57 protein-coding genes, 1 tRNA gene and 1 pseudogene (2 of these 59 cut by a window edge) are annotated in these 54,510 nt (G+C 57.6%); 34 read left to right on the forward strand and 25 right to left on the reverse strand.

The features are described 5' to 3' along the window. Position 1, reverse strand: partial view of a 2-isopropylmalate synthase gene (locus tag RA28_RS02055; protein WP_039523204.1) — a 1-nt sliver only. The gene continues 1,574 nt to the left of window position 1, outside the view; a 1-nt sliver of its 1,575-nt coding sequence is all that appears in the window; the start codon is cut by the window's left edge — 1 of its three bases falls inside, at position 1; its stop codon lies off the left edge, out of view. Between the two features lie 277 nt (positions 2-278). On the opposite strand from RA28_RS02055, the gene RA28_RS02060 reads away from it, so the two are divergent. After that, positions 279-944 (forward strand): SDR family NAD(P)-dependent oxidoreductase, encoded by a 666-nt coding sequence (locus RA28_RS02060; protein WP_039523206.1) that lies wholly within the window; start codon positions 279-281, stop codon positions 942-944. 5 nt (positions 945-949) lie between these two features. Here the strand turns inward: RA28_RS02060 and RA28_RS02065 are convergent, their stop codons facing one another. Then, positions 950-2,410, reverse strand: a complete 1,461-nt coding sequence (locus RA28_RS02065) for an MORN repeat-containing protein (protein WP_039523208.1) — start codon at positions 2,408-2,410, stop codon at positions 950-952. A 156-nt stretch (positions 2,411-2,566) separates the two neighbouring features. Here RA28_RS02065 and RA28_RS02070 point away from each other — a divergent pair, with 156 nt between their 5' ends. The 3 genes from RA28_RS02070 (at position 2,567) to RA28_RS02080 (ending at position 6,299) form a co-directional block, all read left to right on the forward strand. Then, a complete protein-coding gene (locus tag RA28_RS02070) occupies positions 2,567-4,225 on the forward strand; it encodes an NAD+ synthase (RefSeq protein ID WP_039523210.1) in 1,659 nt (552 codons plus the stop codon). Positions 4,226-4,525: 300 nt separating this feature from the next. Beyond that, positions 4,526-4,807: a hypothetical protein gene (locus RA28_RS02075; RefSeq protein ID WP_039523212.1), complete on the forward strand. Its 282-nt coding sequence runs from the start codon at positions 4,526-4,528 to the stop codon at positions 4,805-4,807. A 160-nt stretch (positions 4,808-4,967) separates the two neighbouring features. Further along, positions 4,968-6,299, forward strand: coding sequence for an NAD(P)/FAD-dependent oxidoreductase (locus RA28_RS02080; protein WP_039523214.1), 1,332 nt, complete (start codon positions 4,968-4,970; stop codon positions 6,297-6,299). On the opposite strand, the gene RA28_RS02085 is transcribed toward RA28_RS02080, so the two are convergent. Beyond that, positions 6,296-7,228 carry an MBL fold metallo-hydrolase gene (locus tag RA28_RS02085; protein WP_039523216.1) on the reverse strand — a complete coding sequence of 311 codons (933 nt, stop codon included), beginning with the start codon at positions 7,226-7,228 and terminating at the stop codon, positions 6,296-6,298. The two genes, RA28_RS02080 and RA28_RS02085, sit on opposite strands and share 4 nt — an antisense overlap. A gap of 117 nt (positions 7,229-7,345) precedes the next feature. Between RA28_RS02085 and RA28_RS02090 the strand changes: the two genes are divergently transcribed. Together RA28_RS02090 and gltX are read left to right on the forward strand one after the other, a co-directional pair. Then, on the forward strand, positions 7,346-7,780 hold the full coding sequence (locus RA28_RS02090; RefSeq protein ID WP_039523218.1) for a DUF1801 domain-containing protein: 435 nt from the start codon (positions 7,346-7,348) through the stop codon (positions 7,778-7,780). 60 nt (positions 7,781-7,840) lie between these two features. Further along, entirely contained in the window at positions 7,841-9,166 is a 1,326-nt protein-coding gene (gene gltX / locus RA28_RS02095) for a glutamate--tRNA ligase (RefSeq protein ID WP_039523221.1), read from the forward strand. A gap of 6 nt (positions 9,167-9,172) precedes the next feature. Here gltX and RA28_RS02100 read toward each other — a convergent pair whose 3' ends face one another. Further along, positions 9,173-9,784: a gamma-glutamylcyclotransferase family protein gene (locus RA28_RS02100; protein WP_039523225.1), complete on the reverse strand. Its 612-nt coding sequence runs from the start codon at positions 9,782-9,784 to the stop codon at positions 9,173-9,175. A gap of 94 nt (positions 9,785-9,878) precedes the next feature. Between RA28_RS02100 and RA28_RS02105 the strand changes: the two genes are divergently transcribed. Continuing rightward, positions 9,879-10,331 (forward strand): RrF2 family transcriptional regulator, encoded by a 453-nt coding sequence (locus tag RA28_RS02105; RefSeq protein WP_039525529.1) that lies wholly within the window; start codon positions 9,879-9,881, stop codon positions 10,329-10,331. Here RA28_RS02105 and RA28_RS02110 read toward each other — a convergent pair. Both RA28_RS02110 and RA28_RS02115 read right to left on the reverse strand, forming a co-directional pair. Then, positions 10,328-12,853, reverse strand: a complete 2,526-nt coding sequence (locus tag RA28_RS02110) for an ABC transporter permease (protein WP_039523228.1) — start codon at positions 12,851-12,853, stop codon at positions 10,328-10,330. The two genes, RA28_RS02105 and RA28_RS02110, sit on opposite strands and share 4 nt — an antisense overlap. Further along, a complete protein-coding gene (locus tag RA28_RS02115) occupies positions 12,850-13,545 on the reverse strand; it encodes an ABC transporter ATP-binding protein (protein ID WP_039523232.1) in 696 nt (231 codons plus the stop codon). Before RA28_RS02115 ends, RA28_RS02110 begins: the two co-directional genes overlap by 4 nt. 26 nt (positions 13,546-13,571) lie before the next feature. Here RA28_RS02115 and RA28_RS02120 point away from each other — a divergent pair, with 26 nt between their 5' ends. Together RA28_RS02120 and RA28_RS02125 are read left to right on the forward strand one after the other, a co-directional pair. Further along, positions 13,572-14,234 (forward strand): arylesterase, encoded by a 663-nt coding sequence (locus RA28_RS02120; protein WP_152611988.1) that lies wholly within the window; start codon positions 13,572-13,574, stop codon positions 14,232-14,234. A 3-nt stretch (positions 14,235-14,237) separates the two neighbouring features. Beyond that, a complete protein-coding gene (locus RA28_RS02125) occupies positions 14,238-14,852 on the forward strand; it encodes an SOS response-associated peptidase (protein WP_039523236.1) in 615 nt (204 codons plus the stop codon). A 5-nt stretch (positions 14,853-14,857) separates the two neighbouring features. Here the strand turns inward: RA28_RS02125 and RA28_RS02130 are convergent, their stop codons facing one another. Together RA28_RS02130 and RA28_RS02135 are read right to left on the reverse strand one after the other, a co-directional pair. Beyond that, positions 14,858-15,412 (reverse strand): L,D-transpeptidase, encoded by a 555-nt coding sequence (locus RA28_RS02130; protein ID WP_039523241.1) that lies wholly within the window; start codon positions 15,410-15,412, stop codon positions 14,858-14,860. Between the two features lie 166 nt (positions 15,413-15,578). After that, positions 15,579-15,785: a cold-shock protein gene (locus RA28_RS02135; RefSeq protein WP_039523244.1), complete on the reverse strand. Its 207-nt coding sequence runs from the start codon at positions 15,783-15,785 to the stop codon at positions 15,579-15,581. 204 nt (positions 15,786-15,989) lie between these two features. On the opposite strand from RA28_RS02135, the gene RA28_RS02140 reads away from it, so the two are divergent. Beyond that, complete coding sequence (locus RA28_RS02140; RefSeq protein WP_039523247.1) at positions 15,990-16,589, forward strand: REP-associated tyrosine transposase; 600 nt, start codon at positions 15,990-15,992, stop codon at positions 16,587-16,589. Between the two features lie 189 nt (positions 16,590-16,778). Here RA28_RS02140 and RA28_RS22125 read toward each other — a convergent pair whose 3' ends face one another. The 5 genes and pseudogenes from RA28_RS22125 to RA28_RS22750 form a co-directional block, all read right to left on the reverse strand. Next, a complete protein-coding gene (locus tag RA28_RS22125) occupies positions 16,779-17,291 on the reverse strand; it encodes a hypothetical protein (protein WP_052261232.1) in 513 nt (170 codons plus the stop codon). A 12-nt stretch (positions 17,292-17,303) separates the two neighbouring features. Continuing rightward, entirely contained in the window at positions 17,304-18,971 is a 1,668-nt protein-coding gene (gene ettA / locus RA28_RS02150) for an energy-dependent translational throttle protein EttA (protein WP_010442471.1), read from the reverse strand. A gap of 93 nt (positions 18,972-19,064) precedes the next feature. Beyond that, a complete protein-coding gene (locus RA28_RS02155; RefSeq protein ID WP_039523252.1) occupies positions 19,065-19,403 on the reverse strand; it encodes a hypothetical protein in 339 nt (112 codons plus the stop codon). 51 nt (positions 19,404-19,454) lie between these two features. Continuing rightward, positions 19,455-20,240, reverse strand: a pseudogene (locus tag RA28_RS02160) (KAP family P-loop NTPase fold protein); the annotation flags it as partial. A 12-nt stretch (positions 20,241-20,252) separates the two neighbouring features. Further along, a complete protein-coding gene (locus RA28_RS22750) occupies positions 20,253-20,405 on the reverse strand; it encodes a hypothetical protein (RefSeq protein ID WP_193747338.1) in 153 nt (50 codons plus the stop codon). A 158-nt stretch (positions 20,406-20,563) separates the two neighbouring features. Between RA28_RS22750 and RA28_RS02165 the strand changes: the two genes are divergently transcribed. Further along, positions 20,564-21,184 carry a nicotinate-nucleotide adenylyltransferase gene (locus tag RA28_RS02165; protein WP_039523258.1) on the forward strand — a complete coding sequence of 207 codons (621 nt, stop codon included), beginning with the start codon at positions 20,564-20,566 and terminating at the stop codon, positions 21,182-21,184. 67 nt (positions 21,185-21,251) lie between these two features. Then, positions 21,252-22,730 (forward strand): D-alanyl-D-alanine carboxypeptidase/D-alanyl-D-alanine endopeptidase, encoded by a 1,479-nt coding sequence (dacB, locus tag RA28_RS02170; protein ID WP_039523262.1) that lies wholly within the window; start codon positions 21,252-21,254, stop codon positions 22,728-22,730. On the opposite strand, the gene RA28_RS02175 is transcribed toward dacB, so the two are convergent. Further along, positions 22,727-23,149, reverse strand: a complete 423-nt coding sequence (locus RA28_RS02175; RefSeq protein ID WP_039523266.1) for a tellurite resistance TerB family protein — start codon at positions 23,147-23,149, stop codon at positions 22,727-22,729. The two genes, dacB and RA28_RS02175, sit on opposite strands and share 4 nt — an antisense overlap. A 191-nt stretch (positions 23,150-23,340) precedes the next feature. On the opposite strand from RA28_RS02175, the gene RA28_RS02180 reads away from it, so the two are divergent. From RA28_RS02180 to RA28_RS02190, 3 genes are all read left to right on the forward strand, one after another. After that, complete coding sequence (locus RA28_RS02180) at positions 23,341-24,915, forward strand: lysine--tRNA ligase (protein ID WP_039523269.1); 1,575 nt, start codon at positions 23,341-23,343, stop codon at positions 24,913-24,915. A gap of 48 nt (positions 24,916-24,963) precedes the next feature. Then, entirely contained in the window at positions 24,964-25,365 is a 402-nt protein-coding gene (locus tag RA28_RS02185) for a DUF4864 domain-containing protein (RefSeq protein ID WP_039523271.1), read from the forward strand. A gap of 137 nt (positions 25,366-25,502) precedes the next feature. Beyond that, positions 25,503-27,788 (forward strand): glycosyl hydrolase family 28-related protein, encoded by a 2,286-nt coding sequence (locus RA28_RS02190; protein WP_039525536.1) that lies wholly within the window; start codon positions 25,503-25,505, stop codon positions 27,786-27,788. Between the two features lie 40 nt (positions 27,789-27,828). Here RA28_RS02190 and RA28_RS02195 read toward each other — a convergent pair whose 3' ends face one another. Further along, positions 27,829-28,491 carry a hypothetical protein gene (locus tag RA28_RS02195; protein WP_039525538.1) on the reverse strand — a complete coding sequence of 221 codons (663 nt, stop codon included), beginning with the start codon at positions 28,489-28,491 and terminating at the stop codon, positions 27,829-27,831. Positions 28,492-28,632: 141 nt separating this feature from the next. Between RA28_RS02195 and RA28_RS02200 the strand changes: the two genes are divergently transcribed. The 4 genes from RA28_RS02200 (at position 28,633) to RA28_RS02215 (ending at position 30,385) form a co-directional block, all read left to right on the forward strand. Beyond that, positions 28,633-28,950: an antibiotic biosynthesis monooxygenase family protein gene (locus tag RA28_RS02200; protein WP_039523274.1), complete on the forward strand. Its 318-nt coding sequence runs from the start codon at positions 28,633-28,635 to the stop codon at positions 28,948-28,950. A 73-nt stretch (positions 28,951-29,023) separates the two neighbouring features. Then, positions 29,024-29,431, forward strand: coding sequence for a universal stress protein (locus RA28_RS02205; protein ID WP_039523277.1), 408 nt, complete (start codon positions 29,024-29,026; stop codon positions 29,429-29,431). Between the two features lie 113 nt (positions 29,432-29,544). Next, positions 29,545-29,964 (forward strand): excalibur calcium-binding domain-containing protein, encoded by a 420-nt coding sequence (locus RA28_RS02210; protein WP_241481044.1) that lies wholly within the window; start codon positions 29,545-29,547, stop codon positions 29,962-29,964. Between the two features lie 58 nt (positions 29,965-30,022). Next, entirely contained in the window at positions 30,023-30,385 is a 363-nt protein-coding gene (locus RA28_RS02215) for an MmcQ/YjbR family DNA-binding protein (RefSeq protein ID WP_039523282.1), read from the forward strand. Between the two features lie 25 nt (positions 30,386-30,410). On the opposite strand, the gene RA28_RS02220 is transcribed toward RA28_RS02215, so the two are convergent. Then, positions 30,411-30,839 carry a hypothetical protein gene (locus RA28_RS02220; RefSeq protein ID WP_039523285.1) on the reverse strand — a complete coding sequence of 143 codons (429 nt, stop codon included), beginning with the start codon at positions 30,837-30,839 and terminating at the stop codon, positions 30,411-30,413. Between the two features lie 376 nt (positions 30,840-31,215). On the opposite strand from RA28_RS02220, the gene RA28_RS02225 reads away from it, so the two are divergent. Together RA28_RS02225 and RA28_RS02230 are read left to right on the forward strand one after the other, a co-directional pair. Further along, positions 31,216-31,506 carry a hypothetical protein gene (locus RA28_RS02225; RefSeq protein WP_039523288.1) on the forward strand — a complete coding sequence of 97 codons (291 nt, stop codon included), beginning with the start codon at positions 31,216-31,218 and terminating at the stop codon, positions 31,504-31,506. Positions 31,507-32,211: 705 nt separating this feature from the next. Beyond that, positions 32,212-32,916: a hypothetical protein gene (locus RA28_RS02230; RefSeq protein ID WP_039523291.1), complete on the forward strand. Its 705-nt coding sequence runs from the start codon at positions 32,212-32,214 to the stop codon at positions 32,914-32,916. Position 32,917: 1 nt separating this feature from the next. On the opposite strand, the gene uvrB is transcribed toward RA28_RS02230, so the two are convergent. Further along, positions 32,918-35,104: an excinuclease ABC subunit UvrB gene (uvrB, locus tag RA28_RS02235; RefSeq protein ID WP_039525541.1), complete on the reverse strand. Its 2,187-nt coding sequence runs from the start codon at positions 35,102-35,104 to the stop codon at positions 32,918-32,920. Positions 35,105-35,358: 254 nt separating this feature from the next. Here uvrB and RA28_RS02240 point away from each other — a divergent pair, with 254 nt between their 5' ends. From RA28_RS02240 to RA28_RS02250, 3 genes are all read left to right on the forward strand, one after another. After that, on the forward strand, positions 35,359-35,670 hold the full coding sequence (locus RA28_RS02240; protein ID WP_039523295.1) for an ETC complex I subunit: 312 nt from the start codon (positions 35,359-35,361) through the stop codon (positions 35,668-35,670). After that, positions 35,671-36,138, forward strand: a complete 468-nt coding sequence (locus RA28_RS02245) for a GNAT family N-acetyltransferase (RefSeq protein WP_039523298.1) — start codon at positions 35,671-35,673, stop codon at positions 36,136-36,138. 182 nt (positions 36,139-36,320) lie between these two features. Further along, positions 36,321-36,398 (forward strand) — tRNA-Arg (locus tag RA28_RS02250). Between the two features lie 132 nt (positions 36,399-36,530). On the opposite strand, the gene RA28_RS02255 is transcribed toward RA28_RS02250, so the two are convergent. The 6 genes from RA28_RS02255 to iolD all read right to left on the reverse strand — a co-directional run bounded on the left by RA28_RS02255 (position 36,531) and on the right by iolD (position 43,795). Beyond that, positions 36,531-37,574 (reverse strand): PLP-dependent cysteine synthase family protein, encoded by a 1,044-nt coding sequence (locus RA28_RS02255; protein WP_039525544.1) that lies wholly within the window; start codon positions 37,572-37,574, stop codon positions 36,531-36,533. A 616-nt stretch (positions 37,575-38,190) separates the two neighbouring features. Then, positions 38,191-39,129 carry a glycosyltransferase family 2 protein gene (locus RA28_RS22130; protein WP_052261234.1) on the reverse strand — a complete coding sequence of 313 codons (939 nt, stop codon included), beginning with the start codon at positions 39,127-39,129 and terminating at the stop codon, positions 38,191-38,193. 139 nt (positions 39,130-39,268) lie between these two features. Then, positions 39,269-40,108 (reverse strand): class II fructose-bisphosphate aldolase, encoded by an 840-nt coding sequence (locus RA28_RS02265; protein WP_039523301.1) that lies wholly within the window; start codon positions 40,106-40,108, stop codon positions 39,269-39,271. Further along, positions 40,105-40,944 carry a 5-deoxy-glucuronate isomerase gene (locus RA28_RS02270; protein WP_039523303.1) on the reverse strand — a complete coding sequence of 280 codons (840 nt, stop codon included), beginning with the start codon at positions 40,942-40,944 and terminating at the stop codon, positions 40,105-40,107. Before RA28_RS02270 ends, RA28_RS02265 begins: the two co-directional genes overlap by 4 nt. Positions 40,945-40,955: 11 nt before the next feature. Beyond that, positions 40,956-41,924, reverse strand: a complete 969-nt coding sequence (gene iolC, locus RA28_RS02275; protein ID WP_039523305.1) for a 5-dehydro-2-deoxygluconokinase — start codon at positions 41,922-41,924, stop codon at positions 40,956-40,958. Continuing rightward, positions 41,924-43,795 (reverse strand): 3D-(3,5/4)-trihydroxycyclohexane-1,2-dione acylhydrolase (decyclizing), encoded by a 1,872-nt coding sequence (gene iolD / locus RA28_RS02280; protein ID WP_039523307.1) that lies wholly within the window; start codon positions 43,793-43,795, stop codon positions 41,924-41,926. Before iolD ends, iolC begins: the two co-directional genes overlap by 1 nt. 121 nt (positions 43,796-43,916) lie before the next feature. On the opposite strand from iolD, the gene RA28_RS02285 reads away from it, so the two are divergent. From RA28_RS02285 to RA28_RS02295, 3 genes are read left to right on the forward strand one after another with little or no spacing between them, the layout of a single operon-like run. Then, positions 43,917-45,032, forward strand: coding sequence for a Gfo/Idh/MocA family protein (locus RA28_RS02285; protein WP_152612033.1), 1,116 nt, complete (start codon positions 43,917-43,919; stop codon positions 45,030-45,032). A gap of 13 nt (positions 45,033-45,045) precedes the next feature. Beyond that, positions 45,046-45,939 (forward strand): sugar phosphate isomerase/epimerase family protein, encoded by an 894-nt coding sequence (locus RA28_RS02290; protein WP_039523313.1) that lies wholly within the window; start codon positions 45,046-45,048, stop codon positions 45,937-45,939. Between the two features lie 11 nt (positions 45,940-45,950). Then, on the forward strand, positions 45,951-47,111 hold the full coding sequence (locus RA28_RS02295; protein ID WP_039523316.1) for a Gfo/Idh/MocA family protein: 1,161 nt from the start codon (positions 45,951-45,953) through the stop codon (positions 47,109-47,111). Here RA28_RS02295 and RA28_RS02300 read toward each other — a convergent pair. Continuing rightward, on the reverse strand, positions 47,102-48,115 hold the full coding sequence (locus RA28_RS02300; RefSeq protein ID WP_039525549.1) for a LacI family DNA-binding transcriptional regulator: 1,014 nt from the start codon (positions 48,113-48,115) through the stop codon (positions 47,102-47,104). The two genes, RA28_RS02295 and RA28_RS02300, sit on opposite strands and share 10 nt — an antisense overlap. A 180-nt stretch (positions 48,116-48,295) precedes the next feature. On the opposite strand from RA28_RS02300, the gene RA28_RS02305 reads away from it, so the two are divergent. From RA28_RS02305 to RA28_RS02315, 3 genes are all read left to right on the forward strand, one after another. Continuing rightward, positions 48,296-49,240 carry a sugar ABC transporter substrate-binding protein gene (locus tag RA28_RS02305; RefSeq protein WP_039525552.1) on the forward strand — a complete coding sequence of 315 codons (945 nt, stop codon included), beginning with the start codon at positions 48,296-48,298 and terminating at the stop codon, positions 49,238-49,240. Positions 49,241-49,320: 80 nt separating this feature from the next. Then, positions 49,321-50,436: an ABC transporter permease gene (locus tag RA28_RS02310; RefSeq protein ID WP_039523318.1), complete on the forward strand. Its 1,116-nt coding sequence runs from the start codon at positions 49,321-49,323 to the stop codon at positions 50,434-50,436. A gap of 1 nt (position 50,437) precedes the next feature. After that, positions 50,438-51,232 carry an ATP-binding cassette domain-containing protein gene (locus tag RA28_RS02315; protein WP_039523321.1) on the forward strand — a complete coding sequence of 265 codons (795 nt, stop codon included), beginning with the start codon at positions 50,438-50,440 and terminating at the stop codon, positions 51,230-51,232. 82 nt (positions 51,233-51,314) lie between these two features. On the opposite strand, the gene RA28_RS02320 is transcribed toward RA28_RS02315, so the two are convergent. After that, positions 51,315-52,397: a Fic family protein gene (locus RA28_RS02320; RefSeq protein ID WP_039525554.1), complete on the reverse strand. Its 1,083-nt coding sequence runs from the start codon at positions 52,395-52,397 to the stop codon at positions 51,315-51,317. Positions 52,398-52,651: 254 nt separating this feature from the next. Between RA28_RS02320 and rpsJ the strand changes: the two genes are divergently transcribed. The 4 genes in view from rpsJ to RA28_RS02340 are tightly spaced (at most 18 nt apart) and all read left to right on the forward strand, a layout consistent with a single transcriptional unit that may run on beyond the window. Further along, the gene (gene rpsJ, locus RA28_RS02325; RefSeq protein ID WP_008756422.1) at positions 52,652-52,966 is read left to right on the forward strand and encodes a 30S ribosomal protein S10; all 315 of its coding nucleotides are present in this window, start codon (positions 52,652-52,654) and stop codon (positions 52,964-52,966) included. An 18-nt stretch (positions 52,967-52,984) separates the two neighbouring features. Then, positions 52,985-53,719: a 50S ribosomal protein L3 gene (gene rplC, locus RA28_RS02330; protein WP_039523327.1), complete on the forward strand. Its 735-nt coding sequence runs from the start codon at positions 52,985-52,987 to the stop codon at positions 53,717-53,719. After that, positions 53,716-54,333 (forward strand): 50S ribosomal protein L4, encoded by a 618-nt coding sequence (rplD, locus tag RA28_RS02335; protein ID WP_039523330.1) that lies wholly within the window; start codon positions 53,716-53,718, stop codon positions 54,331-54,333. The genes rplC and rplD overlap by 4 nt, the downstream gene beginning before the upstream one ends. Beyond that, a protein-coding gene (locus tag RA28_RS02340) for a 50S ribosomal protein L23 (RefSeq protein ID WP_039523333.1) crosses the window boundary here: on the forward strand, positions 54,330-54,510 show its 5' portion. The gene runs 116 nt beyond the window's last position; 181 of the gene's 297 nt are visible here — the first part of the coding sequence; the start codon lies at positions 54,330-54,332; its stop codon lies beyond the right edge, outside the window. The genes rplD and RA28_RS02340 overlap by 4 nt, the downstream gene beginning before the upstream one ends.

Below are 54,510 nucleotides of genomic sequence, written 5' to 3' on the forward strand. Positions count from 1 at the left end.
TGGGAATCTCTTTCTTCTTCTGTCCTAAAGCCTATGGCGCGCGGGCGTCCTCCTCTGAGCGGGCGCGCCGGATGGCACGCTCAGAGGCGGATTAGGATCAGTAGGCCACGCAGTGACGCACCGCGAAGGGCGGTGTCGGCAACAAGGATATCTGCGCGGTTGATCATAAAGCTAGGTTATACAGGTCGCGTTAGGAATGAAAAGCAGGAAATTCAGCTGTCTGAAGGTTCGCGTACAGCACAGTTGATTGGTCAGAGAATTCCGCTAAGTGCCAATTCATGAAATCAGCTTTGATCCTTGGCGCAACGGGCGGTATCGGCGCTGCAATCCACTCTCAACTGGCCGAGAGCGGCGTTCATGTGACCGGCCTATCGCGATCGGCGAACGGGTTGGATTTGATGAACCCGGAAGCTGCCGAGAAAACCTTGGCTGCGGTCGAAGGCCGCTTTGACCTAGTGCTTGTCACCACAGGTGCGCTCGAGATTGACGGGGCCGCGCCGGAAAAGACCCTGCGTGCACTGTCGGCCGAAGCGATGATGGACCAATTCGCGTTGAACGCCGTCGGCCCGGCCTTGGCATTGAAACAGGCCGTTCGGTGGCTGCCACGCGACCGGCGTGCCGTTTTTGGCGTGTTGTCTGCGCGGGTTGGGTCAATTGGCGACAATAGGTTGGGCGGTTGGGTCAGCTATCGCGCGGCCAAGGCGGCGGTCAATCAGATCGTTCACACCGCAGCAATTGAATTGGCGCGAACGCATAAGCAGGCAGTTTGCGTCGCGTTACACCCCGGTACGGTCAAAACTGCCTTTACGGAAAAGTACCTCGGACGCCATCCGTCCGTTGCACCGGCGCAAGCCGCACAAAACCTTTTGTCGGTGATTGAAGGTCTCAACCCCGATGATACAGGCGGTTTTTTCGATTGGGCGGGAAAACCAATACCCTGGTAGGACAGTCAGCCGTCTGACGAGGGCGCGACCGTCTCGTCGCTGGCCTGCGGGTCTTGGGGCGCAGCACGGTTTGCTTCTGGCAATACGCCATTCTCCCAAACGCCGGTTTCTTCCTGGCCATTTGCGTATCGCATTGTTCCGTCGCCGTGGCGTTTGTTGTCCAGAAAGTTGCCTTCGTAGACGTCGCCGGTTGCATAGGTCGCGACACCGGTACCGCTCATCTTTCCCTCAATCCAACTGCCGGAATATGTGAATCCGCTGGGCGTCTTGATCGTGCCTTGTCCGTGTCGCTGACCGTCTTCGAACCCACCTTCATAGACCGTGCCGTCCGAGAAACTGGCTGTTCCGGTACCGCGTCGGACGCCTTCGACCCAGTCGCCGTCATACCGGTAGCCATTTGCCAGTGTCAGCACCCCAGTGCCGTGGCTCACGCCGTTTTTGAACTGCCCGGAATAGACGACGCCACTTGGATAGGTTGCGGTGCCTCTGCCTTCGAACACACCGGCAATCCAGTCACCGTCGTAAACCGTTCCATCCGGGGCGGTTTGAATGCCTTTGCCGTGCGGCAGGTCGGCGCTGAAATCGCCGACATAGGTTGTGCCGTCCGGGTATGTTAGCTCGCCAAGTCCCTCGATCTGACCGTCTGCCCATTCGCCGGTGTAATCGAAGCCGTCAGCACCCAGATAACGCCCCTTGCCGTGACGGCGATCATTCAGGAAATCGCCTTCATATGCCGTTCCGTTGGCATAGGTCGCCTTGCCCTTTCCGTGGCGGCGCGCGTTAAGCAACTCGCCTTCGTACACGTCGCCGTTGGCTTGCGTCAGACGGCCGGTGCCGGTGATCTGACCTTCGGTCCACGTCCCGTCGTAGATCATGCCGTTGGCCATGGTCAGAACGCCCTGACCGTGGCGCTGCCCGGCGTTGACATCGCCTTCATAAACATCGCCGGTCGGGTAGGTGATGACACCCTTTCCCTGTTTGATGCCATCGACCCAGTCGCCATCGTAGGAATAGCCGTCCGAAGACGAAATCACACCTTTTCCGTGGCGAAGGTTGTTGCGAAACCCGCCTTCATAGCGCAATCCGCTCACGTATTCGGCAACCCCGGTTCCATTGATCGTGCCGGCCGACCACTCGCCTTCATAGCTGCTGCCGTCGCCATAAATGATCTTGCCGGTCCCGTCCGGCTGGCCTTGTGAAAAACTGCCCTCATAGATCGCGCCATTGGCATAGCGCGCGGTGCCTTGCCCCTGAATTTCCCCTTCAAACCACTCGCCGGTGTACTCGAACCCGTCAGGCAGACGGTAGGTGCCGGTGCCATGTCGAAGGCCACCCTGAAAGGTGCCTTCGTAAACTCCGCCAACATCGTCGTCAGCGGTGACGATCTGGCCGTCTTCTTGCGCCGTCGCCGACAGCGCGGTCAGGGCGAGCGTTGCAATGGCAAGGGAAGTGCGGATCACGGTCATGGTTTTACCTGCCTGTTAACTGCGCGGCATTTGTTCATGTTGGCGCAAAACTAGGATACCGCACGGGGCAGGGCAACGGCTTTTGCCGCATTGGCCTTTTACTTGCGGCATGATCTGTTAAACGCGTTTTGAAACAGACGAAGGCAGGGGGCAAGAATGGCCGACCGTTTCCGCATCACGCTGGCACAACTGAACCCCACCGTCGGGGATATCGCCGGAAACGCTGCCAAAGCGGCCACAGCCTGGCAGCAGGGGCGCGATGCCGGTGCGGATCTGGTGGCGCTGCCCGAAATGTTCATCACCGGATACAATACGCAGGACCTGGTGATGAAGCCCGTTTTCCATCAGGCGGCGATAGCTGCCGTTCAGGATCTTGCGGCGACATGCGCCGACGGTCCGGCCCTTGCGATTGGGGGTCCGTGGATTGAGGACGGCAGGCTGTTTAACGCCTATCTGATCCTCAAGGGTGGGCGTATCGCCAGCAAGGTCCTGAAGCACCACCTGCCGAACGAGACCGTTTTCGACGAAGTCCGATTGTATGACGCGGGTCCGATGGGCGGTCCGTACGCTGTCGGCAATACGCGCATCGGCAGCCCGATCTGCGAAGATGGCTGGCATGAAGACGTTGCAGAGACGCTGGAAGAAAGCGGGGCGGAGTTTCTGCTGATACCCAACGGATCGCCCTATTTTCGAAACAAGTACGATATCCGCCTGAACCATATGGTTGCGCGTGTGGTCGAAACCGGACTGCCAGTGATTTACCTCAACATGGTCGGCGGGCAAGACGATCAGGTGTTCGATGGCGCGACGTTTGGCTTGAACCCGGGCGGCGAACTGGCGTTCCGGATGCCCGTCTTTGACGAAGCAATTTGTCATGTCGATCTGGCGCGCGGCGATGCCGGTTGGTCCATCGAACCCGCCGAGGTTGTGCCGCAGCCTGACGCTTGGGAACAGGACTATCGCGCAATGGTTCAATCCTTGCGGGACTATATGGCCAAAACGGGGTTCACAAAGGCGGTTCTGGGTCTGTCGGGCGGCGTGGACTCAGCATTGGTCGCGACAATTGCGGTGGACGCGATCGGGCCCGGCAATGTGCGGTGCGTGATGTTGCCGTCCGAGTATACCAGCCAGGGTTCTCTGGACGATGCCGAAGCTGTCGCCAAGGCCCTTGGTGTTCACTACGACTTTGTCCCGATCTCGGAAAGCCGCGCGGCGGTGACTGGCACTCTGTCGCCTTTGTTTGAAGGGCGAGACGAGGACCTGACCGAGGAAAACATCCAGTCACGTTTGCGCGGCGTTTTGCTGATGGCAATCTCGAACAAATTTGGCGAGATGCTGCTGACCACGGGAAACAAGTCTGAGGTCGCGGTTGGTTACGCCACAATTTATGGCGACATGAACGGTGGCTACAATCCGATCAAGGACTTGTACAAGACCCGAGTGTTTGAAACCTGTCGCTGGCGAAATGCCAACCACCGCGACTGGATGCAGGGCCAGGCGGGCGAAGTCATTCGGTCTTCGGTAATCGAAAAAGCCCCGAGCGCGGAACTGCGGGCGGATCAAAAAGACAGCGACAGTTTGCCTGATTACCCGGTTCTCGATGCCATTCTGGAAATCTTGGTTGATCGCGACGGTTCCGTTGCCGATTGCGTGGCCGCCGGATTTGCGGAAGCGGATGCAAAGCGGGTCGAACATCTGATCTACATCAGCGAATACAAGCGGTTTCAATCCGCGCCCGGAACCCGTTTGACCCCACACGCATTTTGGCTGGACCGTCGGTACCCAATCGTGAATCGCTGGCGCGATCGGGGATGACGGTTTTCTGACAGACGTTGCGTTAGGCAGCCCAGTTCCCTTCTGTTGCGAATTCGTAGACAGTAGCCTTTCTTTGTGTGTATTGTCCGCAAAAGTCAGCTATTCCAATACGTTATCTGAAAACCAATCTTGCGTTTTGGCCTATTTTTTGCCACATTTATGACAGGGGTTTGCCTCTTATGGGGCGAGCGTGACGCAATCCGGCGGAGTTTGCTGCCGTTTTAGCCAACGTGCCGGATGTGTGTAACTGGGTATATGCACCAATGTGTGTGGGTGCAGTGATTGGTATTGGTGGTCAAAATGATTGATAATTATGACAAGCCGCTTCATGCGCCATTGCAGTACAAGACAATGGAGTCTCCGGCGCAGGAACTGGATGAAGTTGCGCTGGACGCAACGATTGCCGATTTGATCGGCGATGATACGCCTTCGGAACCGACAGGTGCCGAGCAAACGACGCGGCGACCGGAATTTCCCGATTTGCGCCCGCAAGAGCCGCGCGCATCGCAGCCAAGCAAACAGGTGGAAGGCGTTGGTTTTGTTCTTCGGCAGAAATGGGCCCAGCTGTCTGGCGCTGCTTAAGTAGCCCTGTTCCTCTCTTAATTCCGCACTGGCGATTTGCCGTGCGTTGACCGAATGGCCACAGGTCGGGCTAATTCCCCGGCGCTGTGGCCTTTGAGCATTGTCTCGGCCTTTATCCTGGGGCTCCATACCGATCCAACGCACTCGTACTGAGCGGTAAATGCCGGGTCCCAAGCCAACCCCCGTCGAATCAGATTTGCGCCTGCCCAAACAGGTCGACGTGGTCATCATTGGTGGGGGCATCATCGGGTCCAGCACAGCGCTTGAGCTGGCCGAGCGTGGCGTTTCGGTCCTTTTATGCGAAAAGGGCCAGATTGCCGGTGAACAAAGCTCCAGAAATTGGGGTTGGGTCCGGCTGGGCTTGCGTGATCCGCGCGAAATTCCCCTGATGCAAGTTGCCCAACACGCGTGGCAGGGGATGGATGAACGCGTCGGGCGCAATACGGGCTACGCGCGTTCTGGTATTCTTTTTGGTGCGTCAGATGCCAGATCGAGTCGAAATTATGAGCGTTGGTTGCACAACGTTGACGGGTTGCAGACTGGTGCAAGTCTCGTGTCGGGTAGGGAATTGAACCAATTGCTGCCCGGGCATGCCAACGCGTTTGACTGCGCCCTTTACATGCCGCAGGACGGCAGGGCTGAACCGCAATGGGCCGCCCCTGCGATGGCCGAGGCAGCCCGCGATCGGGGCGCAGTGATCATGACCAATTGCGCGGTACGCAGCATCGATGCGCAAGCGGGCCAAGTGTCCGGCGTTTTTACCGAGCGGGGCCGCGTCGCGTGTGCGCAGGTTGTGCTGGCGGGCGGCGCGTGGTCGCGATTGTTTGCAGGCAACCTGGGAATCGACCTGCCGCAGCTCAAAGTCCTGAACACCGTGATGCGCACATCTCCGGTTGAAAGCGGTCCGGAAATCGCTTTGTGGTCTGACGATTTTGCCATTCGCAGGCGCGCGGATGGAGGTTTTTCCATCGCCTCAGGCTATGAGAATACCGTTGACATCGTGCCGGATTGCGTTCGGCTGGCCCGACGGTTTTTGCCCGCATTCAGGCAGGAATGGCGGTCATTGAGGTTCCGTTTTTCGCGTCGCTGGACGATCGAGGCAAATCACGTTCGCACCTGGATGCCGACAGATGTGACCCCGTTCGAGCATTGCCGGATTCTGGACCCCGAGCCGTCCAAAAAGGCGCTGAAAAACGCTTGGTCAACTGCACGAAAAGGGTTTCCAATATTCGAGAGTTCGGAAATCGTTCAGAGTTGGGCGGGGTTCATCGACGTGACCCCGGACGCGGTTCCGGTCGTATCAGAGGTGGATCAGATGCCCGGCCTTTACATTGCCACCGGGTTTTCCGGCCACGGTTTCGGGATCGGGCCGGGTGCAGGGCGGTTGATGGCCGATTTGGTTACACAAACCGATCCTTGTGTCGATCCGGCCGCCTTTCGCCTGTCTCGTTTCCGGGACGGTTCAGAAGTGCGGCCGGATCCGGGATATTAACCCATCATCTGATAGCTGACCGGAACAAACCGGAAGCCATCGCCACGTGTTTCCACATATCCTGCCGCAGGGAAGGGCATGTGATAGCCGATCATCGGCACTTTGTCCGCGGCCAACAGACCCAGAACGTTGCGACGCGATTCAGTTGCCGCCGCCTTGTCCATATCAAAGCGGACTTCCCATTCAGGATGCGCAAAGGACCAGACGTAATGGTTTGCAAGGTCTGCCGTCAGGATCAAACGCTGACCGTTGCTTTCAAGGTGATACACCATATGGCCCGGCGTGTGGCCAAAGGCACCCATGGCAGTAACACCTGATACGACATCGCCACCATCTTCAATGAAGGTCATCTTCTCCGCCAAAGGCGTAACCTTGGCAGCCACCAGATCACCAACGCGGTTTCCGGCCTCTTGTGCCGACCAGAAGTCATATTCCGGCGCCGCGGTGACGTAACGCGCATTCGCAAAAGTCGCCGCATCGTCTGTAGTCATGCCGCCGATGTGGTCAGGATGCATGTGCGTGAGAACGACGACATCAATTTGATCGGGCGTCACACCCGCATCGGCCAGTGCTGCCTGAATGCCGCCCTGGCCGAGCCCTGTGTCGAACAGGACAAGCTCGGACCCGGTATTGACCAAAGTGGGTGTGAAGAAAAACTGCGCGACTTCCGGGGAAATGAAGTTGTCGGCCGAGACTTGTGCGAAGTCCTCATCCGAGGCACCGCCGCCAAAGATATCCTTTGCACCATCGCGCGGCAGGCTGCCGTCCAGCAACGTGGTCACGGTGAAATCGCCCAATTGGAATGATTTTGCGACAGTTGAATTCGCTTTTGTTTCAGCACCTGCTGCCAGAACCGGGGCAGCGGCAGAAGCAAAAGGTAATGCAGCAGCTGCGCCCAAGGCCGCCCTGCGTGTCAGATTGATGGCCATTTCTTAGTCTCCCTGTCAGAACGCCAATGGTTGAACTAGCTCGGTAGATGTCGCTTGCCAGTTTAATAGCCCAAGACATGGGCTGCCGGGATGAAAATTACGTGTTAATTTTTGTTCATGTCGCGATCTACAAACAAGACTGCCCCGACGGGCCAAAGCCTGGAAAGCTATCTTGCAACCGTTGAACCAGTGAAAAGGGCCCGAGAGGCGCGGGTGCTGGATGGTTTGTTTCGCAAGGCCACGGGATTCCGGCCTGCCATGTGGGGATCGTCCATCGTTGGTTATGGGCGGTATCACTATCGCTACAAGTCCGGGCGCGAGGGCGATTTTCTGGCGACCGGGTTTTCACCACGCAAGCCTGCGCACTCGATTTACATTATGCCGGGATATTCGGACTTTACTGATATTCTACAGCGGTTGGGTAAACACAGGCTGGGCAAGTCCTGTCTCTATATCAACAAGCTGGAAGACATCGACCTGGATGTCCTAGAAGAGCTTATTCGTGCCGGTTTGGCGGACTTGAATCGCCAGTGGCCGGTTCAGCCGACCTGACACGCCCTGCTGGACAAAAACGTGCCCATGTGACATGAGCCGCGCCAACAGGAGACACCCATGACCACCACCCGTTTTGCCCCGTCGCCCACCGGCTATATCCATGTCGGAAACTTGCGCACCGCCCTGATGAACTACCTCATCGCCCGCAAGGCCGGGGGCACCTTCATTCTGCGCATCGACGACACCGATCCTGAGCGATCGAAAGAGGAATATGTCGACGCCATAAAGCAGGATCTGGATTGGCTGGGTCTGCATTGGGATCGGGTCGAACGCCAGTCAGATCGTCTGGACCGTTATGCCGAAGCCGCCGACAAACTGCGTGAGATGGGCCGGTTTTATGAGGCGTTCGAGACGCCGACCGAATTGGACCTGAAGCGCAAGAAACAGCTGAACATGGGCAAACCACCGGTTTATGACCGCGCCGCGCTAAACCTCAGCGATGCCGAAAAGGACGCCTTGCGCGCCGAGCGCGGCAATGGTGTCTGGCGGTTCAAGTTGGATCACGAGCGGATCGAGTGGAATGACGGCATTTTGGGTGAGATCTCGATCGATGCCGCTTCGGTGTCCGATCCCGTACTGATCCGAGGCGATGGTCAGGTTCTCTATACGATTGCGTCGGTCGTGGACGACACCGAGATGGGTGTAACCGACGTCGTGCGCGGCTCGGACCATGTGACAAACACTGCGACTCAGATTCAGATCATCGAAGCGTTGGGCGGCGCTTGCCCTCGATTTGCCCATCACTCGCTGCTGACCGGCCCGCAGGGTGAGGCCCTTTCCAAGCGATTGGGCACGTTGGCGCTGCGCGACCTGCGCGAGCAAGGGGTGCAACCCATGGCGTTGCTGAGCCTGATGGCACGGCTGGGTTCGTCCGACCCCGTCGAGCTGCGCTCGGATATGGCCGAGTTGATTGATGGTTTCGATGTTACCCGGTTTGGTTCGGCGCCGACAAAGTTTGACGTACAGGACCTGTTCCCACTCACCGCAAAACACCTGCAATCGCTGCCTTTGGCGGATGTTGCGGAGGCCGTGGCAGATGCCGGCGTTCCCGCAGATCTGGCCGAACCTTTTTGGGCGATGGCGCGCGAAAATATCACAACCCTGGCCGATCTAAAGGGTTGGTGGGATTTGTGCCGGGATGGTGCAGAACCGCTGATCGCTGACGAGGACCGCGACTTTGTTGCAGAGGCCGTAGCGTTGCTGCCCGAGGGCCCGTTCGATGGCGAGACTTGGGGCAAGTGGACCACCGCCGTCAAGGATGCGACAGGGCGAAAAGGCAAAGCCCTGTTTATGCCGCTGCGCAAGGCCTTGACGGGAATGGAGCGCGGCCCGGAGATGGCAACGCTGCTGCCCCTTTTGCAAGTGATCCGCGCCCGCAGCTAGCCACCGCTAGAACTTAAAGGCGGCAGGCAATTCATTTGCCTTCTTTTGTTGCTCAGGCTGAATGACCCGCACCGAAACGCGGCTAAGCCGGTCATCAACAAACTCGGTTTCTGAAGGGCTGAGTTGCTGGTGACGTGGATACCGTGGCTGGGCGCGGTCATTCAAAACGGGCGCTTCCCAGCCGTCGGTTGTTGCAAAAAAACGATCCGCGCCATCTGGCCCGAATTCCCGCAAATACCCCTGCACGACTACGTCGATATAGCTCAGCAAAAGCGGATGATGATCGCTGGGTGCCGTTTGTCTGTCATGAGGTACCGCATAGACCGCGATCTCGACCTCATGGGTCAATGGGTGCGAGACCGATTGTGTCGTGGGGACCCGATCATACGCCCATTCCCGCTCATCCAGAGCTGCCCAGTCGTTTTTCGGAACATGTGCGATCATGCCTTCGATTTCACATTCGGAATCTGGCACTGCGGTCAGAAAGGCCACGGGGCGCATGTCTGTATGCCGCCACGCGCGACGCCAGCCTTTCAGTCGGGCCGGGCGCGGATCGGGAAAGTCATGCGTGGAGAGGTTCACGAGGCTGCCATAGCCAAAGAAATAAGGGTCTGCCATGGATTGCGACGTCCTGAGTAAGCGATTGATGTATGTCAAACCGCTTTTTCCAGCGACATGCAATAAGGTTGCATTCAATTTCAGGGAGGTCCTTATGCGGATTACCAAACGGACGAACATTGCCGTGCGGCTGTTGATGTATTGTGCCGCGCATCAGGGCAGATTGGTCACGAAGTCCGAGATCGCCGAAGTCTGCAACATCTCGGAAAATCATCTGGCGCAGGTGATCAACCAGTTGAGCCAGCTGGGTTACCTCAACACTCAGCGCGGGCGGAACGGTGGCATTACGTTGGGCCAGAGCGCCGATCAGATTCGCATCGGTGCGGTTTTTCGCGATGTGGAAGGGGCCCTGCCAATCGCAGAGTGCTTTGCCGATGCCGACAATACCTGCCCGTTGACCGATGCCTGCCGATTGCGTTTGGCGCTGCAGGATGCGGCCGAAGTCTTTTACGCCTCTCTGGACGAGATCACCTTGGATGCCTTGGTCTGTGACAACGACCCGCTGTTGAAGATTTTACAGCCTGTGGCTTGCGCACGCCAAGGCTAGTCGCTTGCGCGCAAGACCCGCGCCGGTCGGATTGCGAGCGGTCGAAGTGCGAAAGTGAGCCCTGCAGCAAGCGTGACAATGATTCCGGTGGCAATGATCGCCAGCGCAGACCGCCAGATGATCGCGAAATCGGTGTCGAAGATGTAAGTCGCCACTGCCCAGCCCCCCAGAATGCCAGTGAACAGGGCGACCAGCCCGGCGGCAGCGCCAAGCAGGACGGAACGCAGTGCAAAACTCATCAATATGCGCTTTCGGCTGGCCCCAAGCGTTTTCAGAACCGCAGCTTCATAACGGCGGGCGGGCTCTCCGGCTGCGGCAGCCCCGATCAGGACCAGAAATCCCGTCAACAGCGACACCCCAGCCCCATAAGACGTTGCAGCGGCCAACCCGGCCAGCAATCCCGAAACTCTGTCAATGGCGTCGCGGACCCGGATTGCGGTGATATTCGGATACTGATCAGCCAGATCGCGCAGGATGTCGGCCTCGGCTTCATCCTCGGCATAGACCGTGGCGATAAAGCTGTGCGGTGCGCCGGACAGGGCTGCGGGGTTCATGGACATGATGAAGCCCAGTTCAGCGGTTGAATAATCCACCTCGCGCAGGGATGTCACTTCGGCGGTTATATCGCGCCCCAGTATGTTCACTGTCAGCGCGTCGCCGAGTTTCAATCCCATCTCCTGCGCCTCCTCGGCAGCAAAGCTGACCTGTGGTGGGCCAGCATAATCCTCGGGCCACCACGCACCAGCCGTTATCTTGGAATTTCTTGGCGGTTCGACAGAATAGGTGATCCCACGGTCGCCTTCCAGCACCCAATGGTCACCCGCAACGTCCTTGGCGGGTTGATCATTGATTCGCGTAACAATGCCGCGCAACATCGGAGCACTCTCAATGCGACTGACGGCGGGATCGCTTTCAAGGCGTTCGGTGAAGCCGGGCATCTGGTCTTTCTGGACATCAACGAAGAAATATGAAGGTGCGACATCCGGCAGATTACCTGATATGGCGTTGCGCAGCGTGCCATCGATCTGCCCGACCGCGGCCAGTACGGATAATCCCAGGCCAAGCGACAAGACAGTGGAACCCGCACCTTCCTTGGAACCGGAGATGGCGGATAATGCCCACCTTAAGTGCGCACGTCCTCGGGCCCACGAACTGCCTGCTCGGGCCAGCTGACGAATGCCAAAGGCAGCAAGCGAAAGCACCAGCAACGCGCCTGCGATCCCGCCTGCCGTCCACAATGTCAGGCGAACTGACCCGTTGAACCATGCGGCCAATGCAATGAGGATTATCAAACCAAGAGCCGTTGCAACCACATAGACAGGTCGTGGAACGACGCGCGCCGCACTCAACGCATCGCGAAACAGCGTCGCGGCGCGAACATCTTCCGTCCGGGCGAGGGGCCAGAGCGTGAACAAAAAGGCCGTTAGCAGACCATAGAGAGCCGCCTCAAGAACCGGGCCCGAATAAAAAGTGAAGACCGCTGGGATCGGTAAACGACTTTCGATAATGGGCGCCAGCAAAAGGGGCAGCACGCCCCCTAGAAGCAATCCGATCACGATACCGATGACCGAAAGGACGCCGATCTGAATAAGATAGGTTTGAAAAATCGTCGCGCGGTCGGCGCCCAAAGTGCGCAGCGTTGCGATGGTTTCCGTCTTTTGCGTCAGATAGGCGCGAACGGCGGCGGAAACGCCGATCCCGCCAACGGCAAGACCCGCAAGCCCGACCAGAACCAGAAAAGCGCTGAGGCGGGCGACGAACTCGGCTATGCCCGGCGCGCCGTTGCGGGCATCGGTCCAGCGCATGCCGGTTCCCTCGAACGCTGCATCAGCTTGGGTCGAAAGTGCCGCAAGTTCAGTGCCCGGCGCAACGTCGAGCCGGTACTTCGTGGAAAAGAGCGTTCCGGGTTGCAGCAAGCCGGAGGCTTCCAAATCCTGGGTTCGCAACAGCGTCCGGGGCCCCAATCCGAAGCCGTCTGCGGCACCGTCGGGTTCATGCGTCAACGCGGCGGTCAAGACGAAGTCCTGTGTTCCAAGAGCAAAGACATCCCCCACCTTCAACCCCAGACGGTCAATCAAGGTGGGATCCATCACTGCACCGGGCATTGCGTCTGCCCCAAGGAACGCTTCGTCCAAGCTCATCTGAGGTTCAAGCTTGGCCTGCCCGATCAGGGGATAGGCGGCGTCGACGGCTTTTACCTGCGTCAAGGCACGCTCTGGTTCTTCGGTGCGGGTAACGGCCATCGAGCGGAAGTCGACGATTTCGGATACCGCGTTCGCCGTGCTTTCCATCCAGACGCGTTCGGCATCTGTGGCAAAGCGGTACGTGAATTCCAATTGGGCGTCGCCGCCCAGCAGCGCCGCCCCTTCTTTCGCCAACCCGGCCTGAATCGCACTTCGAACCGAACCGACAGCAGTGATGGCAGCGACGCCCAGAGCAAGGCAAGCCAGAAAGATACGAAATCCGCGCAGACCACCACGCAGTTCACGCCGGGCCAATCGTCCGGCGAGGCGCAGGCTCATTCTGCCGCCTCTCGGTTTGCATCTTGCGCTATGCGACCGTCGCGCAGTCGAACAACCCGGTCACATTTCTGCGCTAAGGAATGGCTGTGTGTCACCAAAACCAGTGTCGCCCCATGGCGGTCCCGCAATCCAAACAGCAAATCGACGATGGCCGCGCCGTTTGTTTGATCCAGGTTTCCGGTGGGCTCGTCTGCCAGCAGCAGCCTGGGTCGCGGAGCGGAGGCCCGAGCCAGTGCAACTCGCTGCTGCTCGCCCCCGGACAATTGTGCTGGATAGTGATCGCGACGATGAGACAGTCCAACCGCATCCAACTCGGCCTCGGCACGTGGGAAAGCATCTGCGTGCCCGGCCAGTTCCAGCGGCGTGGCGACGTTTTCCAGCGCCGTCATGGTTGGGATCAGGTGAAAGTTCTGAAAAACGACGCCCATCGTATCACGGCGAAACCGCGCGAGTGCGTCCTCATCCATTTGTGTGAGGTCGCGACCGAGTGCGGTGATGGTGCCCCCGGTGGCCTGTTCCAACCCGCCCATCAGCATCAAAAGCGAAGACTTGCCTGAACCGGAGGGTCCGACCAGCCCCAATGTTTCACCTTCCTGAACGCTCAAGGTGATGTCATGCAGGATATTTACCCGACCGGCATTGCCATCCAGCGACAAAGCGGCATTTTGAAGGTCAAGAACAGGTGTCGTCATCGGTCTTTCCGAACAGGAGCGATAGGATGGGATATGGAGTGGTTGGAATTTTGCGCAAGGTTTTGATTTCGGGTCTGTTCGCTTGCTGCGGTTTTGCGGCCACAGCAGAGCCGGTTGTTATCGCCGCGTTGGGCGACTCGCTCACCCACGGGTTCGGGTTGGTCGAGCAGGATGGTTTTGTGCCCCAGATGGAAGAGTGGCTGATCGAACAAGGCGCTGACGTGCGCATGATCAACGCCGGTGTGTCTGGTGATACGACCGCTGGCGGGGCTGCCCGTGTCAATTGGACCCTGACCCCGGATGTGGATGGAATGATCGTGGCGCTGGGCGGAAACGACCTTTTGCGTGGAATTGACCCCGCCGCGTCCCGCGCAAATCTGGTGAAAATCCTCACCGAAGCGCAACAAGCTGATGTGGATGTCCTTCTGATCGGAATGCAGGCGCCCGGCAACTATGGGCCCGAATACAAGCAGGCATTTGACGCCATGTACCCGGCCTTGGCTCAGGAGTTTGATACGCTCTATGTCGAGAGCTTTTTTGTCGGCTTGCAGCCGGACGGAGATCCGAACGCGGTTCGCCAGTTCATGCAGCCCGACGGCATTCATCCGAACGCAAGAGGTGTTGCTCGGATCGTCGAGGGCCTTGGCCCAAAGGTAATGGACCTTGTCCGCCAAGCAAGGCAGGACTGAAACATGCCGGGGCGGTTCTTTCTGACGCGGTCGATGTCCGAAATTGCCGACACGTTGAACGTTGCCAACGAAGTGCCCGCGCAGCCATCGCGCCGGAACATCCAACCGGGGCAGGAGGTCGTGGTCCTTACACGAACCGGCCTGAAACCCATGCGTTGGGGCATGATCCCCGTCGGTCGGGTCAATGCGCGCGGGCGACCCGTGATGGAAACCATCATCAATGCACGGTCAGAAACGGTTTTTGACAAATCGGCGTTCGAAGGCGTGGGCCGCGCTGTCGTTCCGGTAGACGGCTGGTACGAGTGGACAGGTGAAAAACGCCGCAAGACTGCATGGCGCATCGCCTCGGCAGACGGTACGCCTTTGTCCTTCGCCGCAATCACCGACACTTGGAAGGCACCGGGCGGCCTGAACGTCGATCAGTTTGCCGCTGTGACGTGTGAGCCGAACGCCGATGTTGCGCCGATTCATCACCGGATGGGTGTTTTGTTGGACCTTGCGGGGGTGAACGTCTGGCTGTCCGGAACGGAAGAACAGGCGAAGGCCCTGATGCAACCGTGGCCAGATGGCCTGCTGCGCATCGAAGAAGCCTCTGACGTGGATTGGTCCGGAGCGTGACGCCTTTAGACCACGGTCACAACGGTGCCAATCGGTACGCGCGCATAAAGATCAATGACATGCGCGTTCAGCATCCGGATGCATCCATTTGACACCGCATGCCCGATCGTTTGCGGTTGCGTCGTGCCGTGAATGCGGAAATAGGTGTCGACCCCGTTCTGGAATAGATAGAGCGCGCGGGCACCAAGCGGGTTGTCACCCCCACCCGGCTGGACATAGTCATTGTCCTTGAACTTGGCATAGGCGACCGGGTCCCGTTCAATCATCTCGTTCGTCGGCCGCCACGTTGGCCATTCTTTCTTGACGTCGATGGTGGCGGTTCCGGTAAATTCCAGACCGGCCTTGCCGACACCAACGCCATATCGGATCGCTTTGCGCGGTTCGGTCACGTAATACAGATAGAATGAGCGGGGTGCGACCAGCAACTGCCCCGGCTGGAACTGTTTCTTGATCCGTACGAATTGCGGCGTTGGGTCGTATTCGACCGCTTTCTTGGCGCTGGCGATGCCAGGCAACAGGCAAGCAGCCGTCCCGGCCATAAAAGCGCGGCGAGTAAACATATTGCGTCCCTTCCAAAGACCAATGAGCTTTTGGTTCTAGTCTCGAAAGGATAGCCGATTTGGTCAATCGCCGGGATTATATAACTAAAATGTGATGTATTCTGTGTGCCACACAGGCTGCGGCATAAAAACGAAAGGGTGAGGAAACCCTCACCCTTTCAGATGCTTAGGCCAACGCGATGTCGTCGGCACTTTCACGGCCGTCACGACCCGAGCGCAGCTCGTAGGTGACTTTCTGATTGTCGGCCAGACCGGTAAGGCCCGAGCGTTCGACGGCTGAGATGTGTACAAAGATGTCTTTGCCGCCATCTTCGGGCGCGATGAAGCCATAGCCTTTGGTGGTGTTGAACCATTTTACGGTGCCTGCAGGCATATCCGTTCTCTCCTCTTAAGATGCTGCCCACGGGGATGCGGCAGCCCGGCGTCGTCGTCTGGATCGAATGACTGAGCGCCGTGGAAGGAGACAGTAGGTCGAAATAGATAAACGTTAGCCCTTTGGATATGGCATTGGGGTGGGCGCGTGGCAAGGGGGAGTTCGTTAACGATTTGGTAGCCATGATTGCGGCAGGCTGCCCGCATGAGCAATTACCGGCGCGTCCGTATTCCCGGAGCCAAGTACTTCTTCACCGTATCTCTGGCCGACCGCGCGTCGGACCTGTTGACGCGTGAGGTGGCGCATTTGCGGGTGGCCTTTGCGGTGACGCAGCGGGAGCGGCCGTTTTGGTGTGATGCCTTTGTTGTCTTGCCGGATCATATCCACGCAGTGTGGACCTTGCCGCCGGGGGACGCGGATTATGCGACGCGGTGGGGTGCGATCAAGGCACGGTTTACCATGCGCGTGAACAGGGCAAGACGTAGGTCGGGCTTCAGCCCGGCACCGGTTCCAAAACACCTGCCCGTTGTGACATCTGGCAGATATGCCGGGCTGAAGCCCGGCCTACGGCAGAACAAACGCGAGGCGCCTATATGGCAACGCCGGTTTTGGGAGCACACCATTCGGGATGAAACGGATTACCGCAATCATATGGCATATTGTTGGGGCAATCCGGTCAAACACGGATTGGTGGAGTATCCAACCGATTGGCCGTATTCGTCGATCCATCGTGACATTCGTGCGGGTCGGGTTGATCCAGAGTGGAGCGGTGTTGTCGCGGAGGGAGCATTCGGTGAGCCGTAGGATCGAAGAACCTAGGCCCTTAGGCCGGGCTTCAGCCCGGCACTCCGCACAATACTGGCAACCTCGCCAACACCTTCCAAGGAACCGCATCAAAACCATCCATTCGCCTCAGGGGTCATGTTGGATGCCGGGCTGAAGCCCGGCCTACTGGTTTGAGAAGTTTTGGATATAAGCACCCGTTCGAGGACACTAGGTGTCTGTTGCTTTCAACTTATACTCTGGTCGCAGCTCTAAGAGACGGTTCAAAGACTGTTCTCCCGCCTTTGTCGCATCTTCGTACGCCGCGGGCGATGGGCCCGAGCGAATCAAGTCTTCAATGGATTGCCATGGAAGCACCTGACGCATGAGTTTCCCGTGAGGATTGCCATCCTTCGGATTGATTTGTGCTGCTTGCACAGCCCGCTTCGCTGCCCTGTCGAGCAGACCTTCATCCGCACCGGCGGCCTCTGCTAACCAGAACATCATTGGGCTACATTTGAGCCTGTTCCAGATGAGTTTGGCGGGTACTTCACCAATAGGCTCCTGAAGTCTCTCATCTCTGGTTTTCAGGGCTAGCCAACCTAGCCAATGTTCGCGCTGAGATCGATACCACTTTCTGTGAAACCCAGTTCCTATTTGAATTTTTTGTTCAAGTTGGCAGGTCTTTGGTGGTGTGGGATGGTAAGCGGCCACAAAGCGAAGTAGTTCCAATTGAGTGAGCATACTCTTTGAGTCTCACCGCGCAAACTTCTTATGCTTCAACCGCTTAGGCTCCAACGCATCCGGCCCCAACCGCCGCTTCTTGTCCTCTTCGTAATCCTCGAAGTTACCCTCGAACCACTCCACATGCGCGTCGCCTTCAAACGCCAGAATATGCGTGCAGATGCGGTCAAGGAAAAAGCGGTCGTGCGAGATGACGACGGCGCAGCCGGCGAAATCGACCAGCGCGTCTTCCAGCGCTCGCAGGGTTTCGACGTCGAGGTCGTTGGTTGGCTCATCCAGCAGCAGGACGTTGCCGCCCTCCTTCAGCAGGCGGGCCATGTGGACGCGGTTGCGCTCACCGCCCGACAGCAGCGAGACCTTTTTCTGCTGATCGCCGCCCTTGAAGTTGAACGATGAGCAATAGGCGCGGGAATTGACCTGCGCGTCGCCCAGTTGGATGATCTCGGCGCCGCCGGTGATCGCCTCCCACACGGTGTCGTTGTCTTTCAGGTCATCACGGGACTGGTCCACGTAAGACAGCTCGACCGTATCGCCCAGTGTGATGGTGCCGCTGTCGGGTTGTTCCTGACCGGTGAGCATCTTGAACAGGGTCGATTTACCGGCGCCGTTGGGGCCGATGACACCGACAATCCCGCCGGGGGGCAGGGCAAAGTCCAGCCCTTCGATCAGTTGCTTGTCGCCCATGTGCTTGGACAGGCCCTCGACCTCGATCACCTTGCCACCAAGGCGCTGGCCGTTGGGGATGACGATCTGGGCGCGGGTCAGCTTTTCGCGTTCGGACTGTTCGGCCAGCTCGTTATAGGCGTTGATCCGGGCCTTGGATTTGGCCTGACGGGCCTTCTGGCCCTGACGCATCCATTCCAGCTCGCGCTGCAGGGTTTTCTGCTTGGATTTGTCCTCGCGGGCTTCCTGCTCCAGCCGTTTGGCCTTTTGCTCCAGCCACGCGGAATAATTGCCCTCGTACGGAATGCCGCGGCCGCGGTCGAGTTCGAGAATCCAGCCGGTGATGTCGTCCAGGAAATAACGATCGTGGGTGACGATCAGGATAGTGCCTTTATAGTCGATCAGGTGCTGTTGCAGCCACGCGATGGTTTCGGCGTCCAGATGGTTGGTCGGTTCGTCCAAGAGCAGCATGTCGGGCGCTTCCAGCAGCAGCTTGCACAGCGCTACCCGGCGTTTCTCACCCCCCGAGAGGTTGGCGATGTTGGCATCGTCCGGCGGGCACCGCAGCGCCTCCATCGAGACGTCGATCTGGCTGTCGAGATCCCAGAGGTTTTCGGCGTCGATCGCGTCTTGCAGGGTGGTCATTTCCTCCATGAGCTCGTCCGAGTAATTCTCGGCGATCTCCATGGCGATCTCGTTGAAGCGGTCGACCTTGGCCTTTTTCGCAGCCACGCCCAGCATGACGTTTTCGCGGACGGTCAGCGATTCATCCAGCTGCGGCTCCTGCGGTAGATAGCCGACCTTGGCACCTTCGGCCGCCCATGCCTCACCGGTGAAATCGGTGTCGAGACCGGCCATGATCTTCATCAGCGTCGACTTACCCGCGCCGTTGACGCCGACAACACCGATTTTCACGCCGGGCAGAAAGCTCAGGTGGATGTTTTCAAAGCACTTCTTGCCACCGGGATAGGTCTTGGAGACACCCTGCATGTGGTAGACATATTGATAGGCGGCCATGTCGCGTCCTCTGGGTCGGGGAAATTGGGTTGCGGTGTGATAGCGGATGCGGTGGGTGGGGGCAATGCGTCGCGAAAGCAATCCGTTTTGTACTTAGGTTACCTTAAATACGTCCGCGTATTTTCGCAGCAGAAAGTACGGTGTGCCTTTGTCGTACTTATCAATATTTGCGCTCAGTCCAAGGCCCAAATTCTCCGAAAACAAGTTGATGTTGAGTTCATCAGAATAGCAAGCATACCAAGCGGCGTTGAGGCTTTTGAAGTCCCCTTCTACTTCTTTAGGATTAGCGGGCTTGATTGTGCTCGCGACTTCCTGCCAGTTGAATTCGCCTTTGCGCAGCAAGTCTATCATATTGGGTGCGAAGGCTTTCAGATATAGCAGCCCCACCAAAAGGTAATGACCATAGTCCTCGGCGAATTCTGAGCGCGCCATTGGGGTTGACGCTATCAATCTTGCGAAGTGCTGAATCCCTCGGAGTGACAGTTATTCGTTGTCTGCAAGGTGTTTGAGATAGGTCCCGCCAATGTGAAAATAGTGCGCGCGGTTTATACCCATCTGGCGCCCAATTTCCTCGTAGTAATTGAGATACGTTGATTGCCGATAGCTGTCTAAAATATCGTTTCGGAGCCTTAGTGAGATCGTGACAAACTTTTGCAGGTATAGTGGCGCGTCGATATCTTGCCCATATCTGGCGCTGACACCGTTTCCCAGTTCCTTCAAGTTCACACCGAGAATGAAATGCACCCCGTCCACGCTGAAAGAGTGTTTGATTACCTCCAACAGGTTCAATGCAAAATCCGGGCGGCACCGATCCAACTCATCAATGACGATAACCAGTTTTCGCGTCGGTTCCCCTTTTTCATTTAGCTCCGTCAAGTCAACCAGGGCCTTGCGGAAGCTCTCCATTGCCGCCCTATTACCGTCTTCTCTTTTCCAGAATTCGGCGACGGCTCCATCCAGTTCACCGGAAATGCTGTTGATTGCGGCATCTGCCAATTCATCTGCCTTGTTCACAAGTCCAGCTGTTACCACCGAAGCTCCAGCGCGAATTATGGCGCGACCGAGGGCCGGAGCGACCTGCCTAGCCTTTTTCCAGGCCTCCTGAGCCGCTGTGTCGTTCGCCTCTTCGAACCGTTCGGCAATCGCGCCGGTCAAGGCAATTAACGGATCGTCCAGAAAATCATGTTTAAAGGCATCGAAATAGACAGTTTGAGTCGTATTCCCATCGCGCTTCAGGTGTTCGCCCACCCAGCACTTCAGAAAGAAGGATTTGCCCGAGCCTCACGCACCGTCCAAGGCGATCACCAGAGGGTCGTCAATGTCCTCAACTAATTTCGAAAGCTTATCGCCGATTGATTTTCGAGATAGTTTGTCATGTTCGTCAAAGCCGTCTGAATAGAGGTCAATCTTGGGTTCCGGGAGGGTCAATCGCATTGGAGTCTCCAAATTGCTGTATAGAATCAAAATACTTCTACCCAAAGTTGTGCTGAGTGCCAGATCAACGGATGTGTGAAGTCGTCGCAGCTCAACTGCGGCTCGCGCACTCAACCCATTGATTGACAACCCCCCTCAGTTCTGAACATCAGCAAGGGATGGACCGATACACCATTCCATATGCATCGCCAGGGCAGGTCATCGGCCTGTTCGGAGGGTCGTTTGATCCACCGCATCAGGGCCATGTGCATGTCACGCTTGAAGCGATGAAAGCCTTTGGGCTGGATCGGGTGTGGTGGCTGGTCTCGCCGGGCAATCCGCTAAAGACGCGGGGGCCCGCGCCGTTGGCACAGCGGATGCAGGCGGCGCAGGCGGTTATGCGGCACCCGAGGGTCGAGGTGACGGATATCGAGGCGCTGACCGGGACGCGGGCGACGGCGGATACGTTGACGGCGTTGCAACGGCTTTATCCGCGGGTGAGGTTCGTCTGGCTGATGGGGGCCGACAATCTGGCGCAGTTTCATAAATGGAAAGACTGGCGACTGATCATGGACAGTGTTCCAGTGGGCGTTCTGGCGCGACCGGGGGATCGAATCTCGGCCCGGATGTCGCCAGCGGCGCGGCTCTATGCCAAGTACCGCATCGACGGGCGGGCGCGACATTTGTTGGGGCGCGCACGTGCGCCTGCGTGGTGTTTCGTGAACGTGCCGATGGTGGATGTCAGCTCGACCGATCTGCGCAATCGCGGTGTCTGGGGGGATGGGGTGTTGCCCGAATGACTCCTATCAGCGCATAATATTCATCAAGTGATTGTCTGCATTTAAGCTCTGGGATTCAAATAGACCCATGGTTGATCGTATTTCGCGTCGTTTATTTCTGGGCGGATTGGGGGCGTCTCTGGTGCCGGGCACGGCTCTGGCCGAGGCGCCATTGGTGTCTTTGCGCCCGCAATTGCGGGGCCCGCAATCCAGCGCGTCCGAACGGCTGGTCAAGGCCGCTGGGTTGCGTGGCGAGGTTGTCTTTGCCGTGGCCGATGTCAAAACCGGCACGCCGCTGGAGGTTTACGGAGAGGGGGAAAGCCTGCCGCCCGCCAGCGTGGCGAAAGCCCTGACCGCGCTTTATGCGCTGGATGTGCTGGGGCCGGAATACCGGTTCGAAACCGCCCTGATCGCGGATGGGCCGGTCGAGAACGGCATACTAAAGGGCGATCTTATCCTTGCCGGTGGTGGTGATCCGTTGCTGGACACGGACGCGCTGGCGACGATGGCGGCCAATCTGCGCAAGGCGGGGATCACCGAGGTGCGCGGGGCGTTCAAGGTTTATGATGGGGCGCTGCCTTACGTGTTCAGCATTGATCCCGGACAACCGGATCACCTTGGCTATAGCCCGGCGATCAGCGGGATTTCATTGAATTTCAACCGGGTGCATTTCGAGTGGAAACGCGACGGCACCCGCTATGATGTCACGATGGATGCGCGCAGCGCGAGTTACCGGCCTGCAGTGGATATGGCGGCGATGCGCGTCGAGGGCCGCAGCCTGCCGATTTACACCTATCAGCCGAGTGCGCGGCAGGATCGGTGGACCGTGGCCAAGGGCGCGCTGGGCAATGGCGGGGCGCGGTGGCTGCCGGTGCGCAAGCCTGCGCTGTATGCCGGTGACGTGTTCCGAACCCTGGCGCGGGTGAACGGCATCGTTTTGGGCCGGGTGCAGGTGACGCGGCAGACCCCTCAGGGAACCCCACTTGTTACGCATCAAAGCGATCCGATGAAAAGCATCCTGCGGGGGATGCTGAAATACTCGACCAACATCACGGCAGAGATGGTGGGCATGGCGGCGACGCGGGCGCGCGGGGTCTGGCCTCAGAACCTCGCCGAGTCGGCAGCAGAGATGAACCGCTGGGCGGCCGAGACCTTTGATGCGCCGGGGATCGCGATGGTCGACCATTCGGGATTGGGCGATGCCTCGCGCATGGTGCCGATGGGTTTGGTCAAGGTGTTGGCGGCGGCGGGAAGCTCGGCCCAGTTGCGGCCCTTGCTGAAGCCCTTCACGCTGACCGACAAGAACGGAAATCCGGTTAAAAACCACCCGGTGAAGGTCAATTCCAAGACCGGGACGCTGAACTTTGTTTCGGGGTTGGGTGGTTATCTGACCACGACCAACGGCGATGAGCTGGCTTTTGCCATTTTCACCGCCGATGTTGCCCACCGCGCTACAATCCCGCGCGCGCATCGCGAGCGGCCCGAAGGCGCCCGCAGCTGGAACCGGCGGTCACGCAAGTTGCAGCGCGCATTGCTAGAGCGTTGGGGATCGCTCTACGGCAGTTAAGTCGTGTGCCTGGCCCGTGCGCCGCGTTCGATCGCAGCCGCGTGCAGGCGGTCCACGCTGAGTTCGTAGCGGATTTCTTCCAGCAGGCGCAGTTCGGTCTCGGCCAGCGAGCCATCCGCGGCGGCCACGTCACAGGCAAGCGCATAAGCGGTTTCATTCAGTCGCTCGGGCAGGTTCTCGCGAACGAGGCCAAACAGGGCATCAAGCCCGTCTTCCTGTTCGAACAGGTCAAACACGATTTGCGAGACGCGGCGAGTGCGGTCGATATCGTAGCCCGCAAAGACCGGCAGCATGTTGACCGCGCCTTCGATCTTGACCAGTTCCGCGGTGCGGATGGTTTCATCCGAGGCCGACACCGCGACCATGATCGCCACAAGGCAATCCTGCGGGGACATGGGATGTGGGGTTTGCTCGGTCATTGGGTCGTCCTGAATACTGCGGCTGTTGCCGCACGATAGGTGGGGGTGGGGGGAGGTTCAATAACTGTTTTTTCTGAGACCTGCCTTGAAAACGGGCAGGTGACATTGACTCATACTGCACCTGCACAATAACAGGGGCCGGGTCGGTCACATGGAGTGGCCGGCACGTTTTCCGATGGAGCTGAACTATAATGTCTGAACTGCGTGAAACCGCGATGACGTCCAAAGCGTGGCCGTTTGAAGAGGCGCGCCGGTTGCTCAAACGCTATCAGAAGGGCGCTCCGGAAAAGGGGTATGTGCTGTTCGAGACGGGCTATGGCCCTTCGGGGCTGCCGCATATCGGCACGTTTGGCGAGGTTGCGCGGACCACGATGGTCAAGCGTGCGTTCGAGGCGCTGTCGGATATCCCGACCAAGCTGATCTGTTTCTCGGACGATCTGGACGGGATGCGCAAGGTGCCCAGCAATGTGCCGAACCCAGAGGTGTTGCAGGACTATTTGCAATGTCCGCTGACCTCGGTCCCTGATCCGTTTGGCGAATTTCCCAGCTTTGGCGAGCACAACAATGCGATGCTGCGTCGGTTCCTCGATACGTTCGGGTTCGAATACGAATTCTATTCGGCGCGGGATTTCTATCACTCGGGGCAGTTCGACGAGATTCTGAAACGCGCGGTTGAACGTTATGACGAGATCATGGCAATCATGCTCAAAAGCCTGCGCGAAGAGCGGCAGCAGACTTATTCGATCTTCCTGCCGATCCATCCCGAGACGGGCCGGGTTCTGTATGTGCCCATGAAAAAGGTCTGTGCCGAGACCTATACCGTCACCTTCGATGATGAAGATGGCAAGGAATGGACATTGCCTGTGACCGGCGGCAACGTGAAATTGCAGTGGAAGCCGGATTTCGGCGCGCGCTGGGCGGCGCTGGGCGTGGATTTCGAGATGTACGGCAAGGAACACGCGACCAACGAGAAGATCTATGACGCGATTTGCCGCGCGCTGGGTGGTCGTGCGCCGGAGCATTTCAGTTATGAGCTGTTTCTGGACGAGAACGGGCAGAAGATTTCGAAATCCTCCGGCAACGGTGTGTCGATTGACGAATGGCTGACTTATGCGCCGACCGAAAGCCTTGCTTACTTCATGTATCAAAAGCCCAAGACGGCGAAGCGGATGCATTTCGATGTGATCCCGAAAGCCTATGATGAGTATCATCAGCAATTGCGGGCCTATCCGGGACAGGATCTGAAGGCGCAGTTGAACAACCCGGTCTGGCACATTCACGGCGGCGACGTTCCGGTGTCGACCCTGATTGTTCCTTTTGCGATGTTGTTGAACCTGGCCTCGGTCTCCGGGGCCGAGGACAAAGAGGCGCTTTGGGGTTTCATCCGCCGCTATGCGCCCGAGGCGACGGCGGAAACGCATCCCGATCTGGATCAGGCAGCGGGCTTTGCGGTGCGGTACTTCAACGATTTCGTCAAACCGACGCGCAAGCATCGCGCCCCGACGGATCAGGAGCGCGAGGCGCTGGAGGCTTTGAAAGCAGCATTGGAAAGCTATGACGGACCCATTGAGGACGAGGCGCTGCAATCGGTGGTCTATGCCATCGGGCGCGACCGCTTCGACCCGCTGCGGGGCTGGTTCACTGCGCTTTACGAAGTGCTGCTGGGCGCATCGCAGGGCCCTCGGTTCGGTGGGTTCATTGCGCTTTACGGTGTACCTGAGACCGTCGCTCTGATTGACAAGGCGCTGGCCGGAGAACTGGTCTGAGTTGACCTGACCTCGGATGGGGCTACCGTAACGACAGGAGGTGGCCCCATGCGTCGTTTGTTGCTTGCTGTATCATTGAGTGCCGGATTGGCCTCGGGCGCCTTTGCGCAGAACGCCGAGATTGAGGCCAATATCTCGGCCCAGATACAGGCGTTCAAAGCGGATGATTTTGCCACCGCCTTCACCTATGCCAGCCCCAACATCCAGCGCCTGTTCGGAACACCCGAGAACTTCGGCACGATGGTGCGGCGCGGCTATCCGATGGTTTGGCGGCCTGCCGATGTGCGGTTCCTCGAACTGCGCGAAATTGCTGGCAACTTGTGGCAGAAAGTCATGATCACGGATGGAAACGGCCGGGTGCATATTCTGGACTATCAGATGGTGCAGCGCGAAAATGGCTGGAAGATCAATGGCGTGCAGTTGCTTAGAAATTCAGATCCTTCAGCGTGACGCAACACCACCGTCACGGTGACGTGAGCGGTGGTTAATCCCTTTTCTTTATCCAAACCCTCGCGTTCGGGGTGAGCCCGGACCCGAAGGTTTCGCGCGCAGCCATCTTCTGCGTCGCATTTGGGAAAGGGATTTCGATGAACAAGGCAATCACAGACGGCATTTTGTTCATGCCGCCGGCGTTCGCTGATGGTCTGGGTGTTTGGTCCAGTGGTGATGGCACACCGGGTTCTCCAACTTACGATGGTTCCGGCTCTGGCGCTTTTGTTCCGGCGGATGCGGACTTTGCTGGCTGTCTGGAGATCTTCAAGACCGAAGCCACACAACGACTGCGGTATATGGGCCAAACGCAATTGCTTCCGGGTTGCTATCTGCAGATCAAAGCACGGGTCAAAGCCATCAGTGGTCCCTTGCCCGAGGTTCGCATTGCCGGTTGGGCCGGCGGTGCCGGTGACATCCATGTCACAGGACTGATTGAACAAGGCCCTGCGACGCAATTGGCGTCATACGGTCGCGTTTATGAAATCTCGGCGATTGTCGGCAGCGGTCGCCGCCAAGGCGTGGATATGCCCTGGGGTTCACAGGCGCTTTATGGTCACTTTGGCTTGGACATCAATGGCCCCAATGGGGCGCTCGTGCGCGTCGATGACATTGAGATCACGGATATATCCGGCGTCTTCCTGCGCGATATGCTGGGCGTCGTCGATGTACGAGATTTTGGTGCGGTCGGCGACGGCGTGACCGACGACTCTACCGCTTTTGAAGCTGCGGACCAAGCGGCCAACGGGCGGCGGATTTACGTGCCACAAGGCACCTATCTGCTGAACGAAAACGTCAGCTTAGCATGTGACGTAGATTTCGATGGCACGGTCATCATGCCAGACGATCGAATGCTGTTGCTAACCAAAAGCTTTGATCTGCCCACATACGTCTCGGCGTTCGGGGACGAGGAATTGGCGTTCAGGAAGGCCTTTCAGGCCCTTCTCAACAACGCAGACCACGACTCGTTGGACCTTGGCGGTCGCAAAATTGCGATCAACGGGCCGATCGACATGCAGGCGGCGGTGCCCAACCGGGACAGCTATGCCACCCGGCGCATCATTCGAAACGGGCAATTCGATGCCAAAAGCAATACGGCCTGGGAAAACGAGACTTTCACTTCGGTCGCGACATATAACCCGTCAGACCCGACCAAACTGACCAATGTCGCTAACGTTGCCAACATCCCCGTTGGTTCGTTGGTCACCGGCAGCGGCGTCGGGCGCGAGATATACGTTCGGTCAAAAAACGTGGGCGCGGGTGAAATTACGTTGAATGCGGCGATTTATGACGCCGCGGGCACCCAGAGCTTCACGTTTACCGACTTCAAATACATGCTGGACTTTGGCGGTTTTAGCACGTTGCAGAAGTTCGGCATGGAGGCGATCGAGTTCCAGTGCAACAGCCGTTGCAGCGCAATCCGTCTTGCGCCCAGCGGGAACACCTTTTCCCTGAAAGACTGTTTCGTCAGCCGACCCAAGGACCGCGGCGTCACTTCGACGGGCACGGGGTGTCAGGGGATGCTGATTGACGAGTGCCAGTTCCTGTCCAGCGAAGAGGGGTTGGATGTGGCTGATCGCAGTTCGATTGCCGTGAATTCCAACGCGAACGATGTCAAACTGCGCCACAACCGAGCGAACCGTTTCCATCATTTCGCGGTGCTTGGCGGCGACAATAACCTTGTTTTGGGAAATCATTTTTTCCAGGGCGATGGCGGCTCGACCGGCGTACGAAACGCCGGGTTGGTTCTGATCGGCGGCTACAACAGTTCGTCCATTGCGGAAAACTATGTGGACAATTGCTTTATCCAGTGGACGAACGAAAGGGACACCGCACCGAACTACAGCAGCGGCTATTCTTTCAGCGCACTCAGCGTCACAGACAACATTTTCTATGCCAGCGATGTTGCTACCGGGTTTGGCTACATCGTAATTCGACCCTATGGCAGCGGCCACTTCGTCAACGGATTGACAGTGACCGGCAACAAATTCCGCGTTAATGCCAGCACCATCAGCCGTGTCGATCGCGTGGATACAAGCTTTGCCACGCTGAACCCCGACCGATTTGCCGGGCTGAACTTTGCAAGCAACACGTTCCACGGCATTACTACGGCTTGCGAGAACCCGTTGCGGGTAACCTACTCGCGAAGTTCCAGATCGTCTTCGTGGTCTATTGGGACAAGCAGTCGCCTACCCTTTGGCGGGCGCACGCGGGGGTGTGATTCAGTTGTTGCCCTTGCACCGCTGCGGACAGCGCTGAGCACGACCAGATATACTGCGCCGTATGTCGAACTGAAACAGGGGTCCAGTCAGAATGCGATCCGATTGCGCTGGCCGGAATCGTTGAGCGGGCAGGTCTCAGTGATTGTGCGTGCTGACACCTGACAGAAACGGGCAACGGCCGCCCTGATCGCATGGCTGGTTTTTAGTAGGAGAGCCAGAGCGCAAGCTTGATCCCCGTGGTGTCCCGGAAGGAGTTGCGCTCGGCACCCAATACCCAGGTGGATTGCCCGCCTTTCGGACGGTACATGATTGAGGGGCGCACGCTCCAGTAAAAGGGCCGGTCGGGGGTGTAACTTGTCTCGATCTGAAGCAACGGATCAATGCGCCGGCCCGACGACAGCCCGGCCGTAAAATCCAGTTTCCGGAACAGCGCGTCGTGGGTGCGGTATTCCAGCGCTGCGTCCACGGCAAGCCAGCCGTTACCGATCTTGGTTTCGATATTCCTCCCGTAGGACAATGTAGCCTTGTACAACGCCCAAACCTGCAGCTGACGGTGATGGGCACCCACCCCGAGCTCAGCCGCCATTCGCCCCGAACGGCCAAAATCAGCCACAAGAAATCGAGCGAAGACAAGGGCATGGCCATAGAGGTCCTGATGTTCCTCGGCATCCAGACCCACGGTGAGCCTTGGGCCAAGACCATATTCTGCATATAGCGACGTCTTGTATTTGTAGACATCGCTTTCTTTGAAGCCCGTCACCGATACCGCAGAGAATCCGGCACCTTTGTCACGCAGCCACGCCCCGGCCAAAACAGGCCCGCAGGCTGCGAATAACAAAAGGACCGCACACAAAAAACGTTTCATGCCGGCAGCATTGTCAGACATGGTTAACGGTTGGTTAGTAGTCCGACGAATTATGGATGCAGTGGTGTCATTTCCCACGCGGGAAACTGATGGCATTTGGCGAAGCTGTGCTAGGCTTGTCCCAGCCAAAGGAGAAGCCTTATGCCACAGATTTCAAAAAGCAATGCGTGCCAAACTGTAATCACCACATTCGAGATGACCCCAGGTACGTGTCAGGACCTGTTGGAGGCGCTTACCGATGCCTACGGTGAATTCATTTCGAAACGGCCGGGGTTTATTGCGGCTGGCCTGCATGTAAATGACGCTCAGACCAGAATCGCCAACTACTCGCAATGGGAGCGGCGCGAAGATTTTCTGGCCATGCTGCGGACGCCGGAAATGCGGGAACGCAATCGTCGTATCAACGAACTGTGCAAAAGCTTCGAGCCTGTGATGTACGACGTGGCGGAAACGTTTTGATCGCCTGATTTGGATCAAGGACGCAGGCAGGGCCCCGGTACAATCTGGTGACGAAAATACGGAGGTACGTGCGATGCATCACAACATTCTTGTTCCGATTTCCTTTGATGCCGAGCGGGACACTTCGGGGCCACTGAAACTGGCGCAGCTTTTGTCCACTTCTGACGCAAAGGTAACCCTTCTTCATGTGGTAGAGCATATCCCGGACTATGCGATCTCGTACATGCCGACCGAGTACATGTCCGAGGCGCGGAAGGCGATAAAGGTGGAACTGGATACGCTGGCAGCCAAAGTTCCAAACGCAAAGGGCGTTCTGGTTGAAGGCCATTCGGGCCGAACGATTCTGGATTGGGCAGAGGTGAACAAGCCTGATCTGATCATCATGGCATCACATCGTCCCGGCATGCAGGATTTGTTGTTGGGTTCGACGGCGACACATGTGGTACGGCACGCAAAATGCGCGGTCCATGTGGTGCGCTGATGTGGTGAGAGGCGCCGCACCGTAGCATTGAGCTCGGCGCGCCTGTACGAAAGTCTCGCACCGGTCACCGGTTGGCCATGTGATTGCCACATCCGTGGCTTATGCATCGCCCCATGAAGACAGATGATTCCCAAGACCAGACGATGCCCCGCCGCTCGATCCGGCGGCATCGCCGCGCTGACGAGCAACGCCGCCGGGCTTTGTCGCCTGTTCGCATTCTGATAATGGTTCTGGCCCTTCCGCTGACGACCGGGATTATCGCGCTGGGCACCTATTTCCGCGCCACCGACCGGGAGCGGCCCGAAGCTGTTCTGCACCTTGTGGCCCTGGCGGGATGTGATGCGACGCGAGCGATGGGGTTTGGTGCGTTCCACGAGGGCGACGCAGGGTATCACAAGCGCAATGATCCGGACGGCAACGGCATAGCCTGCGAAACAGCCGCCCCGGTTATGAAGGCAAGCCCGACAGTTTTGCCCAGCACCGAGGCCCCGAAACAGCGCATGGTAGGAAACGCGAAGTTCGTGCGCCCGTAAGTCGGTTCGCGCGGACCTTCTTATTGCGCCCATCGCGCCCGAGGGCCAGGATCGCAGTATGACCCGGGACGAATTCAACAGTTTTTGCGGCGGCCTCAAGGCGACCAGCCATGTGGTTCAATGGGGCAATGCGGATGTATGGAAGGTCGGCGGCAAGGTGTTTGCGATCTGCGGCTGGAACGACGGAGAAGACGCATTTACCTTCAAGGCCACCGATCTGGCCTTTGAAGTTCTCAGCGATGAACCCGGCATCCGCCCCGCGCCTTATCTCGCGTCGCGTGGGATGAAATGGCTGCAGGTCTACGAGCCGCGCGGAATGAGCGACGCCTCGCTGCGCGAGCATATCGTGACGTCCTACGAATTGGTGGTGGCCAAGCTGACCAGGAAGATGCGGGCAGAGCTGGGATTGCAAGACGGGTGATCACCCATCTTGTACTGTGAAACGGTCAGGAAAGCTGAGCCCCGGCGCAATCGCGAAAGATACGAACCTGAGGGGCTGCGCCGTCCAACGGGAACTCGGTCGACCCGTCCTGCGTAAAGGCATAGGCGGTCTGATTGTATTCCAGCCCGTCCAGAACATTGCCGAATCCGGTATCCGTGACCGTCAGGGCGGCGGCGTTGCCGGACAAAACATGGCGAGGTGTGGCGATTTCGATGGGGTTGGGCCCGTCAAAACGCATCGCGAACCACGGGGTTTGCGTCCAGCCGCCGTCCTTGCGGGTGATCGTCAGGGTATAAAGCGGCTGTGCCGGGTCGTAGGTCAGGAGAATCTCAGCCTGTTCGGTGTCGTGGGAGAGCGTGCAGATTGAGCCTACAGTCGCCTCCCACGCGGTGGCTGGGGTGGCTAGGATCAGAGAGAGTAGAGCGATGCGCATGAGCGGTTACTTAGCTGCGAATGGGCCTCGGGCAAGGATGATGACCCGCATTGACGATTGGGTCGGGGCTTGCGCAAGGTGGATTTGTTGGAGGTGCCAACGGATTTCGCTGACGTGCGCGCCAGGTTCTCCGTCAGCTCCACTCGGGTTACGGATACCCCGTCAATGGCGCTCTGGACCCCATGCGTGCTGCGCTGCGAACGCTGGGCCGCAACTATGAAGTGTCGATGCCCGCGTTCGGGTCAGGCGTTAGGTTGAAAATGCCTTGAATTCCCAAGTATCAATGCGAGATTTCAGGCCGCTGTGATACGTTGCGCGCGGCGGGGTCGTACCGGTCACGCCATTTGGCAATTTCGCCGAACGAGGGAGGAAAGTCATGTTTGCACGCATTACTCAATTCAAGATGAAGCCCGGCACGCGCGACGCGGCGACGGCAAAAATGAATGATCTGAAGTCTGACATCATGGGCATGCCCGGCATGCACTGCTTTACCAACGTAATGAACGAGGACGGCTCGGGCTATGTGATCTCGGTGGTCGAGAGCGAGGCGACCTCGAACGCAAACGCGCCCAAAGTGGCCGAGCTATGGGGTCAGTTTGCGGAATTTCTGGAAGGTCCGCCGACGCCGGTTGGCTATGATGTGATTGCCCATTGGGATAAGGGATGAGCCGGCGGGCGGGATTTTCCCGCCCTTTTTTCGTGCGGTGTTTGGGATGGGGTTTTGCCCCATCTTGAGTCTGAGTCGCCTCGGAGGGATGGGTTGGAAACCCGTCCTACGCTTGCTATGTCTAGTCATAACGGGTTCGCAGGAACCAAGCAGCTCGCAAGCCATCGTAAGCGACAGCACGCAAAAGCCAGCCTCGCGCCAGCAACAGCACGCAAAAGCCAACGAAAGCCAGCCTGAGCCAGCGACAGCCAGCCCACAGCAAGCAATCGCGCGCCAGCGCCCGAAACCATCATCCCGATGGATCAAAGGCCGATGATGCACTAACAATCAACTTGGACCAGTCAGATGAGGCTGCTCAGGCAAGATGGTTGCGAGCACCCATCCTACGCTTGCTAAAAAGCTGACCTGTCGGAGAAGATGCGTTTGAGTACCCATCCTTGGCTCGCTAAGTGAGTGAGCTTTCGCATTGACATGCCGCAATCAAAGCTAGAAAAAGCCAGAGCATAGCTTCGCACACAAGCGTAAACTAGAAATTAGTAAATAATTCTGATGCTTACGCTTCATGATGCTGCACCAGAGGGTCAATTTGATTGGTTAAACTCCTAGTGGTTTGAAGGACTTGAAGATGTAGTAAAAGATCAGAAAAATCGATATAAAAATCGAGCTCTACTATGCTAAAGACTACTGTGACGACTCTCGAAAGCCATGAATTCCGACACGAGTTTTAAAGAATTTCTAACCTACGTCGAAGACGAAACGATCGTTTCATCTCTTGCTCAAATAAATGACGTAGAAATGCGCATAGATGCTTTAGCTGAACTCTTGCGTGACCGCAACGAAGTCGACACGGCGCAATATCACAACGAAATTCGTGCGACCTTTTCAATATTCTATAAGAAAATTGAAGCGATATTGCCTGGCGAAGGACGTGAACAACTATGGGAATTTGCCTTGCCTGACCTGCATTTGTCACCGCCGCAATCCAAACCGAAACAGTCGACTTGGGAGTGGCCAGTCATCAACCTTGCTCCTCCAAAGGGGAGTGGGCTTAACGGCGGCACATTTCGTGACTTTTCAGCACTAAAAATGTTCGACTATACCGCGGGTAAAACAAACGGGTGGCCCAAGTCCAAGCGCGAGCGATTTCTCAATGACTTCTTGCGGCTTGAACTTCCCGAAGCTGTCACACAGTTATTTGGCAATGAATACGGCTCACCAATGAGCACAACCCGTCTCAGGAAAATTGCGAATTTAATTGCATCAAATTGCCAATTGCGAATTCGCAATGACGCGGTTCGATATCGATATGCAATTTCAGATTGGGAAAGCGACCTGCAATTCTTGAAGAGGACATTCTACGAAGGCGAAGGACTGAAATTTGTACCTTGGCCAGATCCGCGGGATATATGAACTACCGCTTCCTCCGCTTCACATTCCCGCCCCGCTGCCCCGGCCGCCCAGCCGTCGAGCGCCCACGCGATTTCACCGCGTCCTCTGACGCCTTTTCAACCGCCCATTGGCGCGCCATGGGGTCGTCGGCGACGGCGAGGTCGACCGCTTCCAGACGTTTGATCTCATCCCGGATGTTGGCGGCCTCTTCAAACTCCAGGTTCTCGGCGGCCTTGCGCATCTGGTCGCGCAGGCCGTCCAGATGGGCCTCGAGGTTCGCGCCGTGCATCGGCTTGTCGATGGTGGCGGTGACGCGGTTCATGTCGACATCGCCCTCGTAGAGACCGGCCAGAACGTCCTCGACATTTTTCTTCACCGTCTCGGGCGTGATGCCGTGTTCCTCGTTATAGGCGAGCTGTTTGGCGCGGCGGCGGTTGGTTTCGCCCAGGGCACGCTCCATGCTGCCGGTGATCTTGTCGGCATACATGATCACCCGGCCATCGGCGTTGCGCGCGGCGCGGCCAATGGTCTGGATCAGTGAGGTTTCCGAGCGCAGAAAGCCCTCTTTATCCGCGTCCAGAATGGCGACCAGCCCGCATTCTGGGATGTCGAGCCCTTCGCGGAGCAGGTTGATACCAACCAGCACGTCGAACGCACCAAGCCGCAGGTCGCGCAGGATTTCGATGCGTTCCAGCGTGTCGATGTCCGAGTGCATGTAGCGCACTTTGATGCCCTGTTCGTGCAGGTATTCGGTCAGGTCCTCGGCCATGCGTTTGGTGAGCGTGGTGACCAGCGTGCGGAAGCCGTTGGCGGCGACCTTGCGGACTTCATCCAGCAAATCGTCCACTTGCATCGAAACAGGGCGGATTTCGACCTCGGGGTCCAAGAGGCCCGTGGGGCGGATCACCTGTTCGGTGAAGACGCCGCCGGTCTGTTCGATCTCCCACTTCGCCGGGGTGGCCGAGACGAAGACGGATTGCGGGCGCATGGCGTCCCATTCCTCGAACTTGAGGGGGCGGTTGTCCATGCAGGACGGCAGGCGGAACCCGTGTTCGGCCAGCGTGAACTTGCGGCGATAGTCGCCCCGGTACATACCGCCGATCTGCGGGACCGAAACGTGGGATTCATCGGCAAACACGATGGCGTTGTCGGGAATGAATTCGAAAAGGGTCGGCGGTGGTTCACCCGGTGCGCGCCCGGTCAGATAGCGCGAATAGTTCTCGATCCCGTTGCAGACGCCCGTGGCTTCGAGCATTTCCAGGTCGAAGTTGGTGCGCTGTTCCAGACGTTGCGCTTCCAGCAGTTTCCCTTCACCGACCAATTGGTCGAGCCGGATGCGCAGTTCCTTTTTGATCCCGATGATCGCTTGGTTCATCGTGGGCTTCGGAGTCACGTAATGGGAGTTCGCATAGACGCGGATATGCTCCATCGTGTCGGCCTTTTCGCCGGTCAGCGGGTCGAACTCGGTAATCTGTTCCAGTTCCTCACCGAAGAACGAGAGCTTCCACGCGCGATCCTCAAGGTGGGCGGGCCAAATTTCCAGTGAATCGCCGCGCACCCGGAAGGACCCACGCTGAAACGCCTGGTCATTGCGGCGGTATTGCTGGGCAACGAGATCGGCCATCACCTGCCGCTGGTCGTATTCGTTGCCAACCTTCAGATCCTGCGTCATCGCCCCGTAGGTTTCGACCGAGCCGATACCATAGATGCACGACACCGAGGCGACGATGATCACGTCATCACGCTCGAGCAGCGCCCGCGTGGCCGAGTGGCGCATCCGGTCGATCTGTTCGTTGATCTGGGATTCCTTCTCGATATACGTGTCCGAACGCGGCACATAAGCCTCGGGCTGGTAATAGTCGTAGTAGGAGACGAAGTATTCGACCGAGTTTTCAGGGAAGAAGCCTTTGAATTCGCCATAAAGCTGCGCCGCCAGTGTCTTGTTGGGCGCAAGGATGATGGCGGGGCGCTGGGTTTCCTCGATCACCTTGGCCATGGTGAAGGTCTTGCCCGTGCCGGTCGCGCCCAGCAGAACCTGATCACGCTCGCCATCAAACACGCCCCCGGCCAGTTCCTTGATCGCCGTTGGCTGGTCGCCTGCCGGGGCGAATTCGGTATGCATGACAAACTGCTTACCACCCTCAAGCTTCAGGCGTGCGCGCACATCGTCGGCGGTCAGTTGGGTCTTGTCGGAATGGGCATAGGGCATAGGCAGGCTCCGGATCAGGCTCTTACATTTGTTCTTATTTTGTCCATCTGCAAGACCTGATACGGGTTCGATCCCGAAGAAAATGTCTGGTTCTGGCATCGCGGGTAGCCGTCATCATTTGGTAGCGGGCTGCATACCCTGCCCTCATGCCAATTATTGTCATCAGCCCACGCGTTCTGCGACAATTGCCATCTTGTCGCGGCCCGCGCTCTGACGCATAAACGGGTCTAGCCAAGTGAGCACGGAGAGGCGTCATGCGCGCACGGATTTACCAGCCTTCCCGAAATGCGATGACATCGGGCATGGCCGGGACGCGGCATTGGGTTCTGGAATACGCACCTGCGTCGGCGCGTGGGGTTGATCCGTTGATGGGCTGGACCTCGTCGGACGACACGCAGAGTCAGGTGCGCCTGAAATTCGACACCAAGGAAGAGGCGTTGGATTATGCCAAGGATAACGGCATCGAAGCGCAGGTTGTCGAGCCGCACAAGCGCAAGCCCAATCTGCGACCCCGTGGTTACGGCGAAAACTTCGCGACCGATCGTCGTGCGCCGTGGACACATTGAATGATCGACATCCGCGAGGTTGATCCGGGTACAGAAGATGTTCGCCCGATCATTGAAGCACATCTTGCACACAGCTGGGATGCGACACCTCAGACGTCCAATCACACGATGGATGTCGACTCATTGCGCGAACCCGGAATTCGGTTCTGGGCCGTGTACGAGGCCGAAAAACCCCTTGGATGCGGTGCGCTGAAGGCGCTGCCAGACGGAACGGCCGAGGTGAAATCCGTACACGTCGTTGCGGCGGCTCGCGGGCGAGGTTTGGCGCGAATATTGATGACGCATTTGGCTGATTTGGCGCGGGCCGAGGGCGTGCGGGCTTTGGTCTTGGAGACCGGCGCAGATCATATGAGCGAGTACGACGCGGCGCGCAAACTCTACGAGTCGTTGGGCTATGCCTATTGCGACCCGATTTACGGTTACGAAGACGATTTCAACAGTGCTTTTATGCGCCTGTCTCTTCGATAAACCGACCAACGCCCGCAGAAGACCTTGACCGTTCCATCAAATCCGGATTTCGCGCGCTCAGCCCCCATAACCGCCCAAGTGTTTGTAATTACTCAAGACCCTCAGCACCAATCAGCGGCGCATCTGACTTCTGCACCAAGTTGACAAGCCCGGTAAATTGACTGATACAGCCCAGCATGAGCGGGCCGTTAGCTCAGCTGGATTAGAGCAGGGAACTTCTAATTCTCAGGTCGGGGGTTCGAGTCCTCCACGGCTCGCCAAGTCGACATAATTGTTCAATACATGCCTGTCTTTCGTCTGCCTCCAGGACGATTTCGAGGACATGAACAGTACGTGTAACGCAGCTTTTTGCCTGTTGCGGTATGTCATTCAGAACCGGGGTTTTCCGTTTGTCACAGTGCCTCGCGCGCCAGATCTTGGGCAAATGGTCTGATATCGCCGATGTGCGTGTTGACCCACTCCGGCTCATAGTAGGTGTCCAGGTAGCGATCACCGCTGTCGCACATCAAAGTGACGATTGAACCCTTTTGCCCGCGATCCACCATTTCGTCAGCGATTTTCAACGCGCCCCACAGGTTGGTTCCGGTGGACGCCCCCGCACGTCTGCCTATCCGTTTTTCGAGCCAAAGCATGGTTGCCACACTTGCGGCATCCGGCACTTTGATCATCCGATCTATGACGTCCGGTTGAAATGAATGTTCAACCTTTGGCCGGCCAATGCCTTCGATCCGGCTTGAGGTTTCGGAGGTAAGGTCGCGATTGCCGCTGGTATAGCTGTCATAGAACACAGAGTTCTCGGGATCGACGACCGTCAGAGCGGAATCGTATCCCTTGTAGCGAATGAACCGTCCCAACGTAGCCGAGGTTCCGCCCGTGCCTGCACTCATGACCAACATCGCGGGAACCGGGTGCGGTTCAAATTCCATTTGGCGAAAGATACTCTCTGCAATGTTGTTGTTACCACGCCAGTCGGTGGCGCGTTCGGCGTAGGTGAACTGATCCATGAAATAGCCGCCGATGTCCTTCGCCAGTTTGACAGAGGTTCCGTGCATCTGGGGCGCTGAGTCCACGAAATGCGTTTGACCCCCAAAAAACTCGATAAGCCTGATCTTGCTGTGAGCTGTGCTTTTGGGGATCACTGCGACAAATGGCACCCCGATCATGCGTGCAAAATAGGCTTCGGAGACTGCAGTGCTGCCGGACGATGCCTCGATAATGGTCGTGCCCTCTTTGATCTTGCCGCTGCACAAGGCGTAGAGGAACAGGGATCGCGCCAGCCGGTGTTTCAGGCTGCCTGTGGGATGGGTGCTTTCGTCTTTCAGATAGATGTCGACGCCGTTCAAATGCGGCAAAGGCAGCTTGAACAGATGTGTGTCCGCCGACCTGTGTGCGTCCGCGTTGATTTTGGCAATTGCGCCGGCAACCCATTTGTCCATCTCGCCCTCTTTTCGTAAGTCGCACACCTTGACTATGCGCCCTGCACCTTGCGGATGGCAAATGGACAAGTCTTTGCACAGAGACTCTTTGTGTCGCGCCTGCGGTGCGGCTCCGCTGAACACGTCGAAGACAGAAAGCATGACTTCAACGCGTGCTTTGTCGGGTTGCCAAAAGGTTTTTTGAGCGGACTGCCATCCGACAGCGAAGGCAGCGGGTTTCCAGAAGTCCGGTCCTGACGCGCGGGCGGTTGCGGTGATTTCGAACGAGGCGACACTGATCAGTTGGGATACAATCGGTCGATGATCGGCAAGCTATTTCATGCGCTTACCCCCCATTTTTGGTGGGGAGATTTCGGTGGCGATTTGTGCTAAACTGTAAGGGCTGCGAATGAGATTGGCAGCAGGGGAGAGACCCACCGTCTCACAAATGATTGAGAGTGAAAGGTGGTCTGAGGGGCTGGACGAGGGGGTCTTAGCCAGCCCCTCTCTCTCAAGGGGGTATACGGAATGGTGAAAGTGTTCCGTTGACACCAAGCTAGCAAAACGCGCGCATCGCTGAAATTGGGGGATTCCCGTAGGGTCCACGATGGATGTCTATGGCTGGGCTTGTTCGGTGTCAGGACACGCCGAATGTACGCAGCACTTGCCGGGTTTCGCTTTCAGACAATTTGAACTCGTCAATGTATCGGGTTTTGTGGTGCAGGCGGCCGATCAGATCCTGATCGTTTTCGCCGTGGCCGACCACATACATCATGGCGGAAAACGGCACCGGGTCCAAATTCATCAACCCATCTTCGTTGGCATGGCGGATCAGGCGATGGTTTATCTGGGGTACAATCTGGGCGTCCTTGTCACCACCCGAACAGTCAAGCCGCCAAGCGACACAGGACCCACATGTGGACCCGAAGGACCGCATCTTCGACAGGCGCGGCGCAACGTTTGCAAGATTGCGCCCGGTCAACCTGCGAAAGGCATAGTTCAACCGCCAAGGCACAAGAAACAGGCCAAACAGCCTTTCCTGTTGGTCGACGGCCTCCTTCTGCGCCCGGTGCAAGGGCGCGATGGCGCGCGCAGCGATATCGTACATATAGCCGCGCTCAACCAAATAGCCGGATGGATCGCGTGTCTCGATCATGTAGTCGACCAGTTCCGGATGCGCAAAGTCGTCGGCGTCCAGATTGAAAAGGTAGATGTCTCCTGTCTCTGCCTTGAGGCAATGACCGGCGACCAGCCGTCGTTTGAACCTTTTGTCGTTGCCTTCGACCTTTTCGGCAAAAGGCAGAAACAGCACCTGATTGTCAAAGCAGACGCCTTCAGGCTTGGTCTGGCTGCAAATGATTGCTTTCCAGTGCGGGTTGGTCTGTCGGCGCAAAGTTTCGACAGTCTTTGCAAGGTTGGCGCACACCTGTTCCCAGTCGCCGGCTTTTTCTTCGGAAATCAACGGGATCGAAAAAACCACGGTGGGAGTGTCCGAGATCGGGTTGGGTGTCATCGCCGTCCGCCAGGGCTCGATTTGCGATCTGCAGTGTGTCCGCTGTTCAGCAGTCAGGGCCATTGGGGATTCTCGGTGCAGCGATTCTGCAAAGTCTTGTTTGATGACCCGCACCGATAAGGTTCAGGTTGCGCGGACCCTATTGGGCAGCGGATTTCTTTTCAAGTCGATGCGCCGATTGAATTGACCGCGAATCCCCGAATTAGGCACGCCCGGCAGCACCCAATCCGCGGATCACTGTACGGGCCGCCGCTTCGACTGGGTCGTGCGTTTCTTTTAGGATCGCGACCCGGTCAAATCGTTCGGGATCAGCTGACACGGCCTGTCTGAGCGCTGCGCCAAACGCCATGCGTAGCTCTGTGCCGATATTGAACTTGCAGATGTTCGAATGCGCCGACAGGTCGCTGCGCTGGGCCAGCGGGACGCCGGAGCCGCCATGAATCACCAGCGGGATATCTGTCGTCGCCTCGATCGCCCGGATACGCGGGACATCCAAGCCACCCTCTTTGTCTTGTTGCAAATGTACGTTTCCCACGGAAATGGCCATCGCATCGACGCCACTGTCGCGGGCAAACGTAGCGGCCTCGCTCGGATCCGTTCCGGCAGAAGCCTTGCCGCCGGAATAACCGACAAAACCAATCTCACCTTCGCAGGAGATTTCCGCCTCGGCAGCAAGCTGCGCGACCGCAGCAGTTTCTTCGATGTTCTGCTGCAAGGGCTTTTGCGACCCGTCATACATAAGCGACGTGAATCCGGAATCCCGCGCCTCTTTGCATTCGTCCAGCGTATACCCGTGATCCAAGTGCGCAACGACCGGCACATCAACCGACGCCGCCAGATTGCGGAACATGGCCCCCAAAACGGGCAGGGGTGTGTGCGCCCGGCACGAAGGGCCGGCCTGCAAAATCACAGGCGCACGTTCTGCCTGCGCCGCCATCACATAGGCGCGCATGTCCTCCCAGCCCAGACAAACGAGACCGGGCACAGCATAACCTTCGGCTTGAGCAGGTCGAAGCACCTCGGAAAGGGTAACAAGTGTCATTTGAACTTGGCCACCATATCCATGATGCCGGGTATGGTGTGCAATTGTTCCGCGTGTGTGGGTTGGAAATACTGCTTGAGGCTTCGTTGGCTCAGTCCGCCGAGAATGGTGAAGTAGTACATCTCGTACCCGGGCAGGACGCAACAGGGGTGATAGCCCTTGTCGATCAGGATCGTCGACCCGTCCACGATGTGATAGGCATCACCGGGTTCGTTATCGACCCGCTGCAGCATTTGCAGCCCCGAGCCATAGTTGGGTTTGAACCGGAAATTGTAACACTCGTCATGCCGTGTTTCTTCGGGAAGCCGGTCGGTATCGTGCTTGTGGCTGGGAAAACCCGACCAGCCGCCTGCACCAACGGTAAACAGCTCGCTCACCAACAGACGTCCGACGCGATCATGATGCGCAGCCCCGAGGATATGTTTGATTTTACGATGAGTTTTCGTGTCGTCCGAGCCGTATTGGACTAGGTCCAGTTCGGCCTGCCGCACCGCAAAGGGCTTAAGGGTTTCCGCGAACTTGGCCCCGGCGATAAAAACCTCGGTTTCGGTCAACGCCGTGATGCGCGCGCCAGTATCGGTTGGAACGTAAACGCCTTCCGGCTCTCCATCCCACACATCTTCGCCGCGGTTGCCGATGTCCCGGTACTGTTCGCCTGCTGTTTCTACGGTCACGGTGCCTGTCGCCGGAACCACACAGGTTTCATATTCGGCAACCCGATAGTCGAAGTGTTCACCGGCTTTCAATTTGACGATGTTGAAATAGACCAGCGGCACATGCGCGTCATCAGCGTCTACAATGGGCTTTTGTTGGTTGTCATAGGGTGCAATGTGCATATTGAGTCCTTTCAGGCCGCGTTTTCGGCAAGAAACTGGTTAAGCTCGGTCCGGGTTGGCATCGCGGGTGCACAACCGACGCGGGCAACGACCATGGCGGCGGCGGCCGAGCCTTGCAGAACCGCATCGCGCACAGTCAGGCCATCGGCCAAGCCGGACACAAAGCCGCCCATGAAGCTGTCTCCCGCGCCTGTGGGTTTCAGGGCATTTGTCCTGTAGATGCCCGTTTCGATTTCACCGTCCGGGGTAATCGTGATCGCGCCCTTTTCGCCCATTTTGTAGACAGCCAGCGCAGCGCCTTCAGCCACCAGTTCGCGGGCTTTGTCCAATCCACGTTCGTAATCTCCGGCCATGAAGCCGAACTCGACATCATTGCCAACGATTACGTCGCACATCGCACCGGCGCGTGAATACACGTCGGCAGCGATGTCGGCGGAGGGCCATGAATAGGGGCGGTAGTCCACGTCGAAAATCAGCGGCAGGCCAGCTTGTTTCGCCAGATCAAAGGCGCGGAATGCCGCGCTGCGCGAAGGCTCGGCGGCAAAGACCGTGCCCGTCGTTATCAAAGCCGAATAGCCGGGATAGTCGACAGCGGATACATCGGCTTCGGTCATCTCGAAATCAGCTGCCCCGTTGCGATAGATGACCGACTGATGGTCCTCGATCCGGGTTTCGACAACAGCCAAGGAATTGCGTGCCTCGCCGCCTACCGAGCGAACATGCGCCCGCCCGATCCCGTATTTGTCCAACTCGTTCAGGGCGAACCGACCGATTGCATCGTCCGAGACACAGGTCACCAGATCAGCCTTGGCACCCAGCTTGGTCAACGCGACCCCGATATTGGCGGAGGACCCACCCAGACAGGAAACGAATTGCGTCGCTTCTTCGGTCCTGGTGCCCGGCGGATCGGGGTAGAAATCCATGCCCGCGCGTCCGATGATGACAAAATTCTTGCCGGCAAGGCGCGAAAGGTCAGCCATTATACGCCCTGCCTTTGTTTGGCCCGTTCCGCCTCGATTTCAGAGTGTTTTTCACGAACATTGGGATTGTCGGACACCTCGGGCGTTCCGACCTCCCACCATGTGTGACCTTGCGCCGTCCAGCCATCGTAGGGGTCGACCTGCATGACGATTACATTTGTTTTGTCAGATGCTTTTGCCCGCTTGAATGCGTCTGACAACTCTGCTGGATTTGCGACCGTTTCAGTGATTGCTCCCATCGCGGCGGCGTGTTGGGCAAAGTCCACTGCGAAAGGTTCGGGTATGGTTGGGCAGTCTTTGATCAGGTTATTGAAACTCTCGTTCCCGGTGTTGTTCTGCAGCTTGTTGATCACAGCAAATCCGCCGTTATCAAGCACGAGAATGATCAGTTTCTTTTGCGACAGGACCGACGAATAGATATCCGAGTTCATCAGCAGGTAACTGCCATCGCCAGTGAAAACGATGGTGTCTTGGTCTTGTTCTGCTTCGGATTGGGCGATCCGCGCACCCCAGCCGCCCGCAATTTCGTAGCCCATACAGGAAAAGCCGAATTCGACATCGACTGTCCCGATATCCAGCGTGCGCCAGTTTGCGGTGACTTCGGCAGGCAATCCGCCCGCTGCTGCGACCACACGGTCACGTGGGTCGCAAAGCGCATTCACCACGCCGATGGCCTGCGCATAGGAATTGGGCCTGTTTCCGTAAGCGACATTTTCTTCGACATAAGCATCCCACGCCCTGCGCTCTGTCTGTGCTTCTGATGTCCAGCTGTCCGGTGCGCGATAATCGCCCATACCCTCTTGCAGCGCGCTCAGGGCAAGTTTTGCATCTCCAACAACGGGATTTGAAAGATGCTTGATCGCGTCATGTCTGCCGGCATTCATCCCGATAAACTTCGCGTCTTTGGAAAACGCCGTCCACGATCCGGTGGTGAAATCCTGCAAACGCGTACCCACGGCCAGAACAACGTCGGCGCGTTCGGCAATTGCGTTTGCGCTGTCCGAGCCCGTCACGCCAATCGGGCCGATGTTCAGGGGGTGATCTGCCAACATATTGGCGCGTCCCGCAATCGTTTCGACCACCGGAATACCGCGCGTTTCCGCAAAGGCCGTCAATTCAGCGACAGCGCCGGAATACTGGACACCCCCGCCGGCGATGATCATGGGACGTTCGGCTTGGTTCAGCAGCGCTGCGGCGTCTGCGATTTCGGCCTCATCCGGGGCTTGTCGGCGGATACGATGGACGCGGCGGGCAAAGAACTCTTCCGGGTAATCATAGGTCCACCCCTGAACATCCTGCGGCAGGCCCAGAAAGGCAGGGCCGCAATCGGCAGGGTCCAGCATTGTCGCCAGGGCCGCAGGCAGCGATTGAATTACTTGCGCGGGATGGGTGATGCGATCCCAGAATCGCGTGACAGATTTGAATGCGTCATTTACGCCCAGTGTCGGATTCCCGAAATGCTCAAGCTGTTGCAGAACCGGATCGGGCAGACGTGTCAGGAACGTATCCCCGCACAACATAAGCATGGGCAGCCGATTGGCATGCGCCAAGGCCGACGCCGTCAACAGGTTCGCGGTGCCGGGTCCGGCGCTGGCTGTACAGAACATGATTCGTTTGCGGAGGTGGTATTTTGCGTAGGCAGCTGCCGCGAATCCCATGCTTTGTTCGTTCTGCCCGCGGTAAAGCGGCAGGATGTCCTGAACCGGATACAACGCTTCACCGAGGCAGGGGACGTTTCCGTGGCCGAAAATACCAAACCCGCCGCCGAATATACGGGTTTCAACGCCATCTATCTCGATGAACTGATTGACGAGATACCGCACGATTGCCTGTGCTGTTGTCAGTCGAACCGTTTTATCTGACGTGGACATGTCGCCTCCTGGATGCGCCGGAATGAGCCGTGTTGCCGTCGATTGGCAGTTGCACAGCACCCGCACTCAGGATACGACTTTTGCAACCGGTTGCAACAGGCTGTTGAAGGGAGGGCGCATCATGACTGAAATCGGGATCGGTCTGATCGGCGGCGGCTATATGGGCAAAGCCCATGCCGTAGCCATGTCGGCCGTGGGTGCCGTCTTCGACACAGAGCTTCGCCCGCGACTTGAGATGATTGCCGCCTCCAGCCCGGCGTCAGCAGAACGGTATCGTCAAGCTTATGGTTTTGCGCGGGCGGGATCCGATTGGCGCGGTGTCGTTGAGGATCAAGCCGTCGAAGCCATCGTAATCGCATCACCGCAGAACACGCATCGCGCCATTGCCGAGGCGGCGTTTGCCAAAGGTAAACCGGTCTTCTGCGAAAAGCCGCTGGGGGCCTCTTTGGATGACGGCATGGCGATGGTCGCAGCAGCCGAGGCCTCTGGCGTGACCAACATGATCGGCTTCAACTACGTACGAACCCCAGCGACGCAGCTTGTGCGAAAGCTGTTGGCGGATGGGGTCATCGGGGATGTGACCTGGTTTCGCGGAGAGCATACCGAGGATTTCCTGGCTGACCGGGATCTGGAGGCCAACTGGCGGACTTCGGGGCGTGCGAATGGCACGATGGGTGACCTCGCGCCGCACATGGTCAACTGCGCCATGGCGTTGATGGGACCTATCGAAAAGCTTTCGGCGCAGATTGAAACGATACACGAAACCCGCCCCGGTCCAGATGGCCCGGCGTCGGTCGACAATGATGATCAGGCGCAGATGATGGTCCGGTTTGTGAACGGTGCATCCGGGCATCTGCATTTCAGCCGGACCGCCACGGGTCGCAAAATGGGGTATGCCTACGAAATCCACGGCACCAAAGGCGCGATCCGGTTCGATCAGGAGGACCAGAATGCTGTTTGGCTGTACAAAGCCGAAGGCCCGCAGGCGACCCGCGGGTTCACCAAGATCCTGACCGGGCCCGAACACCCGGACTATCTGCCTTTTTGTCAAGGGCCGGGGCATGGCACCGGCTATCAGGATCAGATCATAATCGAGGCGCGGGATTTCCTGCATGCGATCGCAACCCAAACACCCGTGTGGCCGACGTTCCGCGACGGGCTGGCTGTTTCACGCGTCATAGATACTGCTTTCGCCTCGGCTGAAACCGGCCGCTGGCTATCTGTCCCACAAGATTGAAAGGAATCCGGGAATGACCATTCGGATCGGCAATGCGCCATGTTCCTGGGGCGTTGAATTCGCCAATGACCCGCGCAACCCGGACTGGCAGACCGTGCTGAAAGAGTGCGCCGAGGCCGGTTACAAAGGTATTGAACTGGGGCCTGTCGGCTTCATGCCCGAAGACCCGGCACTTCTGTCTGATGCGCTTTCGGAACATGATCTGGAATTGATCGGCGGCGTTGTTTTTCGCGCATTCCATGATGCGGATCAATGGGACGACGTACTGGATGGCGCGGTTCGGACGTGCAAGGCGTTGACTGCGCATGGCGCTCAACATCTGGTGTTGATCGACTCGATCTCTCCGCGCCGCGCGCCGACGGCGGGTCGTGCTGACGCCGCGGAACAGATGGATGCGCAGGAATGGGCTGCTTATCGTGACCGCATTGCACATGTGGCGCGGATTGGCACCGAAGAGTATGGGCTGACCGTGGGCATGCATGCCCACGCCGCAGGGTTCATGGACTTCGAGCCAGAGCTCGAACGGCTGTTGGACGAGGTCGATGAGAGCTATCTGAAAATCTGTTTTGACACGGGGCATCATTCCTATGCGGGGTTCGACCCGGTGGCCTTCATGAAGCGCAATATAAACCGGATCTCCTACATGCACTTCAAGGATATCGACCCGGTGGTGAAGGCTGATGTTATCGAGAATGGTACCGGATTCTACGAGGCCTGTGGCCAGGGGATTTTCTGCAATCTGGGTCAGGGGGACGTTGATTTTCCGGCTGTCCGTCAGATCCTGCTGGATGCGGGGTTTCAAGGTTGGTGCACGGTCGAGCAGGATTGCGATCCAACAATGGATGTCAGCCCCATGAGCGATGCACGGGCGAACCGTGAATACCTTGAATCCACCGGTTTCAACTAAGGAAAAGTGCGATGGCAAAGCTGAAATGGGGCCTCATCGGAGGTGGCGAAGGAAGCCAGATCGGTCCGGCGCACCGCTTGGGTGCAGGCTTGGATGATGCTTTTGATTTTGTGGCTGGAGCGTTGGATCACAGGCCCGACGCGGGACGCGAATACGGGCAGCGGCTGGGGTTGGCTGCGGATCGTTCCTATGGCGATTGGCGGGAAATGCTCGAGGGTGAGCGCAACAGGCCCGACCGGATTGACCTGGTAACGATAGCAACACCTAACGCGACTCATTACGAGATTACCAAAGCCTTTCTTGAGGCCGGATTCCACGTGCTGTGCGAAAAGCCCATGACAATGACGGTCGAAGAGGGGGAAGAGATCGTGAAGCTCGCCCAGTCGACCGGGCGCATTTGCGCCGTCAACTACGGGTATTCTGGGTATTCGCTTGTGCGGCACATGCGGGCCATGGTGGCCCGGGGCGATCTTGGGGCTATCCGTCTGGTGGTCGCCGAATTTGCTCATGGCCATCACGCAGATGCGGCGGACGCCGACAATCCGCGTGTTCGCTGGCGGTACGATCCCGCTCAGGCAGGCGTATCCGCGCAGTTTGCCGATTGCGGTATTCACGCGCTGCACATGGCGTCTTTTGTGATCAATCAGCAGGTCACGCGATTGTCTTCAGATATTGCGTCTTGCATCGCAAGTCGCGAGCTTGAAGATGACGCGCAAGTCAATCTTCGCTTTGATGGCGGCGCGATTGGGCGTTTGTGGACATCCTCCGTTGCCATCGGACGCCAACACGGGTTGACCTTGCAGGTTTTCGGCGAAAAAGGCGGAATGCGCTGGTCTCAGGAACATCCGAACCAGTTGTACTGGATGCCGCTTGGACAGCGTCTGCAGGTGTTGGAGCGGGGCGAGGCCAATCTGAGCCCCGAGGCGGACCGGACGACTCGGGTCACCATCGGGCACGCCGAAGGAATGCCGCTGGCCTTTGCCAACATCTATAAGGATCTTGCCGAGGTTATTGCCGCCACGAACGACGGTGTCGCACCGGACCCAGCAGCCGATCTGTACCCGCGTGCCGAAGACGGTCTTCGATCCATGGCAGCGGTTTATGCCGTGGCTGAGAGTGGCAAACAGGATGGCGCTTGGCTGGATGCCCGACCGCCGATGTTTCAGTCGTGATCGGATGCAAGCGGCGGGCGGAGCGTCCTCCGTTCAACAACGCGGCAGGGAAACAGCCGTGTTTCTGCCAATCGGTCCGGGTGCTCAATCGTGTCGATCACAAGTTCGATTGACGCACGGATAATCTCGGATACGGGCTGGCGGATCGTGGTCAGATCTATGTTCTGCCAACTGGCCATTTCCATATCGTTCAGGCCGATCAGGCCGATGTCATCGGGCACCGATAAACCGGCATCCCGAACGGCACTGAGTGCACCAATGGCAATGACATCATCACCGCAGAAGTAAGCATCGGCGCGATCTGACATCAACTGTTTGGTCATCTCGACACGACCGGCGTCAAAAGAGTAGGCCGAAGCGCAGCTGACACTGACATCGATTTCGGGGCGACCGTTGAGTGTTTCAACGAATCCCCGCGCGCGGTCCTGGGTCGACGTGGCCGAATCCGGACCACCAAGAAACGCGACCCGACGATAGCCACGTTCAAGCAGCACCTGGGCGGCCATGCGCCCGCAGGCAACGTTGTCGATCCCAACGACATGAACATGAGGCGATGGCGTGAACCGTCCAAAGGAATGAACGACCGGCATCCCCGCGTTTCGAAACGCTTCGGCAAAGCTGGGAGGAAGCGTCGATGACGCAACAATCACGCCATCGACCGAATACTGACGCAGCATGCGAATCGAATTCAACGGGTCCGTTTCATCGGTGAGGTTGACCAGAAGCGGGCGCAGGCCGCGATCCTGAAGACCGCGTGTGAAAAGGTCAAAAACCTCTAACAGCAGCGGGTTGTGGAAGTTGTTCGACACCAAACCGATCAGCTTGGTCCGACCGGTTGTCAGGCTCGAGGCAAGCGCATTCGGGCTATAGCCAAGCTCGGCCGCAGCGCGTTTGACCTTGCTGCGCGTTTTTTCCGAGACCGATGCCCCTTCGGTAAATGTTCGCGATACGGCTGAACGAGAAACGCCCGCCTTTTTCGCGACATCCTTTAGGGTAACAGCCATGTTTTTCCTGCGCAGTTGTTTGTTGGCGGCATGGTTTAACACATGCCGCACGCTGCTGACAGCCTGCGTCCAATAACAGAAAATTGCAACCGGTTGCAAAATGAACGGATCGGCGCTACCGTTTTGCACGAGGCACTGGGCCTGCCCCAAAAAAGCCTGTCTGAGAATTGGGAGGATATCATGAAGTCACTTATTGCATCTGTCGCGATCGGCGTGGGCGCGCTGGCGGCACCGGTCACCGCGGTCGCTCAGGATCAGTCGCTGAGCTATGTTCTGGTCAGCCACGCACCCGACAGCGACACCTGGTGGAACACGATCAAGAACGGCATCGCGCTTGCCGGCGACCAGATGGGCGTCGAGGTTGAATACCGCAACCCGCCCACCGGCGACATCGCCGACATGGCGCGGATCATCGATCAGGCGGCTGCGTCCAGCCCCGACGGCATCATCACCACATTGGCGGATTTTGACGTGCTGAAGGGCCCGATTCAGAACGCGGTCGATCAGGGGATTGACGTGATCATCATGAACACCGGCACGCCAGAGCAGGCGCGCGAAGTGGGTGCGCTGATGTATGTCGGTCAGCCGGAATACGATGCCGGGTTTGCCGCTGGGCAACGTGCCAAGGGCGAAGGCGTGACCAAATTCTTGTGTGTGAACCATGCAATCCAGCAACCAACCGTTGGCGAGCGCTGCCGTGGTTACGCAGATGGTCTGGGCATTGAACTCGGCGATGCCATGATGGACTCGGGCACCGACCCGGCGGAAATTAAAAACAAGGTCATGGCGTATCTGTCGGCGAATGAAGATGTCGACGGTATTCTGACGCTCGGCCCTGTCTCCGCCGATCCGACGATCGCCGCACTGGACGAGATGGGTCTGGCGGGCGAAATCCACTTTGGCACGTTCGATCTGGGTGAGGAAATCGTCAAAGGCATCAAGGGTGGTACCATTAACTGGGGCATTGACCAGCAGCCGTTCCTGCAGGCCTACATGCCGGTCATCATCCTGGCCAACTGGGACCGCTATGGCGTGTTGCCGGGCAACAACATCAACTCGGGCCCGGGCTTTGTTACGGCATCCGGCCTGGAAAAAGTGGAAGAGCACGCGGGCGAATATCGCTGATCTTTAAGTCGGGGCGGCGCAAGAAATAAGCCGCCCCGACATCTTTAAATCACTCAAAACACGATATCGGAGAACCAGAGATGGCCGAGACCGCCGCATCCGGGGACGAACGAGTCAAACAGCTACCCGCCTGGCGTCGCGCCCTGATCCGACCCGAACTGGGCGGGATTTGCGGCACCGCGCTTGTCTTCACCTTCTTTCTGCTGACCGCCTTCGACAGCGGCATGTTCGAGCCGCAGGGCATCATGAACTGGACCGTCGTTTCCGCGCAGTTCATGATCATTGCTGTCGGCGCGTGCCTGTTGATGATTTCAGGCGAGTTCGATCTGAGCGTCGGCTCGATGATTGGTTTCGCGGGCATGATGATTGCGGTCTTTGGTGTCGTGCTGGCCTGGCCCATGTGGCTGGCCATTATCGTGACGTTCGCCATGTGCCTTGTGATCGGGGCGATAAACGGATTCATCGTAATTCGAACAGGGCTTCCCAGCTTTATCGTGACACTGGCCTCGCTGTTCATATTGCGCGGCTTCACAATTTACATCCCGCAAAAGGTGGAAAGCAAAACCATCATCGGCGGCATTCGGGACGCCGCCGAAGGCGATTGGCTGGCTCCGATCTTTGGCGGGAAAATAGGGCAGGGCTTTTTCCAGTGGCTGGGAGACATCGGTGTGATCGAGGTGTTTTCGCGAGGCAACCGCGCCGGACAGCCAGTCATTGACGGTTTGCCCATGCTGGTCGTCTGGGCGATTGTGTTGATCATCTTCGGCCACATCCTTCTGACCCGCACCCGTTTCGGCAACTGGATCTTTGCAGCGGGCGGTGATGCCGAAGCTGCGCGCAACTCGGGTGTGCCTGTGAACCGCGTCAAGGTTCTGATGTTCATGTTCACTGCGTTCTGCGCCTGCGTGTTCGCGACGTGTCAGGTGATGGAGTTCGGTTCAGCCGGTGCTGACCGGGGTCTGTTGAAGGAATTCGAAGCGATCATCGCGGTGGTCATTGGTGGCGCACTTCTGACCGGCGGCTACGGATCCGTTATCGGTGCGGCGCTGGGCGCTCTGATCTTTGGTGTCGTTCAGCAGGGCTTGTTCTTTGCGGGCGTCGAATCGAGCCTGTTCCGCGTCTTCCTGGGCGTCATCCTTTTGGGCGCGGTCGTATTGAACACATATATCCGTCGCATGATCACGGGAGAGCGCTAAGATGAACACACGCAGCGAACATGCCCCGATCATCCAGATGAAGAACATCGAAAAGCACTTTGGCAGCGTGATCGCGCTGGCCGGGGTCTCGGTTGATGTCTATCCCGGAGAATGCCATTGCCTGCTGGGCGATAACGGTGCCGGTAAGTCGACCTTCATCAAGACAATGTCCGGGGTTCACAAGCCCACCAAGGGCGAGATCATCTTCGAAGGCGCGCCGATGAACTTCGAAGATCCGCGCGATGCGATCGCAGCCGGGATCGCCACGGTACACCAGCATCTGGCCATGATCCCGCTGATGTCAGTCAGCCGCAATTTCTTCATGGGCAATGAGCCGACCAAGAAGCAGTTTGGTCTGTCCTTCTTTGACCATGAGTTCGCGGACCGCGTCACCATGGAAGAGATGAAGAAAATGGGCATCAACCTGCGCGGCCCTGATCAGGCGGTGGGTACGCTGTCGGGTGGTGAACGTCAGACGGTCGCCATCTCGCGCGCGGTCTATTTTGGAGCCAAGGTGCTGATCCTGGACGAACCAACCTCGGCCCTCGGCGTGCGTCAGACGTCAAATGTGTTGGCAACCATCGACCGTGTGCGCAAGCAGGACATCGCGGTTGTCTTCATCACGCATAACGTCCGGCACGCCATGGCTGTGGGTGATCGGTTCACGGTTCTGAACCGCGGTCAAACGCTGGGCACCGCGCAGCGCGGCCAGATTACGCCTGATGAGCTGCAGGACATGATGGCCGGTGGTCAGGAACTTGCGACCTTGGAAGGATCGCTGGGCGGGACAGTTTGAATATGTAGCGATGGTCGCCCATACTGTTGAATAGAAGGAGGCCGTCCCACATCGGGCGGCCTTCTTTGTCTGAAGTCTGGTTTTAGACTTCGTCACCCGCAAGTAGTTGAACTAAGGCGACATTCACATAATAATTGTTTCGACCTTCGACGAATTTGGTCAACGGTATCTCGTCATCTGCACACAGTTTCTCCAAGTAACTTGTCGCAGTAGGACGTGAGACATTGAGTTCGTCCATGACATATTCGATCCGCGTATATGGATGCCGGAATAAATTGTTGATTAGGTCTTGAGAGTATATTTTTCGATGTTTGTCGCGGATGTGTTGCTTGAAATAGGCCATTGCCTGTCGGATGCCCTCAATCAGTTCCAGAGTTATTTTAGAAGTCTCAGTTACGATATCGAGAATGTAGACAATCCAGTCCTCCCAATTGCCGTGATCTCTCACTTCTTGAAGGAGGCGGTAGTAGTCAGCTTTGGACTGATTTATCCCTCTGCTCATGTATAAGATCGGGATACTAAGTAGACCTTCTTTTGTGAGATAAAGAACATTGAGCATGCGTCCGAGACGTCCATTGCCGTCTGAGAAAGGATGTATGCTCTCGAATTGATGATGTATGATTGCCATCCGGATGAGCGGATCCAACTCTGATTCCGAGTTAATATACGTTTCAAGTGCAGACATTTGGTTCTCGATTTCACGAGCATCTTGCGTAGGAACGTAGACGATTTTTCCCGAGTTGTTTTGCAGACCAGTTCCTGGTGTTTTTCTAAAACCGTCATCTCTGTTCTTTAGAAGGCGAAACATTTCAGTAAGCGTGCGATTGGTAATTAGGCCCGTTTCACAAAGCCTTTCAAAGCCAAGTCTCAAGGCGTCTCTGTACACAGCCACCTCTTTCGAAGGGCCACTAAGAGCAGAGTCTCTATCTAAACCACCGCGAAATAGTTCGTCGTTAGTAGTTACGATGTTTTCGATTTCGGAACTGTCTTTGGCTTCTTGAAGAGATAACGTATCTATCAAAATTCCTTGATTGGGGATGATCGGCGCTAGCCCTTTGACTTCTGCCAGATTTCTTGTGGCTGTATTCAAGGCTTTAAGTATTGGTAAAGTGTCGAAATCAAAGTCTGGTGGCAAACCAGGAATGTTGTAAGTTTGTTTTAGCATTGCCTGCCTCATGTAAAGAAAACGAAAAAAACTTTGCACGTTGGGGTGGATATGTAAAGTTCAAGCGCCTTATTTTTACATTCAGGTTTGCTTCAAAAAACGCCCCTTGCCAAACCTCACCAACCCCACTAATACGCGCGAGTTCTCATCAAGAACGTCAAGGCGGGGTGATTCCCGCCTTTTGGGTTCGATGAGGGTTGGCGATGCGCGTCCGTCCTCCTCTCAACCTCAACGCCTGATAAAAGGCTGTATCTATGCAAAGCCAAAACATCCGTATTCGGCTGAAGGCATTTGACTATCGCGTTCTGGACGCCAGCACGCAAGAGATCGTCAACACTGCCAAGCGGACCGGCGCGAACGTGCGCGGCCCGATCCCGCTGCCGAACAAGATTGAGAAGTTCACGGTTCTCCGTGGCCCTCACGTTGACAAGAAATCCCGCGACCAGTTCGAGATCCGCACGCACAAGCGTCTCTTGGACATCGTTGATCCGACCCCCCAGACCGTTGACGCGCTGATGAAGCTCGACCTCGCTGCTGGTGTGGATGTCGAGATCAAGCTGCAGTCGTAAGATCGGAGGGTATTATTCATGCGCTCTGGTATTATCGCAAAAAAAGTTGGCATGACCCGCCTGTTCATGGAAGACGGCAAGCAGATCCCTGTGACCGTTCTTCACCTGGACAACCTGCAGGTTGTTGCACAGCGCACCGCTGACAAAGACGGCTACACCGCCGTTCAGCTGGGCGCCGGTGCGGCCAAGGCAAAACGCACCTCGAAAGCCATGCGCGGTCACTATGCCGCTGCCAAGGTCGAGCCCAAGCGCAAGCTGGCCGAGTTCCGCGTCTCCGAAGATGGCCTGATCGATGTGGGCGCCGAGATTTCGGCAGAACACTTCCTGGAAGGTCAGAAGGTTGACGTTTCGGGCACCTCGATCGGTAAAGGCTTTGCCGGTGCGATGAAGCGCCACAACTTCGGTGGTCTGCGCGCCTCGCACGGTGTTTCGATCAGCCACCGTTCGCACGGTTCGACCGGTCAGTGTCAGGACCCGGGCAAGGTGTTCAAAGGCAAGAAGATGGCCGGTCACATGGGTGCTGCCCGTGTCACCACCCAGAACCTCGAGGTTGTCAAAACCGACGCCGACCGTGGTCTGGTCTTCATCAAAGGCGCCGTTCCCGGACCGAAATCGGGCTGGGTCACCGTCAAGGACGCCGTCAAGAAGAAAGCACCGGAAGGCCTGCCTTTCCCGGCTGCTGTGAAGTCGGCTGTCACCGAGGCAACCGAAGCACCTGCGGAAGAAGCGCCCGCAGAAGGTGGTGAAGCATGAAACTTGATGTAATCAAACTGGACGGCGGCAAAGCCGGCAACATCGAGCTGGATGCAGACCTGTTCGGCCTCGAGCCGCGCGCGGACATCCTGCACCGCGTGGTCCGCTGGCAGCGCAACAACGCGCAGGCCGGTACACACAAGGTGAAAACCCGCCGCGAGACCAGCTACTCGACCAAGAAGATCTATCGCCAGAAGGGTACCGGTGGCGCACGCCATGGTGACCGCAACGCGCCGATCTTCCGGGGTGGTGGTATTTACAAGGGTCCGACCCCACGTTCGCACGGCCATGACCTGCCGAAGAAGTTCCGCAAGCTTGGCCTGCGCCACGCTCTGTCGGCCAAAGCCAAGGCAGGTGAACTGGTCGTGATCGAGAACGCCGAAGCCGAAGGCAAGACCGCCGCTCTGGCCAAACAGGTTGCAAACCTGGGCTGGAAACGCGCTCTGGTCATCGACGGCGCGACCGTGAACGAAGGGTTCCTGAAGGCGTCGCGCAACATCGAAGGTCTGGATATCCTGCCGTCGATGGGTGCAAACGTTTATGACATCCTCAAGCGTGACACCCTGGTGCTCACCAAAGCGGCTGTCGAAGCACTGGAGGCTCGTCTGAAATGAGCGCGAAGGCAGAACACTACGACGTGATCCGCAAGCCGGTCATCACCGAAAAGTCGACCATGGCGTCCGAAAACGGCGCGGTTGTCTTTGAAGTGGCGATCGACAGCAACAAGCCGCAGATCAAAGAGGCCGTTGAGGCGCTGTTTGGTGTGAAGGTCAAAGCGGTGAACACCACCG

It is taken from the genome of Ruegeria sp. ANG-S4, assembly GCF_000814005.1.
GTDB lineage: Bacteria > Pseudomonadota > Alphaproteobacteria > Rhodobacterales > Rhodobacteraceae > Ruegeria.

What these genes read in the sequence shown, in the direction of transcription:
- RA28_RS02060 (WP_039523206.1), top strand. Translation starts at nt 279, where the DNA reads ATGAAATCAGCTTTGATCCTTGGCGCAACGGGCGGTATCGGCGCTGCA.
- RA28_RS02065 (WP_039523208.1), bottom strand. Translation starts at nt 2,410, where the DNA reads ATGACCGTGATCCGCACTTCCCTTGCCATTGCAACGCTCGCCCTGACC.
- RA28_RS02070 (WP_039523210.1), top strand. Translation starts at nt 2,567, where the DNA reads ATGGCCGACCGTTTCCGCATCACGCTGGCACAACTGAACCCCACCGTC.
- RA28_RS02075 (WP_039523212.1), top strand. Translation starts at nt 4,526, where the DNA reads ATGATTGATAATTATGACAAGCCGCTTCATGCGCCATTGCAGTACAAG.
- RA28_RS02080 (WP_039523214.1), top strand. Translation starts at nt 4,968, where the DNA reads ATGCCGGGTCCCAAGCCAACCCCCGTCGAATCAGATTTGCGCCTGCCC.
- RA28_RS02085 (WP_039523216.1), bottom strand. Translation starts at nt 7,228, where the DNA reads ATGGCCATCAATCTGACACGCAGGGCGGCCTTGGGCGCAGCTGCTGCA.
- RA28_RS02090 (WP_039523218.1), top strand. Translation starts at nt 7,346, where the DNA reads ATGTCGCGATCTACAAACAAGACTGCCCCGACGGGCCAAAGCCTGGAA.
- gltX (WP_039523221.1), top strand. Translation starts at nt 7,841, where the DNA reads ATGACCACCACCCGTTTTGCCCCGTCGCCCACCGGCTATATCCATGTC.
- RA28_RS02100 (WP_039523225.1), bottom strand. Translation starts at nt 9,784, where the DNA reads ATGGCAGACCCTTATTTCTTTGGCTATGGCAGCCTCGTGAACCTCTCC.
- RA28_RS02105 (WP_039525529.1), top strand. Translation starts at nt 9,879, where the DNA reads ATGCGGATTACCAAACGGACGAACATTGCCGTGCGGCTGTTGATGTAT.
- RA28_RS02110 (WP_039523228.1), bottom strand. Translation starts at nt 12,853, where the DNA reads ATGAGCCTGCGCCTCGCCGGACGATTGGCCCGGCGTGAACTGCGTGGT.
- RA28_RS02115 (WP_039523232.1), bottom strand. Translation starts at nt 13,545, where the DNA reads ATGACGACACCTGTTCTTGACCTTCAAAATGCCGCTTTGTCGCTGGAT.
- RA28_RS02120 (WP_152611988.1), top strand. Translation starts at nt 13,572, where the DNA reads ATGGGATATGGAGTGGTTGGAATTTTGCGCAAGGTTTTGATTTCGGGT.
- RA28_RS02125 (WP_039523236.1), top strand. Translation starts at nt 14,238, where the DNA reads ATGCCGGGGCGGTTCTTTCTGACGCGGTCGATGTCCGAAATTGCCGAC.
- RA28_RS02130 (WP_039523241.1), bottom strand. Translation starts at nt 15,412, where the DNA reads ATGTTTACTCGCCGCGCTTTTATGGCCGGGACGGCTGCTTGCCTGTTG.
- RA28_RS02135 (WP_039523244.1), bottom strand. Translation starts at nt 15,785, where the DNA reads ATGCCTGCAGGCACCGTAAAATGGTTCAACACCACCAAAGGCTATGGC.
- RA28_RS02140 (WP_039523247.1), top strand. Translation starts at nt 15,990, where the DNA reads ATGAGCAATTACCGGCGCGTCCGTATTCCCGGAGCCAAGTACTTCTTC.
- RA28_RS22125 (WP_052261232.1), bottom strand. Translation starts at nt 17,291, where the DNA reads ATGCTCACTCAATTGGAACTACTTCGCTTTGTGGCCGCTTACCATCCC.
- ettA (WP_010442471.1), bottom strand. Translation starts at nt 18,971, where the DNA reads ATGGCCGCCTATCAATATGTCTACCACATGCAGGGTGTCTCCAAGACC.
- RA28_RS02155 (WP_039523252.1), bottom strand. Translation starts at nt 19,403, where the DNA reads ATGGCGCGCTCAGAATTCGCCGAGGACTATGGTCATTACCTTTTGGTG.
- RA28_RS22750 (WP_193747338.1), bottom strand. Translation starts at nt 20,405, where the DNA reads ATGCGATTGACCCTCCCGGAACCCAAGATTGACCTCTATTCAGACGGC.
- RA28_RS02165 (WP_039523258.1), top strand. Translation starts at nt 20,564, where the DNA reads ATGGACCGATACACCATTCCATATGCATCGCCAGGGCAGGTCATCGGC.
- dacB (WP_039523262.1), top strand. Translation starts at nt 21,252, where the DNA reads ATGGTTGATCGTATTTCGCGTCGTTTATTTCTGGGCGGATTGGGGGCG.
- RA28_RS02175 (WP_039523266.1), bottom strand. Translation starts at nt 23,149, where the DNA reads ATGACCGAGCAAACCCCACATCCCATGTCCCCGCAGGATTGCCTTGTG.
- RA28_RS02180 (WP_039523269.1), top strand. Translation starts at nt 23,341, where the DNA reads ATGTCTGAACTGCGTGAAACCGCGATGACGTCCAAAGCGTGGCCGTTT.
- RA28_RS02185 (WP_039523271.1), top strand. Translation starts at nt 24,964, where the DNA reads ATGCGTCGTTTGTTGCTTGCTGTATCATTGAGTGCCGGATTGGCCTCG.
- RA28_RS02190 (WP_039525536.1), top strand. Translation starts at nt 25,503, where the DNA reads ATGAACAAGGCAATCACAGACGGCATTTTGTTCATGCCGCCGGCGTTC.
- RA28_RS02195 (WP_039525538.1), bottom strand. Translation starts at nt 28,491, where the DNA reads ATGAAACGTTTTTTGTGTGCGGTCCTTTTGTTATTCGCAGCCTGCGGG.
- RA28_RS02200 (WP_039523274.1), top strand. Translation starts at nt 28,633, where the DNA reads ATGCCACAGATTTCAAAAAGCAATGCGTGCCAAACTGTAATCACCACA.
- RA28_RS02205 (WP_039523277.1), top strand. Translation starts at nt 29,024, where the DNA reads ATGCATCACAACATTCTTGTTCCGATTTCCTTTGATGCCGAGCGGGAC.
- RA28_RS02210 (WP_241481044.1), top strand. Translation starts at nt 29,545, where the DNA reads ATGAAGACAGATGATTCCCAAGACCAGACGATGCCCCGCCGCTCGATC.
- RA28_RS02215 (WP_039523282.1), top strand. Translation starts at nt 30,023, where the DNA reads ATGACCCGGGACGAATTCAACAGTTTTTGCGGCGGCCTCAAGGCGACC.
- RA28_RS02220 (WP_039523285.1), bottom strand. Translation starts at nt 30,839, where the DNA reads ATGCGCATCGCTCTACTCTCTCTGATCCTAGCCACCCCAGCCACCGCG.
- RA28_RS02225 (WP_039523288.1), top strand. Translation starts at nt 31,216, where the DNA reads ATGTTTGCACGCATTACTCAATTCAAGATGAAGCCCGGCACGCGCGAC.
- RA28_RS02230 (WP_039523291.1), top strand. Translation starts at nt 32,212, where the DNA reads ATGAATTCCGACACGAGTTTTAAAGAATTTCTAACCTACGTCGAAGAC.
- uvrB (WP_039525541.1), bottom strand. Translation starts at nt 35,104, where the DNA reads ATGCCCTATGCCCATTCCGACAAGACCCAACTGACCGCCGACGATGTG.
- RA28_RS02240 (WP_039523295.1), top strand. Translation starts at nt 35,359, where the DNA reads ATGCGCGCACGGATTTACCAGCCTTCCCGAAATGCGATGACATCGGGC.
- RA28_RS02245 (WP_039523298.1), top strand. Translation starts at nt 35,671, where the DNA reads ATGATCGACATCCGCGAGGTTGATCCGGGTACAGAAGATGTTCGCCCG.
- RA28_RS02255 (WP_039525544.1), bottom strand. Translation starts at nt 37,574, where the DNA reads ATGGACAAATGGGTTGCCGGCGCAATTGCCAAAATCAACGCGGACGCA.
- RA28_RS22130 (WP_052261234.1), bottom strand. Translation starts at nt 39,129, where the DNA reads ATGGCCCTGACTGCTGAACAGCGGACACACTGCAGATCGCAAATCGAG.
- RA28_RS02265 (WP_039523301.1), bottom strand. Translation starts at nt 40,108, where the DNA reads ATGACACTTGTTACCCTTTCCGAGGTGCTTCGACCTGCTCAAGCCGAA.
- RA28_RS02270 (WP_039523303.1), bottom strand. Translation starts at nt 40,944, where the DNA reads ATGCACATTGCACCCTATGACAACCAACAAAAGCCCATTGTAGACGCT.
- iolC (WP_039523305.1), bottom strand. Translation starts at nt 41,924, where the DNA reads ATGGCTGACCTTTCGCGCCTTGCCGGCAAGAATTTTGTCATCATCGGA.
- iolD (WP_039523307.1), bottom strand. Translation starts at nt 43,795, where the DNA reads ATGTCCACGTCAGATAAAACGGTTCGACTGACAACAGCACAGGCAATC.
- RA28_RS02285 (WP_152612033.1), top strand. Translation starts at nt 43,917, where the DNA reads ATGACTGAAATCGGGATCGGTCTGATCGGCGGCGGCTATATGGGCAAA.
- RA28_RS02290 (WP_039523313.1), top strand. Translation starts at nt 45,046, where the DNA reads ATGACCATTCGGATCGGCAATGCGCCATGTTCCTGGGGCGTTGAATTC.
- RA28_RS02295 (WP_039523316.1), top strand. Translation starts at nt 45,951, where the DNA reads ATGGCAAAGCTGAAATGGGGCCTCATCGGAGGTGGCGAAGGAAGCCAG.
- RA28_RS02300 (WP_039525549.1), bottom strand. Translation starts at nt 48,115, where the DNA reads ATGGCTGTTACCCTAAAGGATGTCGCGAAAAAGGCGGGCGTTTCTCGT.
- RA28_RS02305 (WP_039525552.1), top strand. Translation starts at nt 48,296, where the DNA reads ATGAAGTCACTTATTGCATCTGTCGCGATCGGCGTGGGCGCGCTGGCG.
- RA28_RS02310 (WP_039523318.1), top strand. Translation starts at nt 49,321, where the DNA reads ATGGCCGAGACCGCCGCATCCGGGGACGAACGAGTCAAACAGCTACCC.
- RA28_RS02315 (WP_039523321.1), top strand. Translation starts at nt 50,438, where the DNA reads ATGAACACACGCAGCGAACATGCCCCGATCATCCAGATGAAGAACATC.
- RA28_RS02320 (WP_039525554.1), bottom strand. Translation starts at nt 52,397, where the DNA reads ATGCTAAAACAAACTTACAACATTCCTGGTTTGCCACCAGACTTTGAT.
- rpsJ (WP_008756422.1), top strand. Translation starts at nt 52,652, where the DNA reads ATGCAAAGCCAAAACATCCGTATTCGGCTGAAGGCATTTGACTATCGC.
- rplC (WP_039523327.1), top strand. Translation starts at nt 52,985, where the DNA reads ATGCGCTCTGGTATTATCGCAAAAAAAGTTGGCATGACCCGCCTGTTC.
- rplD (WP_039523330.1), top strand. Translation starts at nt 53,716, where the DNA reads ATGAAACTTGATGTAATCAAACTGGACGGCGGCAAAGCCGGCAACATC.